The following is a 57,671-nucleotide window of genomic DNA, read 5'->3' on the forward strand; positions in this document are numbered from 1 at the left end:
TTGGACCTCGCGGACGCCCGTAAGGATGTCGAGTACTACAAGAACGAACTCCAAGGCGCTCGCGAACAACTCGAGCGGGCACCCAACCGGCAGGAACTCAAGCGAGCGATCAAGGACCTCGAGCAGGCCTGCGAACGCGGCGACGGCAACGGCGTCGAGGTCGCGGTCGGGCGGCTGAAAGAGTCTGCGGGAAGCTATTCTCCTGCCTCATCAGAGGCCAGAACGGGAGTCCACGCTGAATCCCACGACTTTAGTCGTGGGTAGTTCAACTCTCATTACATCGCCGACGGAATGCTGTCAAACGTTTCCGGTTAGGAACCACGCTCAACGAAGTAGATCACACTCAGGACAACGAGGTCGGAAGTGGGACTACATTGGCGGCAGATATGTATTAAAGGATAGAGATACACGTAGGATAATGTGTCCCAAAAAGAAGAAAGTAGTTCAAAAGAGAAAAGGGCAAAGAAAAGCCTGAGTAGACGGATAGGGGGACTGGTAGTCCTCATTGCAGCAATTAGTCTAGTTAGTGCTGGGTCTCTTGCAGGAGTAGTCCCTGATGCATCATCGGATACTACTCTATCGGGAACTGATGAGGGAGGTCTTGAAACACATACCCGCCAAGCAGACAACACTATTGGGAGTAAGGAGGAAAAGGCTCGAAACGGAGATTACACCCGCCAATACGCATCACATAACTCACCTAGAAAAGAACGACTGATTGAGTCATCGTTTAAATTTAACGAGACTCCTTCTGTCGGAGAATCTACAAAGGTAACAGTAACAATCCAGGCACTCAGACCCTTGGAGAATGTGTCGGCCAAAATGAGTGACCATATCTATATCAATGCAGATGAGCATCATCGCACATTTGGTGAAATGTCCTCCGGTGATACAAGGGAGATTACAACCACGATCACTCCGACGAAAGAAATCAAGTACCAAATTCCATATATAGTAACGGGAACGGCATACAACAGCCAGTTCACACGCACCGCTATAGTGAAGTTCAATCTTGCCGATGAACATACCGTGAATACTGCAACTACATCGGGTACCCTTTCAGAGCAAGCAGCGACGTCGTCTCTTGCTACGGCAACTACAAGCAGTACCATCTATTCTACCGCCTCAGGACAATCGTCTGAGAACTCATCCGTCATCGGCCAGTCAAAGTACTTAGCAAACGGCCAGCTACATCCTATGCGACAGGTGACTGTCGAACTATATGATAATGACACCAGTACTGATGAATTGGTCGCATCAACAACGACGGATGATCAAGGGAACTTCTCATTTGAGTTCGACCCGGCCCAAGATGTCTCTTCAAATGCAGATATCTACGTGAAAGTCACTGCAGAAAACCCTGCTGCATATGGAACAACTGCCAATAGGGATCAGTACTCGACATTTACTAATACAACAAACAATGTAAGCACTGGGAGTAAGATAAACTACGGCGTAGTCCACCCAGTTGAGAACAATTCAGTTTGGGAAGCAATTGATCATACGCTTGATGAACGGCGATACATCCACGAAAACACCGACGGATGGGAACGCTCTCCTGTTCGTATTGAGTGGCCGAACGGAGACTGGCCGCATCTTTCCTACCGTTACTCTCTTTTGACGGGTGAAATAGCCAAAGGTACAGAGGCAATTCGACTCCCGGAGAAGACTGTCGCTTCATGGGATAGAAGGACGGTCCTCCACGAATACGCACACGCAGTAATGATAGCTGGCTACGATTGGGATCGGGATAATTTCCCGGATACTGGCACGTATAACTGCCATGTTCCCTATAGCGAAACCGACCCCGGATATGCGCTTCGGGAAGGGTGGGCTGAGTTTATGCCAGCGGCTGTCGACGATAATCCCCAGACACTTCGCCATCGGGGAATGAATATCGAAACGAACCACTGGTACAACGTAGATGCTTCCCCTCCCTGTTATGGACCCGGTGGTGATACTGGCGATATGGATGGGAATAGCGTTGAGGGGAGTTATGCAAGTATCTGGTTTGACATAGTTGATACTGGCCATGCTGAGGACGAATCACTAGAAAAATCCTATAATACGGTTTTCAACACCGTGATGGATAACAACGCACAGGATATGTATGACTTCTGGGCTCAGTGGGAACATGGTAACCGGGAGGAACTTCGTCAAACGTATTCTCGATATGGAATTCCCGTTACTCCGGCTACTTTCGATGTCTCGATCGCGGAGACAAATTCTCCGGTCGTAGCCGGTGAAACAGTTGAGATTACGGCAGAAGTCGGTAATATCGGCGATGCCCCTGGAAAGAAGAGTATCGCACTTGATGTCGGTAGTAAAACGAATGTTGATACGCAGACAGCCTCACTCGCTAGTGGCGAGAGTGAAAAAGTAACTCTCACATATGAAACAGAAGAGAATGATATCGGCAAGCAGGAGGTTGTTGTCCACAGTGCAAACGGTTCAGCTTCAACGACGATCAACGTGACCGAGCCGTCGACGCCAGCATCCTTCGACGTGACAATCGACGATACTACCAGTCCCGTCATTGCCGGTAACTCCCTTGATATGACGGTAACCGTCACTAACACCGGCGATCTTCAGGGTGTCAAAGATATTAAGTTGCTGGTTAATGGTAGCGTCGTTACCGTTGAGGAGGACGTGACGTTGGCCGGTGGAGCCAACACAACGCTCACGTTCAACTACGATACTAGTGACATAGACCCAGGAAAGTACGATGTTGAAGTTCGCAGTATAAACGATTCAGCTTCAACGACGATCAACGTGACCGAACCGCCGACGCCAGCAACCTTCAACGTGACAGTCGACGATACCATCAGCCCAGTCACTGCCGGTAACTCCCTTGATGTGACGGCAACCGTCACTAACACTGGCGATCTTCAAGGCGTCCAGGATATTGAATTCTTATTCAATGGTAGTATCGACACTATCGAAAAGAATGTGACGCTGGCTGATGGAGCTAACACAACGCTCACGTTCACCTACGATACTAGTGACATAGATCCAGGAAAGTACGATGTTGAAATTCGCAGCGCGAATGATTCAACTTCTACGACGATTAACGTGACTGAGTCGCCGACGCCAGCAGCCTTCGATGTGACAGTCGTTGACACTACCAGTCCCGTCACTACTGGAGACGCTCTCAATGTGACAACAACCGTCACTAACACCGGCGATCTCGAAGACATCCAGGATATCAAGTTGCTATTCAATGGTAGCGTTGTTACCGTTGAAGAGAATGTGACATTGGCCGGTGGATCCCATACAACATTCACATTGACTCACACCACCGGTGGCGTAGACCTAGGAAAGTACGAGATTGTCGTCCGCAGCGCTAATGATTCCGCTTCAACGGCGATCAACGTAATTGACGATGGACCAAGTGTTGCTGATTACGCCAACGAGAACGGTGTGGTCAACATGGATGGTCTTCGAAGCGCCATCGACGATTGGCGTACTGACGATACCTCAATCAACCTGCTGCGCAATGTCATCGACCACTGGCGCACTGGCGAACCGGTAGAGCTAATTGATCCCTGAACCGGTTCGCCAAGCCCCAATAACCGCTCTCAACTTGGTGGTTGATACCGTTCCTGCCCGCCAGTCGTCAATTCCTGCTTGAAGCCCAGGAGTGTCAACGATTCCTTCCTCATTCTCGTACTCACTGCTATTTTCTGTGACGTTGATCGTAACCGTCGCAGTGGCAGTACCACCATTACCATCACTCACCTCATACGTGAAGGAGTCTGTCCCAGAATAGCCTGATTCGGGCGTGTAGGTGAATGAGTCACCATTTGTCGAGACCGTCCCGTGGTTTGGGCCACTTGTTACAGCATATGATAGCGAGTCACCATTCGGATCGCGTGCATCGAACGTTCCCGTCACTGGCGTCCCTTCACTTGCTAAGACTGAGACATCATTAGCACTTGGACCACTGCCTGCTTCTCTGACAGTGACCGTCCATGGGAAGTCCTCGCCAGTACCGGACTCACCTTCAATATCAACATAGACAAAGCCGTCTTCTTCGACGGTCACCTGTGTCGAGTCACTAGATCCCTCCTCATTGCTGAGGTAGCTACTTCCGCCCGGATATCTGATGTCTGCGTGTACGTCTTGGCCACTATTTTTCGACAGGCCAATATCTAGTTCTGTACTGCCTGAAACGGGAATTTGGAACGCGTCCAAGTCATCGTTGGAGTTGATCTCTCCTGTGTGTGACCCGAGACTAACCTGATTATCTGCCTCGTCGTTCCACTGATCACGGACACCTGTATCGTTTACCAAGACTTCCCATGAGAAGTCATCGCTAGCACCAGGTTCCCCTTCAACATCAACATAGACAAATCCATCTTCTTCGACGGTTACCTGGTCTGAGTCTCCTGTCCCACCATCGTTCCGGAGATAACTACTTCCACCCGGATAACTAATATCCGCATAGACTTCTTGACCGATCTGTTTTGACAGACTTAGATCAATCACGCTATTGGCTGAGACTGGCACCTGGAACGTGTCCAGATCATCGTTAGAGTTGATCTCTCCTGTGTGTGACCCGAGGCCAACCTGATTATCTGCCTCGTCATTCCACTGATCACGGGCACCTGTATCGTTTACCGAGACTTCCCATGAGAAGTCATCGCTAGTACCAGGTTCCCCTTCAACATCAACATAGACAAATCCATCCTCTTCGACGGTTACCTGGTCTGAGTCTCCTGTCCCACCATCGTTCCGGAGATAACTGCTTCCACCCGGATAACTAATATCCGCATAGACTTCTTGACCGATCTGTTTTGACAGACTCAGATCAATCACGCTATTGGCTGAGACTGGCACTTGGAACGTGTCCAGATCATCGTTAGAGTTGATCTCTCCTGTGTGTGACCCGAGGCCAACCTGATTATCTGCCTCGTCATTCCATTGATCACGGACACCTGTATCATTTACTGAGACTCCCCAGGAGAAGTCCTCGCTAGTACCGGGTTGTCCTTCGACATCAACATAGACGAACCCGTCTTCCTCGATAGTTACTTGAGTTGATTCTCCAGTCCCACCATCGTTCCGGAGGTAGCTGCTTCCACCCGGATAACTAATATCCGCATAGACCTCTTGACCCGCTTCTTTTGACAGGCTGAGATCGATTACACTATTTGATGAAACTGGAACCTGAAACTGATCGCTGTCATCATTGGAGGTAATCAACCCTGTGTGTGAACCACTGGTCGTCTCCTTGTGACTGTCGTCAGGCCAGTCATCTGTCTGTGCCACTGTGGGTGCTACACTGATCGATAGCAGCACTACAACTGCTATCGATATGATAATCAGTTTCCTCATATTTGAAACAGAGAAGCTAAAATCATATTAGTTTTATCTTACTACACTATTTTCACATCTAAAGCAGTGTTTATACTCGGTGACGATCCCGACCGGGAGGAGTACGTCCGGATCCAGAAGGCGAATGAAGCGATGCTCGAGGAGTAACTCCGAATGTCTACACGGGAACAAACGCTTACTCGATCTCTGTCTCGGCTGGCAGGGGCTTGGCTGCTATTGTCGCTAGTTCAGGCTTCAAGACTGCCTTGAGTTTAAGGGCCCCCTCAGGGAAGGCACGATAGATCGCAATCGCCACACCCATTAGAAGAGCCTGTCCTGCGCGGCCCACATAGTCTATAACCTGCTGTGTTAGATCGAGGAGGTTTTCGATACCTATCCCACCAATGCTGAGTTCTCCTTTATTTACGTTCTTGTACACCCGATACAGGAACTTTGCTGGAAGACCGCTGGCAAGTCCCGTGCCGTCATTCGGTGAGATAGGTGGTCATACCAATTGTTGTGGAGTTGTAAATAAAAGCGTTCCGTGAGGTACAGGCGACTCGTCTCGAGTGTTTTCACACGCCGATCACCTCCTCAAGCACAACGTCGGGCCCGCCAAGGCCGTTAATAGCTCACTCTTCATCCAACCGCTTTGAGAGACGGTCGAACTTCGCCTCAAGTCGGGCACGGCGTTTCTGTTCGCGTTCTGGCTGATACTCGAGATCGGCAAGCCCACCACCTTCGAGGCGAACGGTGAAGAGCGCCCCCTCGTGCTGCCCCTCTTCTGGCAACGTCTCGATATCGACATCCAACTGCTCAACGACACCGCCCTCATCCTCGAGGAGGATGACTGCCGTGTCGCCGTCGACGACCCGGTCCACGACGCCGGTAAACGTGCCGTCCATCATCCTACGACTGGCGCTGCAGCCCCATCAATTGTGGCAGGATCGATGGTAGGCGAACTCCCCTGTGTGGCTGTGGGCTTGGCATCGATCAGGTCGGCTGGATTGGTCGAGAACGTCTCAGCGGACTCAACGGTTATATTGGTGCCATCAGTCATCACGACAACATCACTATGGACGCCGGTCCAGTATGTCCCAATGCCCATCTCACCGGCTCTGGTGAATCACTAGGCGGCGTCGACTTCCGGAAATCAGACCCGGCAACTTGAGGCGATACTCTGGGACAATTTGGTCACTATTCCGTCGGGAACTGTGATAGCAGTGTGATTGGGTTCCGTCACAGGTCCGCTAAAACCACTCAACATAACGCAGTATGGCGATTCACCAAAGCCATCTCACCAAAGCCATCTCACCAAAGCCATCTCACCAAAGCCATCTCACCAAACCGTTGGAGTACCTCGTCATGCGGGTGGTCATACTGACTATCGTAGCCACTCGAGATCACTGCGGTCTTCGGATCAACGATATCTATGAACGGCTGCGTCGAGCTGGTGGACGAGCCGTGATGGCCCGCCTGGTAGATGTCGGCATCTAGTTGGTCACCCCATTTTGCAACCATCCGTTCTTCAACGGCCGCCTCTGCATCACCAGTCGTCAAATAGGTTGTCTCGCCATACTCGATGGTGAACGCGAGACTGTTATCGTTGAGGTCGTCATTGGACTTGTTCTCAGGCGGGTTGAGGAATTGAACGGTAGCATCCCCGAACGCGATCGAATCGCCCTCGGCAACCTCATACAGGTCAACGTTGTGTTCGTCGATCGCGGTGAGATAGTCCTCGTACGTCTGTGAGGTAGCCGGGACACCTGGATCATATACGGCACCGACGCCGTCGCCGTTCGTTTCGAAGTGGTTGATCACTTCCGCGTGTCCGCCAATGTGATCGGCATGTGCATGTGTCGTGACCAGATGGTCGATCCGCGTGATACCTTGCTCCTCGAGGTACGCGATGACACCCGAGCCGTCTTGTCGCCAATAGCCCGAATCGATGAGCATCGTCTCACCGGAGGGGGCGACTACCAGCGTCGAATCGGCTTGCCCAACGTCGATATGGTGGATTTCAAGGTCGCCGTCGGAGCCAACTGGCTCACCGCTTCGCCAATAGGAGATTACCTCGCGTAGCAAACCGGTATCGATTTCCCCATTTCGCCAATCGCCAATCGCATCACGCAGCCCGTCTGTTTCGACGGTATTGGTTTCTGTGTCAGCGTAATCGTCTACTGCCAGTTCCGTTGCGTTCGTGCTCTCCGCCGCAACAACACCAGGTCCGCAGATGGATCCAAGGAGTACCACTAAGACGACTATCGTGGCCTGCTGGCGCTGTCGTCTACTCCCACGCTGAACTGTAATTGATCGTAACTCTCCATTCAGGACATCATATCAAGGCTATTGGTTGTTGAAGGTTCTCGTCCCGGTACTAGATTCCACAATGAACACCGCCGCCGATCGCTCCTCGAGCACGACACTGAGACACGCGAGGCCGCTGGCACACTCCAGATCGACATCTCCCGGTCTACGGCTCCCCAGCTACTTCGAGACGCGCTTCGAGTTCTTGGATCCGACACTCCTGTGCTAACAACACGGAGATGAGAAACGGCTCCATTACTGTCATCTCGTTTTGGATCCCGGCGGCATCCGCAAACTGTCGCGTGTCGTCGAATAGCTGATCAAACCCGTCGCGATACTGCACCCGCAGTGCCCGCCGGAACGGCTGCCAGTCCTCCTCGAGGTGACGCAACTGGTCACGATAGGTGGGGTTCGTCTTCCCCATCTATGCCACCTCCTGAATCGAGTCCCCGGTGATCGGCGTCGGATACGCCGGCTCACGTACTTCGAGGATCTGCTTCCAGAAGGTGAGCGTGGTTTGGAGCATTCCATTCCCGACCGGGTAGACCAATGACTCGAACTCCTTTCCGATAAACCGCGCCCCCTCATCGGTCTCCAGTCACTCGATCCGCTCGTCGACGAGGTTGTCGATCGGCGCCGCGAACTCATCATCCCGGGCCTTCGAAACCAGAACCGGACACTCATATCGACGAGCCGCAGCTGCCAGCCGGGCGAGCGCCGACACGACCATCCGCTCGGACTCGTCTTCACCGAGATCGTCGTCGCGGTAGAGGCCGTCCACCGCCGGCGCCACGATCAGGCCGACGTCGTCCCGGTCGACGGTTGCGAGTGTCCCGTAGTCAGGATCCTCGAGCAGCCTCGAACATAGCGTGTGGTGCTGGTAGGCAGTGAATGCACGGGCGGTCTGGATCTTCTTGAGAACGCGGCGGCTCGGTGCAACATCTGCGAGTGGCTTTGTCTGTGCGTGGCCGAACGTATCGATCCACCACGCAGTTCCTGGCCATTCGAGGAGGAGATGGTCGACGGCGAGTGCGTGAAACGCGCCGGGAGACGATGACTCCAGGAGCGTGATGCCATTCTCGAGGGACGGTAGGTTGGGAATTTGGTCTATCGACGATGCGACGTCTCTGTTTGTACCCATACCTCCAACTGGATTGTCTCGATGGTTAACTGTTCGAGGGCGGTTTCCGAAAGTTCCGATTATCCGATTTCGTGCATAGGAGTGGGGAGAGCCTCGCTGAATAGCCATCATCGAGCCGGTTCCGATTCTTCCGATATCGCCATGAAAACGGAATGGGGATGGAGTCTGCCTCCGGATGGGGTGGAGGAGAGGGGGAGTGGAGGCGTCCTATTGTTTGTGGTGATGATCATTAACTATTTGTGACAGCATCAACAAGCCAATAAATTGATAACAATATACTCACAAGGGACAGACGGCGGGGGAGAGGATTCAGTCGTTGCCTGACAAGATCCGCCCGACCCGAGACAGACGGTCCCTCGCTATTCGAGATCGAATCACGTTTCGACGTGAAGCCAATTGTCACGCACATCGGTCTCGGTCCCTCCCCTGGCGACAGATCACCTCCAGGGGATGGGGGCTCAACGCTGGCCTCTGGCCGGCGTTTCTGTGACGCGAGAGTTTATATACGGAGCCGTGGCAACGCCGGTGATGTCTCTCACCAATCGACAGGAGGATCTCCTGATCGCCGTCGCACTGACCGAGTTCAGCGTCCACTAAGAGCAGGCCGATCCCAAACTCGCCGAGCACAAGCAGATCCAGAAGGCGAAAGACGCGATGATGAGGGAGTAACTCCGTGTGTCTATTCTTCCACGCCAGCGAGTTCGAAGGCTTCCGACAACGAGTCAAAGTGGCGATAATAGTTGTCGTGCTATGGTTTCCATGTTCGCGAATATCCGTCGTTCGAACAGGCTTCCCATGCTCGTCCGCCAACCGCTGGAGATCGGCTAACAGCTCGTCGCGTGTTGTCGGCCCTTCGGACACAGAAGCAGGGTCATAGCCGGCGGCCTCGAGCGCCGCTGTCCACGATCCAAACCGATCTCGGTAGGGTGACGCCGAGTACTGCCCATGTTCGGTGATGTCGGCGATCGTGGGACGACCATCAACCGTGTCGGCGACCCGCTCGAATTCAGCCAGGAGCGTCTCTGTATCGATATCGCCGGTTGCACGTTCCTGACCAGAGTCGAGTCCTGCCGCCTCACGGGCTGTTGCGAGTGACTCGAAGGTCCGGAAATATGTCGAGATGCTATATTGGCCGTGTGTGTCGATAACCGATGTGGTTACCGGCTCGCCATGTTCGTCGGCGAGTCGTTGGAGGTCGGCGAGTAATTGGTCACGGGTCACTGGCGCAGATGGTCGGTCACAATCGAAGCCAGCAGCCTCGAGCGCATCGTACCAGGAGTCAAACCGAGCCTGATATGTCGACGGCGAGTGCTGGCCGTGGTCGATCATATCTGACATCGATGGTGGTTGACCAACCTCATCACCAAGCTGCTGGAGTTCGGCGAGCAACTCCTCGGTCTCGATCTCGGGTGTGCCGGCCTCGGGGCCACGCTCGAGCCCGGCCGCCTCGCGCGCATCTGCTAGTGAGTCGAAGAGCGAGTAATAGTGGTTCGTATGATATTTGCCATGGTTGATGATATCGCTCGCAGCGACTGGCTCGCCATGGTCGTCGGCAAGCCGTCGAAGGTCGGCCAGTAGGTCCTCACGGTCTGGGTCCTGCTGTACGTCTTGCTCATCGTCGAGTCCGGCCGCTTCAAGGGCAGGTCCCAGGATCCGAAGCGATCCCGATATGTCGGCGCGGAATATGAACCGTATTCGGTGACATCCGTCTGTGAGGGTGCGCCATCGACCTGCTCACTCACATCGCGAAGATCGGCCAGCAATGCCTCGGTCTCGATCCGTGCTTCGTGTCGGTCTCGATCCGTGCTTCGTGTCGGTCCAGCCCGCGCTCAAGGCCCGCCTCCTTGCGCGCCTCGAAGAGTGAGTCGAACTCCCGATGGTACGGCGTTGGACTGTACTGCCCGTGCTCTTTGATGTCTTCGCGCGTCACTGGCTCGCCATGTTCGTCGGCAAGCCGCTGGAGTTCGCTGAGATACTCATCGTCTGTTCGTGTACCCATTGTCGCCCCATTTGAAATCTCACAAGAAAGGTGTTTCTGTGGGCCACCAAGCCCCAAGTTGATCAATTTCTCCGAGATTCCTCCGTTCGCATACCCGTGAAATGATATTTGCGTCATTAGGAATTGGGTACACATACTCAGTACAGAGACTATTTCTAGTTGTACGCACGCGTATCACCCCCGCTCCGTCGGGTGGTATGATCTAGTTAAAGACTGTTCTTTACTGCTAATGGTCTAGTGGGGTAGTATGCAACAACAATTAAGTTCCAGTAGTGTAGTAGAGTTATCTGAGGCAGAAGGTAAACGAAAATGACCAGACAACTGTGGCGGAAGTATAGCTTCGCAAGTACACTGCACGACACCTGCCCGACATGATGCGGGTACCCAATGCCGACTGGTGGTTGTCAAATCCATGAGCGCTGAAATGACGGAGTCAGATGACGGGGACAATATCACCCGTACGACGATCAAGATTGACGATAAGATTTGGCGACGTGTCCGGTCGCAGGCCATCCGCGAAGACAGGCGGGTCTCGGAGGAACTCGAGCAGATCCTCCGGGAGTACTTCGACGAAGAGGAGCCATGATGTATCGACTAATGAGTAACACACAACCCTATATTAACAATCAATGACAGGCGATAATACGACAGAGAAGTTGCGCGCAGTACTTCTCGCGACCATGATGGTCATCTCGGTCGTCGCGATGACCACCGCGTTCGCAGGCAGTGCGGCCGCAGCGACAAATGTCAGCTCAGGCAATCAGGATGTGGTGTTGGGTGCCGAAGCCCAATCTCTAGGGACGAGTACAACATCGTTCACCATTTCCGAAACTACTGATGATTTCGGAGGATCTGGCTCCGGTGAAATCACCGTTCCGGACGGAGTAACATTCAATCAGACTCAGTCTGACTTGACAGTACGGCAGACCAGCAGCGGGTCGCTCAGCAATGTCCGGTTTACCGACTCCCAGACGATCAAGTTCGACTATAGTGGGTTCAGTTCCACTAGTGCTGATTCTATCAGCTTCGGACAGCTCTATATGGATGTGAGTCAGGACGCCGGATCATCCTTCAAGGTTGACACCCGCGTGGGGGTTAATTCTCAATCACTAACGATCACCACCCATCAGGCATCTATCTCTGGCCCCAGCGGGAGCTTCGGAGCGGCATCGACCGGGAATAATATTGGAACTGTCACGGTCAGTACCGCAACCGTCGATGGTCAGATCGGTAACCAGACGGACCTGATCATCTACGCGAATCAATCGAACGGAGTTACGCTCGATACGAGTGTCGATGTTGCATCGACGATTACGGACAATAATGATAACGTGAATGAGTCGGCAGCGACGATCTCGGAAGAGAAAATCGTCGTGCCGGTCACGAGTGACTTTGCGGCCGGTGACTCGGTGGATCTAGATGGCTTGGCCGTCAACCTGACTGCCGATGCCAGTGATTCCGCGCTGACCGTGGAAGCAACCCCTGCCAGTGATACTGGAGGATCACTCACCTCGACTACTGGCAATCAGATCGCGGTCACAAAACCAGGTGTTAGCCTTGGGTCTTCGTTCGACCTTGCGGTTGGACAGGAGGGTCAGGCTACTGGTGATACGATCACGGTCACCTCGTCTGCAAATGGTGACATCGGTGATGGGACGAATGTGACTGTGATGCTGAATGACAGTGACGTCACGTTCGATACCTCCGGTACAGTCACTGCTACGGTTAACAATGTGACTGGACCGAATGGGGAGACTGCTGAAAGCAAGAATGCACCAGCAGTCGTTAACGAAAACAACCTGACTGTGAACGTCTCTGGTGACTTTGAAGCCACTGACAATGTTGTGTTCAGTGGCTTCTCGCTGAACGTCACGAACCAGCCTGCTGACGGCACTGATGTCAAGGTCAGTGCTCAGACACAGTCTTCACCGAATGGCGCTGTAATCACGAGTGAAGACACTGGGACGTTCATCACCCTTCAGCGTCCTGACTATACCTACAACGGTGATACCGTTGACGTGGACAACGACGGTGAAGACCAGAACGCTCTGAAGGATATTACCGTCGCATCGGCGACTGACAGTGATATTGCCGATAACACTAATATCACTATCAGCATTGCAGACGGTTCTGGAGTGACGTTCGACCAAAGTGATAGTAATACTCTGACTCTTGGCTTTGATGACACTGCAACACAGGTTAACCCTGCGGTCATCAACGAACAGAACGTCACCGTAGAAGTCAAGAACTTCGACAGTTCTGGAGAAGCCGTTGTCTTCCAGAACATCGGTGTCAACGTCACGGCGGACGCGACGAACACCACGCTCGCGGTGACGACGAACACCAGTGATTCGGAGGTCACGACCGTCCTCTCGAATAATGTCGTCGTCGTCAACGAGGTCTCACCGACCCAGATCGCGGCTGACCCGGATGTCTCTGATGGTGATGACTTCACCAACGGCAACGATGTCAGTGCGACCAAGCCGCAGGTCACAAACACGATCACCGGGCAGGTGCGTCTTCAGGATGACACCGGCGCCAACTTCGGCGCTGGAGACATGAACCTTGAGATCGTCTCGACGCCTGAAGGATCGAGTGGTGCGTCGCTCAACACGAGCACTGTCACCACGGCTTCTGACGGCACTGCCGACTTCAACTTCACGGCTGGTGACAAAACTGGTGACTACGTGGTCAACGCCACGATCGCTGGTACGTCCACGGGCGTGAACATCACGTATACTTCCCAGTCGGGTCCCGTTGCTGACATCACTGTCACCAATGTCGAGGATGCGATCAAAGGAACTGCGACGAATGACAAGCAGACCGCAGTCCTGAAAGTTCAGGCGCTGGACGCACAAGGTAACCCTGTCAGCAGTTCCGTTGACACGTCATTCACGATTAGCAGTCCTGATGCAGAAAACTTCGCCGTGGATAACTGGGTCAACAGTACCGGTCAGTTAGCCGATGGGACGGCAACCGGTGAAAGTATCGACGCCAGTACTGGCAACTTGAAGCTGGCAGATAATGGTACTGCGTATGTCAGCTTCACAGATCCGGCCGCGGAAGACGTGACGATGGAAGTCGAATATGGCTCGAGTAGTGACTCTGGCACGGTGACCATCTACGACAACATCGGTCAGGTCTCGCTTGAGCTCAACGAATCGTCGGTCATCCGTGGCGATACCGTCCAGGCGGACGCCACGATCAAGCAGTCCGACGGGACGGTCATTACGGTCCCGGACATCACGGTCAACTTCGACGATAACAGTAACAGCAACACGACGGTCAACAGTGCAAGCGCTGACACGAACGGCGATGGCGTCGCAAGCGTCACCGTCTCCGCTGACAGTGCTGGCACGTCGACCATCGACGCTGTTACCAACCTCAAGAAGGGCAGTGCAACCCTCACGATCGAAGACCCGACACTCACCGTCTCGACTGACGTTGATTCGGTGACGGTCGGCGAGGAGACCACGGTCAACACCACGGTCACCTACGAGAACAACGGGAGTGCCGTTGAAGGTGCCACGCTGAACGTGACTGGTGCCGGCGTCGACGTTGCCGACCAGACCACGGACGCGAACGGCACTGCACAGTTCACGGTGAACGCTAGCGAAGCTGGTGACATCACGGTGAACGCAACGCTCGCCGGCACGAACATGGGTCAGGCGACAATCACGGCTGAACCCGCCGCACAGCCTGACATCTCCGTTGACTACGACGTCGACAGTGAGACCGTCGAAGTCGGCGAGAACGTGACTGTCACGGCGACGGTCACCAACGCAGGCGACGCAGCTGGCTCGGCTGACGTGACGTTCAACGCGGACGGCACGGAAGTTGAGAACCAGTCTGTTGACGTTGACGCGAACAACAGCACCACCGTCGAGTTCACCACGAGCTTCGACAGTGCTGGCTCGCACAACGTCTCGATCAACGACCTCAACGCGACTGAGATCACGGTGCAGGCACCTGCATCGTTTGACGTCAGCTACGACGTTGACAAAGAGAACATTACGGTCGGCGAGACGCTCAACGTGACCGCCACTGTTGAGAACACCGGCGACCTCAGCGGCGAGACGACAGTGTACTTCCACGCGGCTGGCGACGAGTACACCAACACGACCGTCTCCGTCGATGCGGGTAACTCCACGGAAATCGTCCAGGAGATCTACCTGCCCGAGGAGGCCGGCTCCTACAACGTCTCGGTCAACGACCTCGAACCGACGGAGATCACCGTCGAAGAGGCCGCGAGTGACGAACCGACTGTCTCCGACTACGCCAACGAGAACGGCGTCGTCGAGCTCTCGGGTCTCAGCACCGCCATCGACGACTGGCGCAGCAGTGAGATCGGTCTCGGTCTGCTGAGCGACGTCATCGATGCCTGGCGTAGCGGTGAATCCGTCGACTCGTAATCACACCTAACTACTGCTCCACCGCGGATCAGTCCCTATCCGATTGCAGTTGCGGTTCCATTTTTTCGACGTGCGCTACGCTCCAGAGCGATAGCGTCGGGTATCGCATAGACAGTTCTCTCACATCAGTTGGACACCGCGCTCTCCCAGCCGAGTAGGCCAAGCGTCACGGTGTTGCTCGAAAGACCGAGATCTTCCCTCTACTTATGGAATAATATGCAGAAATATTTATTATCACAACTGATAGCCTATGTAGTATATCCATGGACGGAATCAGCGAGTCGAGTACGCAGGCCAGAAAACAGCGACAACCATGTTTCCGAGGGGTTCGTATTGGCCTTTTCATCGGATTACTAACGATAGTTCTTCTTGGCACTGCCGCAGCCGGAGCTGCTGTACCTGCAACCAATGCGACAGCGATAGACACACAGATAGTCGACGATCCAGCGGCGTGGCCTAACACGGGATACGATGAACGGAATAGTCGTGTCAGCGACGGAACGCCGCCTGCGGAGGCGCCTGATAGAGCATGGTCATTTGACCTAGTTGAGAACGACACGGAGCGGCTGACTGATCCGATTATTGTCGAAGACACGGTTCTATTTGGAACAGAGTGGTCAAGTTCGGACACAGAACACGGATCACTCACTGCAGTTAACCTTACAACAGGTGATCAACGATGGTCGTTCGGTGTCAATACCGAACAGAAGTTTACCTATGATATTGCGACCGACGGAGAGACGGTCATAATCGGTGAGAACGATGCGCTCTATGGCGTTGATCTCAAAACTGGGACTCGAGAGTGGCAGAAGGACCACTCACGGTTTACGGGATATGGAATTACTTCTCACGAGGGGGTCGTATATACGCGACTCGGAGATCGAGGGAGCGTGCACGCGCTTGATCCGACTAATGGGACTTCTCACTGGAACACGCCACTCCCCAATATCGATGAGCAGACTGGCGAAACGAATGCACCGGCTGTCGGAAATGGGTCCGTCTACGTTGCCGGTTCGTGTTCCGTCTCCGATAGCGAGCGAAAATTCCTCTGTATTACTGCGCTGGACCGCGATACTGGGAACGTCAAGTGGCAGACTGTCAGTGATTCCGTAGAGTCAACTGGCAGCATCAGTGATCCAGTACTCGCGGACGGGACGCTCTATGTTCGCCTTGAGAAAGACTACCTCCGGGAATCGCCACAGCTGGTAGCGTTTAATATCTCGACTCGATCTGTCACTGACAGCCGCTCCGTCGAGTCGGGGGCACCGATAGCAGTCACCGAAGAGACGATCTTCACGACCGATTCTAATGGAATCGTTGCCATCGATCGTGAAACGACTGCGACCAGATGGACGAACGAAGGAACAACATCCGTCGTCGTTGGTGAGCAGGTACTCACGGTTGACGGAACTCAGCTTCGTGCACTGTCGTCGTCTTCAGGTGACGAGCAGTGGTCCACGTCGGTCTCGACCTCGAACATCGATGCGCTCAGTGCAGGCATGGCTGCCTCGAACGGAACAATCGTTGTGCTTGGGGAGATATCAGTGACGAGTATCGTGGCACTGCGGTCGCATTCACAGGGACAACAACTCCATCTGAGGAAATCCTGGTCGAGCCCGAGAATCCACAAGTCGGAACACCGGCCCGCTTCAACGCAAGTAGGATCACTGGGACGAACTACAGGTGGGACTTCGACGAAAATGGAACGACCGACGCTCGTGGTGCCGTTGTCGATCATCAGTTCGACACGTCTGGTAGGTTCAACGTGACGGTTACCGTCGAGACTGACGGTGGAGCGAGGCGGTTCGAACGGAGCGTTCGTGTCATCGAACCGTTGAACGTCGATCTGTCCGTGGAAAACAGGCACCCACAGCCCTACACGGATGTCGATCTCTCTGCCGCAAACAGTACTGGAACGGGGACACTCACCTACAAGTGGTCTAAAAACGGGGATTCGCTTCATCGCTGTGAGGAAATGGAGTGTACAGTTCCTTTGGGAGGTGATCCCGTCACTGTTACTCTCGAGGTTCGAGACGAAGCGGGGCAAGTGACGACGGAGTCCGTTCGGATCGAACCTATTGCGCTCGATCTGAACACGTCTATCGATGGAACAGCTACATCGAATCTCCATTATGACGAAACAGTACTTCTGAACGAATCATTCCAGATACGACCGGATACAAGTCAGCTATCTGGGGATATTTCCGTTCATAACCTCTCGGTTGTTGGACCAGCAACCGCAACAGGGACGATACCAGCGGAGATGACTGCAACTGAGGCTGGGCGAATTGAGATGACGATCGCATACGATGTTGACTCGGTCGATGAGCCAGTCAACCGAACGGTTGAACTCACCGCGGTTGAGTTGCGGGAGTCCGACAAAATGTTCGAGTATTCGTTCGAACCAGGTGCAGATACACGGCAGGCACGTGCCTCTTTCGCCCGCTTGCAAAGCGATCTCGTGGAGAATGACCTGCGAGACGTCTATCGACAGATCGAGCAGCGACAGGACGGACTTCCCGAGACAATCGTGTTCACTGCAGCGGATCCAGACCGACTCGATGACAGGAAGGAGGGATTAAACGGGTATGCGAGCTATCCAAACGAGATCTATTTAGATATGGAAGCCCACGAGAGGAGCGCCTTCTCGACGTACCGTCTCGAGGAAACCGCACGCCACGAGATTGCCCACATTGGTCAGAGCTATTTAGATGCTGAGAATCGAGATGACTGGAACTTCCTCATCGAAGGACATGCGGAGTTCGAGTCGAGTCTGACAGCTGAGACGATCGAGAACAAGCCCCCGAAAGAGGAGTTCCTGGACTGGTCATGGGAGCGTGACAAATATATGCAGAGCGCTGCGTTCGTCGATGCCTACTTCGCGGAGTATGGTCGGCAAACGTTCCTCGAGATGATGCGCAACTCACAGGGAACAGATATGCGAACAGAATTCAAGGAAGCCACTGGCGAATCATTCGACAGTTTCTACGACCGATGGATGTCGGGAGGCCCGAACGATCCCGCGACCCGCCGCGGCGATCTCCCCAAGGTCGCGTTCACCTATGTGGATGGTCAACTCCATGCTGAGGGACTCAGTTACACCACCGCAAATGTGATTGGAAATTGGGACCTTGACGGAGACGGTGAGACCGATGCTCGTGGAGAGACTGTCGACTGGCAACCGTCGGAGGCCGGACAGTATCCAATTACGCTGACGCTTGACGACGGGAACACCGAGCTCAGTCAAACGCAGGTCTTGCAAATAGCTACTACAGACACTAACCCCCTTGCGGAGTACGCGAATGACGAGGGCATTGTCGAGACTGGAGGGCTCCGTGACGCGATCAGCGATTGGCGGCGAGACAACGCTCAAACAGACCTGTTACAAAAGATTATCGACGCCTGGCGCACTGAAGAACCTATCAGCTAGTCTGCTACACTAACTACCGATCTATTGCGGATCGGCCCCATTTAGCCTCCGCTTGCGGTTGCGGACTCATTTTTTGACGCGCACTACATGCCGGAGCTATGTACTCGTCTGTGGATCGGCGAGGCGATGTACACTTGCAATGACAACGCGGAGACGGCCTCGCAGGAGTTCACCGTCGAAGAGCGCACTCTCGAGATCACTACAGCGTGGAACGTCCTATTTCAGGGCCTTCCCAACAGAGGCGTAGTTCACTGGTTTGTGGTGGCACACACAGAACACTCTTCATAGTCAGCTACCCACGGCTTTAGCCGTGGGCTTGTCAGTGGACATCCACTCCATTGCGGAAAACCGCACACCATTACTACTGCCGAAGACTATGACTGGCTCATCTGCAGATCTATTATCCGGCATTTCTGGTATCCTTAAGGGGTGTGCCCCTCAAAGTCGTCGATACTCCGCTGGAACGACGTGAGGAACAGAGATAAAATGTGAATTGACATGAGTAATAAGTATATACTGCTTCTGTATCTGTCTCCGTTTTCTCAGAAGAGGCAAAGACGGAGCTGACAAGACTGTCTCCAATTTGTCTTTGGAACACCGGCGCGTGCGCGTAGAGGAGAGATGGGTGCTGTTTGCATAACTATCTGGGGATTTTCACCAGAGATTTACAGATATTAACCATATCGTTGGAAAGCCCCTTGTCCTAACTATTCTTCCCACTCCACTGTCACCACAAAGCATATATAACACTCCCCGTAAGAGTCGATTACCCCTACCCACCCTAACCAGACTGAGTACCGCCGTGATGTCACGGCGGGAAAAGAATGGTTACCAAGAGATCAAGATAACTATGACAGGAAACCCATCATATCGCGAAAAGGGACGTGCCGTGTTCCTGGCCGCGCTTATGGTACTTTCCGTTGTCGCCATGTCCGCAGCGTTTGCGGGCGGCGCGGCAGCGCAAGTTAGTAGCGCTGACCGCACTGTCGAGGACACCGAACTCGCACCTGGTGAATCCACGACAGTGACGGTTGATGTACAGTTAGACCAAGAACAGAGCCTCTTCGTCGCTGAGAAGTTCGGTCCGGCTGTCAGTGCAGCCTCGATCAACAGCTCCGCAACGAACCCGTCCCCAGACTTTGATGGCGTTAACAACGCGAACACTGAACTGTTCGCTGACTGGGGCAGCGTCTCCGAAGTGACCCTCGTCTACGAGGTGACCATCTCGGAAAACGCTACCGTTGGTGAAGAGTACACCATCAGTTCCGCTAACGCGAGCGACGCCCAGCTGGGTACTGACACCATTACGGTCGTTTCCGACGACAACAACGGTGACGACGGCAACAATGGTGACGACGGCAACAACGGTGACGACGGCAACAACGGTGACGACGGCAACACCGACGCCGACGCCACGGTTGACCGCAGTAACCTCGATGGCCAAATCTACTTCGCTGGTCAGCAAATCGCTATTGAAGGCTTCAACGCTGGCGACCAGGTTCAGCTCCGGGAAGGTGACAGGGAAAGCAGCAGTCACCAGGAGAATATCAACGCAGACGACAGCGGTGTCGTCCATGTTGACACCTCCGGCTTCGATGGCGACTACCTCATCCGCGGTCCGGACGGGACGAACTACGGACCGTTCGAAGTGACCGAGCAGGATGTCGGGTTTGCATTCGACAGTGACGAAGTCAACACTGGATCGACCGCGAACCTCGTCTTCGAGGACGACAACCGTGGCGACACAGTTGACCTCTTGATCAGTACCGAAAACGATCTCGATGCTGACGAGCTCGCGTCCATCTTCGAGGATGCGAGTGTCCACGACGAGGATGACGATGTTGTCCGCGTCGAGGACGTCTCCGAGGACGACGAGATCGAAGCTAACTTCTCCGATGTTAATGCGGGCAACTACACGTTCACTGTTGAGGTCTCCGACACGACGGCCTCGGACAGTGCATCCATGAGCGTCACTGACGTTGATCGCACGCTCGAATTCAGTCAGGACACCTTCGAGGACGATCAGGGTGACATTGTCGAGATCTCCACTGATGTCCAAGGTCACGACAACTTCTGGATGACTCTCGAGGAAGAGGGCGTTGAGGATCCGTACGGACTCAACCTCTCGGTCTCCGACATTGATCACGAAGCACTTGACGGTGACTCGCTCACTATCGAGTTCAACACCTACGAAGCTGGTAACTCCGACAACGCAGTTGTTGCGAGTTCCGACAACGCGACGGTGACGGTTGAAGACGAAGAACTGCCGGCCGGCTTCGACTACTCCGAGAACCGTATCGCAAGTGGCGACTTCGAACTGGAGCTCTACGATGAGAACCCGTTCGATAGTAGTGACGCTGAAGCGATTGACATTGCGTTCGTTGCGCTCAACGAGCGGAGTACCAGTGGCCTGACCCACTGGATCGCACCTGGCGACGCTGAGTACGAGGACATGTCTGAGCGCCTCGACGCTGCCACCGAGCGCAGCACTGTTGCTCAGGAAGATCTGCTCATCGCCCAGGTGGAAGCCAGTGGCCTCGAAGGCTCCATCCAGGATGACAGTGACTTCGGCGCCAACGGCGTCCACTTCAGCATCAGTGACACCGAGTCCGCGCGCTACGGTGGAACTGACACCTACCAGATCCAGAACAGCGACGACCTGACGTTCGTCTCTGACCTCGAGAACGACCGGTTCTACGTCCTGATCGACGAGAGCAACCTCGACGAACTCGAGGCTGGCGAGACCTGGGAGTCCATGTTCGAGGTTACGGAAGACAACCCATACGTCGCTGACGAAGAGAGCGAAGAACTGGTCTCCGGCGAGTTCTCCGTCGAGGAGCGCTCCATGGAGATCGTCGGTGACTTCGCTGAAAACGAAGATGGCGACGAAATCCTGCAGGTTTCGCACTCCGAGAACGCGGAACTGACCGCAGAGACCAACATCGCGCCCGGTACTGACGTGCAGTTCCGCCTGCGCCACGACACCGAGATCAGCTTCGAAACGGCTGAAGTCGGTGAGGACAACACGGTCTCGCAGACTGTGAACCTCTCCGAACGTGTGGCTGGCGATGAATTCGACCTCCGCGTCCGCGACCAGGCTAACCAGAACAACGTCGACAACACCGGCGCTGTAATCGTCGCTGCATCCCAACCTAACATCACCGTCGAAGGTGACGCACCCTCTGAGGTCCAGGTTGGTGAAGACGCCACGCTCGACGTGACCGTCACGAACGACGGCGACGCCGCTGGTACTGTCGACTTCCACATCGACATCGACGGCGAGACCGTCCACCAGGAAGAGGTCACTGTTGAAGCTGGCAGCACGTACGACGCCAGTGCAGACTTCAACACCAGCTCCGAAGGCGACATCAGCTGGGAGACCCACGCTGGCGACGACGCCAGCGACTCCGGTACGCTGACCGTCACGAAGGGCGACGGCTCCGACGGTAGTGACGGCTCCGACGGTTCCGACGGTAGTGACGGATCTGACGGCTCCGACGGTTCCGACGGCTCCGACGGTGACGACGGCTCCGACGGTAGTGACGGATCCGACGGCTCCGATGGTTCCGACGGCAGTGACGATGGCACGCCCGGCTTCGGTGTCGGCGTCGCTCTCGTCGCACTCCTCGGCGCTGCCATGCTGGCACTCCGCCGTCAGAACTAAGCTGTAGAACTACCGGCTTCCGCCGGCCCCAATCTCCACGGTTTTCTTTTATAAGAAACCATACCTACCAGCGTTAGCTCTACCATCAACAGCGGAAAGCAGAAAAGCTTCCTGCCATAGTTCCTATACCTATATGACGAAATTATACGATCAGCTTGTTGAGAAACCTCGGACCAAGATCAGTCATAGTGACCTCAATTACGACGAACGAACAGAGCTACGACAGATCAAGATATTAATGTCTACTTTGCTTACCTCTTTAAAAATTTAGCACTGCAGTTAGAAGACAGGCTTTTCGCGACCATCACGGAATTCGCTGATCAGGTGGTTGATCAGAGGTCAACGTATTGACCTTCCCACTCTCGCCGGGCCTCAATCTCTCGTCGGCCTCGACTGGTGACGTTGTAGATGTTCGTTCGCTGGTCCTTTTCACTCTTATCGACCAGACCTTTGTCGACAAGGGTATCCAGGTTGGGATACAGTCGGCCGTGATGAATCTCTTTCTCGTAGTAGTTCTCCAGTTCGTCTTTGATCGCGAGGCCGTGAGGCTCGTCGAACCCGGTAATCGCGTACAGCAGGTCTCGCTGGAACCCGGTTAAATCGTACATGATATTTGTTCTGTTAGGATCCTTATCCAATAATAGCTCCGCTATCCCATAATCGTGCTCTTCGGGGCGACGGCTTCGAGCCGTCGGCGATGAAGATGGTGTGCGAGTTCGCACGTGAACTCGTGGAGGCGGTTGAAGTCGGCGTTGAAGTCATAGCGGCCGTTGTCTGTGCCGACGAGACCACAGTCGCGAAACCGCTTGAGGACTCGGTTAACCGTGTTACGGTAGTTGTCGCTCCGGTCGGCAATCTCGGAGACCGTCCGTGGCTGGTCGATGTAGTACAGCACCTCGAGTGCCTTGCCGGTAAGCAGCTCGTGGAAGTCGATATGGGAGTGCTGACGGACGAGGTCCTTGTAGAGTTCGACGGCACGAGCATCCGACGGGACGACCCATTTTCGGCGGCCGTCGCGTTCCGTGTAGACGAGCCCCTTCTCGACGAGGTCGGCGACGGCACGGGAGAGGGAGCTCTTGCTGTGGTCGAGCTTCGCCGCCAGCTCGGAGATCGTGTCGCCGCGGTCGACCGTGGCGAGGACCTCGAGTTTGATACGCCGGAGCACAGTGTCACATATTTCGAGTAATGTTACAGTCAGCAGGCACGGGAGCCGTCTCCATCCTCTCGCTCTTATGTAAAGCTGTGGAATGCCCCGATAACGAGACAATCAATGGCTGACTCGACAGATTCGCCAGCCAGAGTGAGTGAGCGAACGATACCGAAGGTGTGAGCGGCCTGTCCAAGCAGGGCTTGGAACAGGCCGCGGAACTTCCGTAGCCACGGTTGAACAAGCGAAAAGAGGCACTCAGCCTGGTTAATGTGGACGCCGTCGGGCGATACGTATCTCTCTTTGTGTACGACTGTTCGGTGGTCACGCTCCATTTCTCTGTAGGCTTGGAGTCCGTCGGTCCAGACCTCTCCCAGCGGCTGGGAGAGGTCTTCAACCTCCTGAATCACTGGTTCCAGATCACCGCCGAAGTCGATACCGAGCTGGCCGCGGATCACGCGAAGCGAGTCGCTGCACGCCGCGACGAGCGTCAACTGATCACCATGGCGGCCCCGCCAGCGTGAGCGGCCAGATTGGGACGAGCCGCCGCGAGAACGGCTGTTCCGCGGCGGCTCTTAGCCTTTGTAGCCCGAGCAGACTGTGCCAGATCCGTCGACTTGCGTCGGTCCATCGATGGTCTGGTCAAGGAGGCCCCAGACGACGGGGAAGCCGCGATCCATCGCGGCTTCCACCTCCCGAATCGCCGTGTGAACGGTTTTGTAGGTCCGACCGAGCAAGGGCGCGATCTGGTTGATACTGAGCAATGTATCGGCGTAGAGCGTGAACACGAGAAGCACCTCTCCAGTGGCGAGGTGCTTCTCGTGAAACGGCGTTCCGTAGGTGTAGACCGGCTTGAAATTGCAGTCACGGCACCACACGCGGTCGAGATGCGGCCACGTTTGAACGGAGGTGTGCCCGCACCGTGGACAGGACGTATTCTCCCAGAATTCCTTGAGTCGCCGCTCGATGCCCGCATCGAGCGGCTCCGTGTCAATCTCGACGACGCCCAGCTCGATCAGCTCTCGAAACAACGCGCCGAACGCCGGCTGAGCAGAAGATATACTCTCAGATTATGGCTGGCTCAGTGTAACTACAGGGTCTTTCCGTAGCTCTACACAAGAGCGCATCCTCTTAACCAACAAACGTATGGATTCGCGGATTGTGTTGGTTAACACGAGACGCTCTTATGTAGAACTGCGGAAAGCCCCGATAACGATACAATCAATGGTTGAATCGACGGATTCACCAGCCAAGTTGAGCGACCGAACGATGCCGAAGGTATGAGCGGCCTGTCCCAAGCCCTGCTTGGACAGGCCGCGGAACTTCCGTAGCCACGGTTGAACAAGTGAAAAGAGGCACTCAGCTTGGTTAATGTGGACGCCGTCGGGCGATACGTATCTCTCTTTGTGTACGACTGTTCGGTGGTCACGCTCCATTTCTCTGTAGGCTTGGAGTCCGTCAGTCCAGACCTCTCCCAGTGGCTGGGAGAGGTCTTCAGCCTCCTGAATGACTGGCTCAAGATCACCGCTGAAGTCGATACCGAATTTGCCGCGGATCACGCGAAGCGAGTCGCGGCACGCCGCGACGAGCGTCAGCTGATCACCGTGGCGGCCCCGCCAGCGTGAGCGGCCAGTTTGGGACGAGCCGCCGCGAGAACGGCTGCTTCGCGGCGGCTCTTGTCCCTTGTAGCCCGAACAGACTGTGCCAGACTCGTCAACTTGCGTCGGGCCATCGATGGTCTGGTCGAGGAGGTCCCAGACGACGGGGAAGCCGCGATGGATCACGGCTTCTACCTCCCGAATAGCTGTGTGAACGGTTTTGTAGGCCCGCCCGAGCAAAGGCGCGATCTGGTTGATACTAAGCAATGTATCGGCGTAGAACGTGAACGCAAGAAGTACCTCGCCGCAGGTGAGGTGCTTCTCGTGAAAGGGCGTTCCGTAGGTATAGACCGGCTTGAAGTTGCAGTCACGGCACCACACGCGGTCGAGATGGGGCCACGTTTGAACGGAAGTGTGCCCGCACCGTGGACAGGACGTATTCTCCCAGAATTCCTTGAGTCGCCGCTCGATGCGGGCATCGAGCGGCTCCGTGTCAATCTCGACGACGCCCAGCTCAATCAGCTCTCGAAACATCGCGCCGAACGCCGGCTGAGCAGAAGACATATCGCCAAATTAGGGCTGGCTCAGTGTAACTACAGGGTCTTTCCGTAGCTCTACACAAGAGCGATACGCCGTGACCCATGTCTTACTCGCCACCATCCCCACCGCAAGAAATCCCCGACGACGTCGTGGAGATGCTCAATGAGCAATCACCAGAGGTGCTCAAGCATATCGCCCAGTACGCCGAGGAGCTTGCCGAACATCGCGAACGCGAAGCCCGACTAGCCGAACAGGACGAGGAAGAACAGATCGAGGACCGACCGGAGGATCGTCCGGACGACGTCCCCTCGAAGGCTACAATCACGATCAAGGAGATCAACGACAACCGCTACTACTACTGGCAGTGGCGGGAAGGCGAGAAGGTGCGCTCAAAGTATAAAGGACCGGTCAGTCCAGACGATTAGCTAGTCTGGTTCTCTCGTGAACAACCCCCCTGATTCGAAGTGAGCTTAATCGCTTCTCAGAAGATTTGACACCCCTGATTCGGAATGAGCTTCAGTAGAAGGGTTCTAGGTAGAACGAACCTCATGATGCTTGATTAAATCTCGTAGGTCCCGTTGTGAAGTTCTGAAAGCCGTTCATCGCTCTCTACAACTGCCTTCATTACTACATCTTTGTCCTTGATAAGCTGGTGTTCCAGATAGACACCCTGTTTGTGTCCGCCACCGACCTGGTGAGACTCAGAGATTCCCATTAGCGCGAACGTGCTGAGAATCTGGCTCACTCGATCATATGAGAGAGGATCAGCACCGACGTCACCACAGGTCGTCTCGTATTGACTGTAGATACCAGAGGTGCGGAAGCGGCGATTATTCGAGCCAGTCAAGCGACCGAGAGTGTAGAGAACGAGTTTAGACTGTGGTGAGGTGCTCTCGATCGTCTCCTTGACTCGATTAACCTCTGCACGCTTGACTGCTTTGTCGACATGTTTTGGACTAACGACCTCGGCATCGGCGTCGTCAGCGATGTCACCAGCAATTCGTAGGACGTCGACTGCCTTTCTCGCATCACCGTGTTCATCCGCCGACCGGTCGGCAGTCTCGGTTATGACGCCGTCTTGAACGACACCATCATGGAACGCGTCTCGTCGATATTCCAGGATCTGCTCGATCTGATCGCTTTGGTATGGTTCAAAGACGAAGTCCGTCGTCCGCATTGAACTCTGAACGCGTGCGTTGAGTTTTTGTCCGAAATCGATATCGTTGCTGATAGCAATGATTCCGATATATGCATCGGTGTGACCAGCTTCTCGAGCCCGCGAGAGTTCATGGAGGAGCCCCTCAGCGTTATCAACCATGTCGATCTCGTCAAGGATGACAATGAGCCCATCGTAGTACTCGTCGATAATGTCGTAGGCGTAATCGTAGTACTCGGCGGAACCTAAACCGATACGAGGGATATCTATATCAGAATCAGATTTGTCGCTTAGCGCACGAGCGATTGTTCGGGCCACTCGTGTTTCGGTATTATTCTTCTTGCACTCAACGTAGACGCTTGCAGCGGGAACGTTACGTGCCGTGGCAGTATCAACGAGACGGTCGGACACGTGACGGCTGACAAGTGATTTTCCAGTTCCGGTTTCGCCATAAATGACGACGTGGTTTGGTTGTGATTCGTGAATGAGGTGTCGGATTTCTCCAGCTACCGATTGGATTTCCGTGTCACGACCGACGATGCGATCAGGGCCAGGAACTGTTCCAATTGAGAGTAAATCTCGATCTGCCCAGATCTGAGTTGAAGAACCGTCTTCATCGCCCTCCCGAACGAACAACGGGTCATTTGCCGGATCGTCCGAGTCTTGTCGTTGGATTTCCTCCGAGGCCGACGAGATTTCAGAAGCAGAACTGCCCTCCCTGTTTGTATCGAAATCATCCAGCTGCTGGTCCGTGATAGACGAATCACCTCCACCATCTGGTTCTTCATTGTCTGTCATAGATTCATCCTGGGAAGGAACCTACTTAGTCGTTACTCCCCTCGTTCGGAATGAGATTCGTTGGATATCGGTACTAAACAGCGGAAAATCGATAGGTGCCATCACCATACCTGATGATACCCGATTCAGAGTGAGCTATTTCCTAGAACGAGAGGATTGCCAGCAGCTCAAATGATCAGCGGGTTCAGATCAACCCCCTCGTTCGGAATGAGGTAGTACAAGTTGGTCCATCATCCAAGGATTGGCAATGCTGTAGAGACCCCCTGATTCGGAGTGAGCTACCACCGAACTAATGGACGATATTGATGCCAGCTTAATCAAGATGGATGTAGATTGGAGTTGGAAGGACACACCCCCCTGATTCGGAATGAGATCCCGTAAGACTAACCATATGGGCGCGATCTTCTAATAACCAACTAGGCGGTCCTTAACTAGGACGAGTCATTCTCTCCAAATCGAAAGACAGCGTAGACTTTCAAGATTAACCGTCTAGTTATAACCCTAGCTTTATTACCTAGCCAGACTAAAATTCCACTAAGTGAGATACAGCATTAGTTAGGAGTATTCGTGAATACACCTAACACTGGAAGTACAGCTCTTCTATCCCTTGAATTGAAGCAGTAAATTATACGTCGAGAGCGTATATCCGATCAATCCATTACTGAAACCTTCTCATCGGGTGGAAATTCACCTTCTAATCAGGCGGTATATAGGGTATCATCTCATTCCGAACGAGGGGGGTGTGTGGTTCCACTCGTATCTTGTTGTAACTACAGGGGTAGAATGAGGTGATCTTAGTCGTTCGTGTCTTAGCCAACCTTCGTCGAGTATCCGACCGATCCCATCCCAGAAATGATACTCTCGACAGCTTGGACCAGTTCCACCTCATAATACGATGAATCATACTGGTTCATATCTTCGTGAGCAAGGGCGACACGTTCTCGTGACGCCTTCTCGTCGTCGACGCCTACGAGATTTCGACGCGGGTCAACAATCCCGGAAACGACAATCCGCAGGTTATCGGGCCGCTGGACCACGAGCAGTCCGGACTCGGTGAATTCAGTTCGGGGTAGCTGTCGAGTTCCTCGTCGTTACTGCATTGGCGATGCAGCTGCCGAATCGACGAGTGAATACTCTCGATCTCGACTCGTGCCTTCCGCTTTGAGGAGGTTGTACTGAGCCATCTTGGAGAGGTACGTCCGGACGGTCCGTTTCGTTCGAGGGTCATCGACGTCCTCGGAATAGCGCTCGTGGATCTCGCTCGGCCCGACCGGGCCGTGCTCGCGCACGATGTCGTAGACGACGCGCTGGTGCGGAGTGAGTGAGTCGAGGCTTTTCTGCTTAATCTGGGCGCGGGCATCCTCGGCGGCGTCCAGGAGGATGTCGTCGGTGATGCGCTCGTGGTTTTCGCGATCGGCCTTGCTGGCGGCCGTTCGAAGGATGCCGATAGCGAGGCCCTCGGCAACGGACGGTTCCACACGACGCTTCTGTCGGCCAGCGGAGCGAACTGCCGATACTGTGACTATCGTCGGGCGTGCGATGTCCGCCATCACCGCAAGCGGGAGTTCGTCGACGAGGTTCACAAGGACGACGCAGCGTACGTTCCGCTCCGTGTTCGCGACGACGAGGACATCGAGGCGGTGATGAGCGATGACTGAGGACCCCGAGGAGATTCAGCTCACAGAGGAACAGGAGGACGCGCTCGTCCAGGGCCGGAACGTCGCGATCACTGCCGGCGCCGGGACAGGGAAGACGACAACGCTCACCGAGCGGTACGTGACGATACTGGCCGAGAACCCGTCACTCACGCCCGAGAACATTGTCACGATCACCTTCACGCGAAAGGCTGCTGCCGAACTGACTGAGCGCGTTCGGGAGGAGGTGTACGACCGGCTCGAGGCTGTTGACTCACCAGAGGCCTACCACCGCTGGCGAAACGTTCTCGACGACCTGGAAGACGGCTACGTCCACACCATTCACGCGTTCTGTACGCGGCTCTTGCGAGAACGGGCCGTCGAGGCTCCGGTCCCGCTCGGCTTCGACGTGCTCGACGAAGACGGCGCCGCGACACTCCAACGCGAAGTCGTGACGGAGTTCCTCGAACGCAACCAGGACGATGACGACGTGGAGCTCCTTGCTCAGCTTTGGAGTCGTGACCAGCTGGTCGATGTACTCACTGGACTACTCGATGAGCGCCCACAGAGCGAGTCCGTCCTCAAGGAGTGGCGTGACGCCGAGGTCGACGACTACGTCGATATCTGCTGGGAGGTCGTTTGTGATCTCGACGTCGTCGACGCCCGACAGACGCTGTATGCGGACGGACTCCTTGAGCGGCTACGCACAGTCGCGGGCCGCGTCGACCGCGAGGCCGCTATCGGCGACGAGGACGGTTTTCGGGCCTACCGGACCTTCACCGAGGTCGCGGCGACACTCTCGGACGACCAAGAGGAAAGCGATCCCCGCGACTGTCAGCGGGCAATTCTCGAGCTGTACGAGGCCTGTGAGAAGAAGAACGGTGGCCTGTACAGCAGTTCGGGGTACGTCGTCGGTGACCGGGACGAGTGGAATGAGTACGGTGACGTCTACGACGACCTGAAGGACGCTATCGACGCGGTCATCGCGGCCGTCGAACCGCACGCGGATGCAGTCGAGACGACACCCGGTGAGCTCGAAGCAAACAGCGCCCATTACGCGCTGGCTCTGATGCGGGTCTTCGATGACGTCCTCGCCGCCTATGCCGACGAGAAAGAGCGTCGCGATACGCTCGACTTCCCCGACGTGATCGAGACGACGCTCAAGTTCTTGCGAGCTAACGATGCGGTCACGGAGCGGCTTCAAGACCAGTTTGCGGCCGTGATGGTCGACGAGTTCCAAGACACGGACCCGCGCCAGTGGGAGCTGGTCAGGCTCCTCACGGGCGTCGACGAGCAGACGGCGTCGAACGTCTTCCTGGTCGGCGACGAGAAACAGAGTATCTACGGATTCCGTGGGGCCGACGTGACGACGTTCGGGGCGGCGAGAGCGGAACTCCAGACTGTCAACGAAGCCCGTGGGGTCGACGACGTCCCTGACAGCGAGGCCGAGAGTCCGACCGCGCTCGAACTCTCTGGGAACTTCCGGACGCTGGACGAGCCGCTGTCGTTCCTGAATGAGCTCTTCGAGTACCTGTTCCAACCGGAGGGGGACACCCACAAACCCTACGAAGCGCCACCACAGACGCTGACCACACAGCGCGACCGAGTCGAAGACATCGAGGGACTCACCGGCAGCGTCGAGTATCTCGCTGTGCCCGACGACGCCGACACGGCGGCGGAACTCTTCGGCGGTGACCATCCGGTTGCTGAAGGTGCGCTCGACCACACCATCGAGGCCGAGGCGCAAGCGCTCGCTGTTCGACTGACCAACCTGTTCGACGATCCACCGACAGTCCAAGACCCCGACACGGGTGTTCATCGCGACGCTACGCCGGACGACACGGCAATCCTCCTCCGCCGGCGAACCCATCTGGATCGGTATCAGCGGGCCCTTGAGGAGTACGACATTCCCTATACTGTCGTCGGTGGCGTCGGATTCTATGATACGCCCGAGGTCCAGGCGCTGACGAACCTACTTCGGGTACTTGGTGATCCGCAGGACGACGTCTCTCTCTATGGGGTGCTTCGGTCCCCGCTGTTTGGCTTCACCGATGACCGCCTCGCTCCGGCAGTTGCCGAGGCTGATTCAGTGTGGGATGCACTCGCCGAGACGGACGATCCACAGCTCGCGGATGCTTTCGACCTCCTCACGACATGGCGGACCCTTAGTGGCTGCGCGACGCCGTCTGAAGATGGCGTCCTCCCGTGGAACCGTCTGTTGTCCCGAGTGATCGACGACACGGGGTATCTGGCGAGCGTGAGTGCTGACGAACGCGGTTACCAGGCCGTCGCGAACGTCGAGAAGTTCCGCGACCAGGTCCGTACTTGGAGCGAGAACGGTGTTCACACAGCTGCTGGGTTGCTCCACCGGATCGACCGCCAAGCAGAGATCGACCCCCGAGAAGGGGAGGCTGACATCCCCGGCGATGTGGAGGGCGTCCGGATAATGACGATTCACGCCGCGAAGGGACTCGAGTTCCCAATCGTCACTGTTCCCGATCTCGGAAGTGACCTCAATTTCGGGCGGTCCGTCGATGACCACGGCTATGTCCGCCTCGTCGAGGGGACGACTGATGCTCCACCGATTCCTGCCGTGGGTGGTCCCCACCCCAACGATGCGTTCTCAATCGAGAAGACGGCAGTCCACGAATATGCTGATCGTCGCTCGCTCCCGCAAGAGCGTGCGGAGTCCAAACGACTGCTCTACGTGGCCTGTACCCGAACCCGGGACCACCTGCTGCTGTGTGGAACACACGACATCGATATCGATGAGTCTGGCCACATCGAACTCGGTGAGCCAGATGATTTCGACGAGGCCAGTCGATGGCGGGATTGGCTCCAGCCCATTCTGTTTGACGACCATGAGCTAGTCGCTGAGGCTTTCCACGATGGAGCTACAGACGCTCGAATTGGTGATGCCCCATACACCATTCAGGCGCCACCTCGGCCGGTTGAATGGCAATCTGAGGCTCCGACTGAAGAGTTAGACCCTGCGATTACTGTCCCTTCCCCGCCGGAACGTCAGGCTGCCGTTCGCGTTGCCGCGACGACCCTCGTCAGTGCTGTTGCGGATGCCTCCGAAGACGGACACAGCTACACGTCGGGGGATGGGACAGTCGGATTGAGTCCCACCACCTTTGGAACTGTTGTCCATCGGCTCAATGAGCTCCGTCCCCCACGAAAAGAGTGGCCCTCGTTTATTCGTCAATTGAGTCGTATGGGGAGCGAGGAACCGACGGATGACGATCTCCAAGCGGCCGTGAGCCATGCCCAGGATGCGATCCGGTTCGTCGATGAAACTGAGGCGGACCTCCCACTCGAAGCGACCTATGACGAGTACTCAGTTGTCGCTCGTCTTGATGATTCCCGCATAGTGGGTGATATTGACCGTCTTCTGGTCACTCCTGATGCGTATCATATCATCGACTACAAGACGAACGATCTGTCGTCGACGACGACTGATACCCTCGCTGACCACTATCGGCCGCAAATGCTTGCCTACGCTCTCGCGCTCTTCCAGCACGATCCCGCCCGGCAGGTACGTGCTTCACTCCGGTTTACCGATGTTGGGGTGGAAGAACGGTTTGAGTGGCAACGGAGTGAACTGGCTGATATCGAATCTGAACTTCGCTCTATGTTGGAGCTCGTCTCCTGAGCCACATTTACTGATTCTATCAAAACTATTCTAGAGTAGTGAACTATTCTGGAATAGCGTGTAGCTTTGGAATAGAATACTATTCGGACTATTCACCACAGAGTTAAGTTGAGAGGGGTTGATACTGCTGAATAGTATGAGTGGCTCAGATAGCAAGAATAGCATAGATAGAACGAATAGCCCAAATAGCCCATATGATTCGGTACAGACCGATGGGAACTCTCGGGCTGTTTCGGTGTGTATGCTGAAGGGAGGCGTCGGCAAATCGACGATTGCGGTCAACCTCGCCCGACAACTGGCCGCACACGAACACGATGTCCTCCTCATCGATCTTGACCCGAACGGCCACGCGTCCGTGGGGCTGGGGTTTAACGACCAATACCACAACACCGAGGAAACCATCGGCGACGTCTTCTTCAACGATGCTGACCCGACTTCAGTTGTCTACGATACCAGCTATGGGTTCGATATCCTCCCGTCCAGCGAAGACTTAGAACAGGTCGAGCGGGAGATCGTCGTCGGCGACGTATTCCAACCCTCTGCGCTGCTCAAACGGGAAGTCGTCGACCCACTCCTTGGGGACACGTACGATTATATCGTCACAGATTCGCCGGCGTACCGTTCCCGACTCACGGACAACGCGCTCGTCGCGACGGCGAACTTGGTGCTTCCGCTCGCCCCGGGGAACGAGGCGATGGCCGGCTTGGAGCGAACCATCGAGCGACAGATCTCACCGCTTCGGCAGCATATGGACGTCGACGTTCTGTCACTGGTTCCGAACATGTTGAGCGGCCGTATCGACCAGCAGACTCAAGATCGACAGCTCCTCGAACGTCTCAACTCGCACGATAACCTCCAGGACCGCATCCCGAACTTTGCGCGGATTACGGACTGGGAGGCTGTCGACGCCGGCGATCTCAAACCCTCACCGGGCATCCGTGACCGTACCAGCATCACAAAGGCCTATGGCGAGCGCAAACCCCTGCTGGACTACGACCCTGACTGTGACCAGTTGCAGTGTTTCGACGAGTTGGCGCACATCGTCGAGGCAGGTGAGGTGGTCCGCCATGTCTGACGACGATCCGTTTGCCGACCTCGGGGAGACACTCGAAGATGAACCGGACGACGAACCCCAGGATACGGATGACGCATCTGAATCGGGAGGCGACGAGGAGACGCCCTCTCAGGAACCCGTCGAACGACAAAACCCGATGACCGATTCAGCGTTCAGCTATGAGGCCGCTAAACAGCGGCCTTTCTACGCCCGGGAGGCTACGATCGAGGACTTCGATTCCTGGCTGAAGTATGAACTGGAACGCGAGCTCAACCAGCAGGGCTACCAGAACATCGTCGTTCGGGAAATGACTGATGCTCTTCTCCGAACCGTCGTGGAGGAAGATCTCGTAGACGAAGTGGCCGAACGATTCGAACAAGCTCGCGAATCTGCTTCTTCAGAATCGACTGAATAGCGTACTATTCCAAAATAGAAAGCTATTCTACAATACCCCAACAGCAACCTCAGAATAGTCTGATTCCGCCTCTATACGGTGAACTCAGTTGAGACCGCCGGCTCAGTTTTGATATAGCGATATATAATTTATAAATCCGGTTTCTTGGCTATTAACACTACTACCGCCAGAATTCGGAACTTTAGGCAAATACGCGTCTGGGCGTGATTACACTGGTAATCACGACCACTTTGAAGTACCCCGACGCCGTCGGTGAAGCACGAATGCTGCAACCGCCTCATGACGCCGCTTCCCCCAGGGTAGAGTCGCTGAGAGAGGGTGTCTTTCTGCAATTATCGAGTGGGTTCCGAATTCATCTTCTCAGCCGGAAGCCCTATCACGAATTATCTATAATTCGTAACCGAGATGTCGCACTCACCTCCCCGGTCGGGCCAGCCACCCATTCAGCAGCTTCAGACGGTCGTCGATCTTCTCGAGACGCCGGCACTCGCTCAGATTTACGCCCATATTTTGCAGCACGGTCCCATCACCGTTTCCGAGATCGTCGACGAACTCGATATCCCACAGGGGACCGCCTACGACTACGTCCAGAACCTCGAAACGGCTGCCTTAGTGGAGAAAACTCGTGAGCAGCGCCCGTACGAATATGACGCCGAGTCGATTGCACTCACGCTCTCGACGGATGGTGAAACCCAAACGATCACGCCGGCACTTATCGCTGCGGTTGCCCGCCGTGATGAGGATGAAGACATTGATGTCTACATCGAGCGCCATAGCCTCGACGGTCTTGCTGTCGCCCTCGAGTACGCCTCCGAGTACGTTGATGGCACGGTTAACCACCGGATTGCAGCCCGGGAACTTGACCTCTCACCGCTTGAAGCCGAGATCATCCTCCAGGCGCTGGAACCGGTTGCTACCGAATACGCCGACGCAACTGCATGACGACGGTCTATATCGCCGATACTGGTGTCTTTGTGCGGTGTGGCGGTCCGGGCAAGGACAAATTCCAACGGCTTCGTCGGGCGCTCCGACAGGTGAATGTCTCGTTACGTATTCCGCAGCGTGTTTACGAAGAGCTCGGGGGCGATCCTGCAGCAGACGCGTATCCCTCGGGGAACATTCCCTATCCCGATGGATTCGAGGAGGGCTGGATCGTCGTCGCCGACGAGCTCGACTACACCAATCCACTCGTTTCGACAGTGATGGACGAGGCGCGCCGGTTCATCGCGAACGAGACCGACCGCGACGAGGATATCACCGAGAAAGCGGATACGGCGCTCGTTGGGCTCGCTGCGCAACTGCTCGATGCCGGGGAGGCAGCCAACGTTGTTCTCTTGACAACCGACAAACCGGCGGGACGGGCAGCCGAGGCGCTCCTCCCTCAACACGGCTTCAGCGACCGTATCGAATTTCGGTACATCAGCGTCGAATATCTCGAGACGATCACAGCCAACGGATTTCGGTGACGCAGCTCCGAGGTAAGGGCCGATGATCGACGATCGTTCGTTCCGTCCTAAAAGCGCTCTCGATGACAGCTTCGAGCGCTATCTTCAGGACAAGGGGAAAGGCCGCGGTGGGGACGGCGGGAACTACCGACGCAACGCAGGGCGCGAACTCGAACGGTTCGCCGAGTGGGCCGACGGCGACCGCGGCGACGACTGGACCGGGATCGTTCCCGACAACGTCGACCGAGAGCCGACCTTCGAGGACCTTGACGAACGCGTCTTTCGAGAGTACGCCCGACACCTCGTCGGTGATCGAGGGCTCAAACAGAACACTGTACAAACCTATTACCGTTATCTCTCTGCGTGGTGTGGCTGGTGCGTCAATGAGGGCTACCTTGAGGCACACTATGCCCAGCGGGCAAGCGCGATGGCACCGCTCCCCGAGGATGACGGCCGCAAGCCCGGCGACCAGCAGGCCTGGACGTCCGAGCAGCGTCACGCCCTCACCCAGCACGCCGACGAGCGAGCCCGCGACGCCATTGAGGCGTACACGGCACTCCCCGATGATACTGACCCTCTCGACAGGCAACGAGCCCGATATACGGCACTGAAAGCCGCTCGTGACCGTGCCCTCGTATTCGTCCTTGCGTACACAGCTGTCCGTGTCGGAGAACTGCTCCGGGACCCGAACGACCCGCGCCGGCGAGGGGTCCAGTGGGAGGAGATTTCTATCGACGACGGGAGTATGGACGTCTATCGGAAGAAACAACAGTGGGATGCCGCGAGCCTACCCGATCCCGTGATCTCTCCACTTCGGAGCTATCACCAGCTTACGGACCCACCGACGGAGCAGTGGCCGGTGTTCCCAACGTTCGACCAGCGGACGCTTGCGACGCTCGTGCAGGACGAGCTGGCTGATCGAGGGGAACGCCCAGATGCAATCGACGAGCGACGTGGCGAGTATGCTCGTGACCTGTTGCTGGCTCTCGACGAGGACGTTCGACCGCCATCGATCACGACGGATGGCGCACGGTCGATTCTCCAGCAACTCTCGGAAGACTTCGATATCAACATTGACCATCCAAAGCATAATTATCTCGCACCTCACGGCGGTCGACGTGGGATGGGCGAGGTTCTTGTCCGCGCGTTTGGATACACGGTTGCAGCCCGATATCTCGACAATTCAGAGGAGATGGTGCGGGAGCGGTACTCACATATTGAGGCCGGAGAACTCGGAGACGTTGCCACAGAAGCGCTCTCAGAGATTGATGGTTAGTTGAACAGGTAACGAGTAACCGACTGGTCTCAGTTCGCTATCACTGGACCGTAAAACGGTTGGGGGACATACTGACTTCACGGGCCTTCAGATCTAGCCAGTCGCCGACGGGATCTATCGTGAAGAGGCCGTTCGTATCGACGTTCCCAAACCGACTGACCGAGTTCTCCCTCATTGTTTCACCAGCCTTCCTTTGGTCGGAAGATATTCAATTCGGCCCTCTTCCAGTAGATCCTCAAACTGATCGGAGAACTGCTGTTCGAGATCTTTCGTGATCAACTCGAGTAGTTCACCTTCGCTGATTCCTTTTGGTGTTGAGAGGTTCTGTACGATCACGTCCTCGAAAATACCTTGAACATCTTCGGTTGGGCCTTTCGCGCTTTTCTCCAACGAAGTCGGTCCAGGACCTTGCTGGTCATCGGTGATTCCCTCGGACGATGCAGATTGTCGTCTTCCCGATCATGACGCATTCTCCTGTGGGTCGTAGCAGGCAGTCTGCATCCGGCGGATCTGGCAGGACAGTGGCTCCGTTGCGTCAGTGTCCGCAACACGTTTGGCCCGCTCATCGTAGTTGATCGCACCAAGATCATCCAGCGTCTCCAGATGGCCCTGAATCAACGCGACATAGACGCGTGTGCGCTGCTGGCTGGTCACCTGGCTGGGATCGATCAGGTTCTCGATCGCTGCGATTTCGACGGCGAGATCGCCGGCTGTGACGGCCCCGTCAGAACGTGAGGCCGATAGGATAACGCGCCGTCGACGGCTGTTCGACACGGCAGTGAAGGCGTCGTCTGGATCCATCGGGATCGACGACCAGTCCGCTTCGTCGATCTCGTCGGTTGCGCTCACAGCTCACCACGAGCGAGGCGCTCTCCTCGTTCGGTCAGGAGTAGGATGCGGGCTCCTTCTCCGATGGTCTGGACGAGGTTCTCTTCTTCGAGCCGGCGGGCGTGGACACGTGTTTCTTCGAGGGTCCAGCCAGTGCGATTGGCGATGTCCTTCGCGGTGGTTGTGCCGGCGTAGCTGTCTGCGAATTCAACGATTCGTCGGGTTCGTGGGTCCCGGGTGACGGTAACCGCCTCGGCCTCGATCGGGAGGCGAGAGACAGAGTTATCACTCGGGACGCTGTTAGTCTTGTTTGCTGTCATTCGGCAGCCTTGGTTCCCGGTGCAGTCACACCGGGGACGCTTTTCATGCGTCAACCGGACTTACTGGATGGATTATAAAGTATATTTGTATAGTTAGTCAGTGGAGAGTGAGACGGACCGTTGAGAACCTGTTGCTGGCGTTCACGAGCGGCCGTTTAGGGAGATCTTATTCTGATCCCATTCGTCTTTAGCTAAGACTCACACCTCGGTTGCGTAGCGGTAGCGAGCGTCTCTTGTAAGATCGGTCGTTGCTGGTGGATCTTCTGTGCATCCTCAATCAACCGCTCCAGCAACGGCGGTGGCGAGTAGCCGAGGTACTCACCGAGTTCGTGGAGGATGAGCTGGGCGTGCGACCGGAAGGTCGCCGCCCAGCGTTCTGGCGGAAACACGATCTCATCATCGGCTTGCTCGGTGACCAGACCCAACAGATCACGACTCACCAGCAGTGACAGCAACGCCGCATACAGCAGAATCTCCACAACAGCCGGGTTGCTTGTGTCGAACTCATCCAGTTCGTACTGCGTCTTCAGTTCACGAAACAACGTCTCTACCTCCCACCGACACCGATACAGCGTTGCTAGATCAGCCGGGAGGAACTCCTCTCTCGGTAGATTCGTGATGTAGAGATGGTAGTCGTCGGCGTCCGCAACGAGGACGCCGACGACGCGGAACCGCTTCGTGTCCAGCGACCGTGTTCCGTTGTACGGCCCACGTTTGAACTCCGCTTCGACCTCAACGTCGATGTACTTCCGCGAGAGATCATCGACCACTTCGTGGAGCTGCTTGCCCTCCAAGGGAATGGCGCGGCCGCGCCATTCCCGTAATTCTGCCGTTATCACCGGATTCGAGTTCGCTTTCAGCCGACTCACGAAGTAGCCGTCGTTCTCATCGATCAACGCGAAGCGGCGGTACTTGAAGTACGCCAGATCGAGTAGAACCAGCCGTCCGTCCAGCCACGAACCTGTCTTGAACAGAGTGCTGTCGTGTGTTTTCTCGTCCGTCACGTCGATCCGTTCAATCGTCTTGTCGGTGGCATTGTGGAGCAGGTGGAGCTTCGCTCCAGCCTGCTCCTCGTGACGGGCTTGGAACTCATCAGAGAGGAACTCGTGCAACCGCAACACCGTTCCTGGTTAATGTGGACGCCGTCGGGCGATACGTATCTCTCTTTGTGTACGACTGTTCGGTGGTCACGCTCCATTTCTCTGTAGGCTTGGAGTCCGTCGGTCCAGACCTCTCCCAGCGGCTGGGAGAGGTCTTCAACCTCCTGAATCACTGGTTCCAGATCACCGCCGAAGTCGATACCGAGCTGGCCGCGGATCACGCGAAGCGAGTCGCTGCACGCCGCGACGAGCGTCAACTGATCACCATGGCGGCCCCGCCAGCGTGAGCGGCCAGATTGGGACGAGCCGCCGCGAGAACGGCTGTTCCGCGGCGGCTCTTAGCCTTTGTAGCCCGAGCAGACTGTGCCAGATCCGTCGACTTGCGTCGGTCCATCGATGGTCTGGTCAAGGAGGCCCCAGACGACGGGGAAGCCGCGATCCATCGCGGCTTCCACCTCCCGAATCGCCGTGTGAACGGTTTTGTAGGTCCGACCGAGCAAGGGCGCGATCTGGTTGATACTGAGCAATGTATCGGCGTAGAGCGTGAACACGAGAAGCACCTCTCCAGTGGCGAGGTGCTTCTCGTGAAACGGCGTTCCGTAGGTGTAGACCGGCTTGAAATTGCAGTCACGGCACCACACGCGGTCGAGATGCGGCCACGTTTGAACGGAGGTGTGCCCGCACCGTGGACAGGACGTATTCTCCCAGAATTCCTTGAGTCGCCGCTCGATGCCCGCATCGAGCGGCTCCGTGTCAATCTCGACGACGCCCAGCTCGATCAGCTCTCGAAACAACGCGCCGAACGCCGGCTGAGCAGAAGATATACTCTCAGATTATGGCTGGCTCAGTGTAACTACAGGGTCTTTCCGTAGCTCTACACAAGAGCGCATCCTCTTAACCAACAAACGTATGGATTCGCGGATTGTGTTGGTTAACACGAGACGCTCTTATGTAGAACTGCGGAAAGCCCCGATAACGATACAATCAATGGTTGAATCGACGGATTCACCAGCCAAGTTGAGCGACCGAACGATGCCGAAGGTATGAGCGGCCTGTCCCAAGCCCTGCTTGGACAGGCCGCGGAACTTCCGTAGCCACGGTTGAACAAGTGAAAAGAGGCACTCAGCTTGGTTAATGTGGACGCCGTCGGGCGATACGTATCTCTCTTTGTGTACGACTGTTCGGTGGTCACGCTCCATTTCTCTGTAGGCTTGGAGTCCGTCAGTCCAGACCTCTCCCAGTGGCTGGGAGAGGTCTTCAGCCTCCTGAATGACTGGCTCAAGATCACCGCTGAAGTCGATACCGAATTTGCCGCGGATCACGCGAAGCGAGTCGCGGCACGCCGCGACGAGCGTCAGCTGATCACCGTGGCGGCCCCGCCAGCGTGAGCGGCCAGTTTGGGACGAGCCGCCGCGAGAACGGCTGCTTCGCGGCGGCTCTTGTCCCTTGTAGCCCGAACAGACTGTGCCAGACTCGTCAACTTGCGTCGGGCCATCGATGGTCTGGTCGAGGAGGTCCCAGACGACGGGGAAGCCGCGATGGATCACGGCTTCTACCTCCCGAATAGCTGTGTGAACGGTTTTGTAGGCCCGCCCGAGCAAAGGCGCGATCTGGTTGATACTAAGCAATGTATCGGCGTAGAACGTGAACGCAAGAAGTACCTCGCCGCAGGTGAGGTGCTTCTCGTGAAAGGGCGTTCCGTAGGTATAGACCGGCTTGAAGTTGCAGTCACGGCACCACACGCGGTCGAGATGGGGCCACGTTTGAACGGAAGTGTGCCCGCACCGTGGACAGGACGTATTCTCCCAGAATTCCTTGAGTCGCCGCTCGATGCGGGCATCGAGCGGCTCCGTGTCAATCTCGACGACGCCCAGCTCAATCAGCTCTCGAAACATCGCGCCGAACGCCGGCTGAGCAGAAGACATATCGCCAAATTAGGGCTGGCTCAGTGTAACTACAGGGTCTTTCCGTAGCTCTACACAAGAGCGATACGCCGTGACCCATGTCTTACTCGCCACCATCCCCACCGCAAGAAATCCCCGACGACGTCGTGGAGATGCTCAATGAGCAATCACCAGAGGTGCTCAAGCATATCGCCCAGTACGCCGAGGAGCTTGCCGAACATCGCGAACGCGAAGCCCGACTAGCCGAACAGGACGAGGAAGAACAGATCGAGGACCGACCGGAGGATCGTCCGGACGACGTCCCCTCGAAGGCTACAATCACGATCAAGGAGATCAACGACAACCGCTACTACTACTGGCAGTGGCGGGAAGGCGAGAAGGTGCGCTCAAAGTATAAAGGACCGGTCAGTCCAGACGATTAGCTAGTCTGGTTCTCTCGTGAACAACCCCCCTGATTCGAAGTGAGCTTAATCGCTTCTCAGAAGATTTGACACCCCTGATTCGGAATGAGCTTCAGTAGAAGGGTTCTAGGTAGAACGAACCTCATGATGCTTGATTAAATCTCGTAGGTCCCGTTGTGAAGTTCTGAAAGCCGTTCATCGCTCTCTACAACTGCCTTCATTACTACATCTTTGTCCTTGATAAGCTGGTGTTCCAGATAGACACCCTGTTTGTGTCCGCCACCGACCTGGTGAGACTCAGAGATTCCCATTAGCGCGAACGTGCTGAGAATCTGGCTCACTCGATCATATGAGAGAGGATCAGCACCGACGTCACCACAGGTCGTCTCGTATTGACTGTAGATACCAGAGGTGCGGAAGCGGCGATTATTCGAGCCAGTCAAGCGACCGAGAGTGTAGAGAACGAGTTTAGACTGTGGTGAGGTGCTCTCGATCGTCTCCTTGACTCGATTAACCTCTGCACGCTTGACTGCTTTGTCGACATGTTTTGGACTAACGACCTCGGCATCGGCGTCGTCAGCGATGTCACCAGCAATTCGTAGGACGTCGACTGCCTTTCTCGCATCACCGTGTTCATCCGCCGACCGGTCGGCAGTCTCGGTTATGACGCCGTCTTGAACGACACCATCATGGAACGCGTCTCGTCGATATTCCAGGATCTGCTCGATCTGATCGCTTTGGTATGGTTCAAAGACGAAGTCCGTCGTCCGCATTGAACTCTGAACGCGTGCGTTGAGTTTTTGTCCGAAATCGATATCGTTGCTGATAGCAATGATTCCGATATATGCATCGGTGTGACCAGCTTCTCGAGCCCGCGAGAGTTCATGGAGGAGCCCCTCAGCGTTATCAACCATGTCGATCTCGTCAAGGATGACAATGAGCCCATCGTAGTACTCGTCGATAATGTCGTAGGCGTAATCGTAGTACTCGGCGGAACCTAAACCGATACGAGGGATATCTATATCAGAATCAGATTTGTCGCTTAGCGCACGAGCGATTGTTCGGGCCACTCGTGTTTCGGTATTATTCTTCTTGCACTCAACGTAGACGCTTGCAGCGGGAACGTTACGTGCCGTGGCAGTATCAACGAGACGGTCGGACACGTGACGGCTGACAAGTGATTTTCCAGTTCCGGTTTCGCCATAAATGACGACGTGGTTTGGTTGTGATTCGTGAATGAGGTGTCGGATTTCTCCAGCTACCGATTGGATTTCCGTGTCACGACCGACGATGCGATCAGGGCCAGGAACTGTTCCAATTGAGAGTAAATCTCGATCTGCCCAGATCTGAGTTGAAGAACCGTCTTCATCGCCCTCCCGAACGAACAACGGGTCATTTGCCGGATCGTCCGAGTCTTGTCGTTGGATTTCCTCCGAGGCCGACGAGATTTCAGAAGCAGAACTGCCCTCCCTGTTTGTATCGAAATCATCCAGCTGCTGGTCCGTGATAGACGAATCACCTCCACCATCTGGTTCTTCATTGTCTGTCATAGATTCATCCTGGGAAGGAACCTACTTAGTCGTTACTCCCCTCGTTCGGAATGAGATTCGTTGGATATCGGTACTAAACAGCGGAAAATCGATAGGTGCCATCACCATACCTGATGATACCCGATTCAGAGTGAGCTATTTCCTAGAACGAGAGGATTGCCAGCAGCTCAAATGATCAGCGGGTTCAGATCAACCCCCTCGTTCGGAATGAGGTAGTACAAGTTGGTCCATCATCCAAGGATTGGCAATGCTGTAGAGACCCCCTGATTCGGAGTGAGCTACCACCGAACTAATGGACGATATTGATGCCAGCTTAATCAAGATGGATGTAGATTGGAGTTGGAAGGACACACCCCCCTGATTCGGAATGAGATCCCGTAAGACTAACCATATGGGCGCGATCTTCTAATAACCAACTAGGCGGTCCTTAACTAGGACGAGTCATTCTCTCCAAATCGAAAGACAGCGTAGACTTTCAAGATTAACCGTCTAGTTATAACCCTAGCTTTATTACCTAGCCAGACTAAAATTCCACTAAGTGAGATACAGCATTAGTTAGGAGTATTCGTGAATACACCTAACACTGGAAGTACAGCTCTTCTATCCCTTGAATTGAAGCAGTAAATTATACGTCGAGAGCGTATATCCGATCAATCCATTACTGAAACCTTCTCATCGGGTGGAAATTCACCTTCTAATCAGGCGGTATATAGGGTATCATCTCATTCCGAACGAGGGGGGTGTGTGGTTCCACTCGTATCTTGTTGTAACTACAGGGGTAGAATGAGGTGATCTTAGTCGTTCGTGTCTTAGCCAACCTTCGTCGAGTATCCGACCGATCCCATCCCAGAAATGATACTCTCGACAGCTTGGACCAGTTCCACCTCATAATACGATGAATCATACTGGTTCATATCTTCGTGAGCAAGGGCGACACGTTCTCGTGACGCCTTCTCGTCGTCGACGCCTACGAGATTTCGACGCGGGTCAACAATCCCGGAAACGACAATCCGCAGGTTATCGGGCCGCTGGACCACGAGCAGTCCGGACTCGGTGAATTCAGTTCGGGGTAGCTGTCGAGTTCCTCGTCGTTACTGCATTGGCGATGCAGCTGCCGAATCGACGAGTGAATACTCTCGATCTCGACTCGTGCCTTCCGCTTTGAGGAGGTTGTACTGAGCCATCTTGGAGAGGTACGTCCGGACGGTCCGTTTCGTTCGAGGGTCATCGACGTCCTCGGAATAGCGCTCGTGGATCTCGCTCGGCCCGACCGGGCCGTGCTCGCGCACGATGTCGTAGACGACGCGCTGGTGCGGAGTGAGTGAGTCGAGGCTTTTCTGCTTAATCTGGGCGCGGGCATCCTCGGCGGCGTCCAGGAGGATGTCGTCGGTGATGCGCTCGTGGTTTTCGCGATCGGCCTTGCTGGCGGCCGTTCGAAGGATGCCGATAGCGAGGCCCTCGGCAACGGACGGTTCCACACGACGCTTCTGTCGGCCAGCGGAGCGAACTGCCGATACTGTGACTATCGTCGGGCGTGCGATGTCCGCCATCACCGCAAGCGGGAGTTCGTCGACGAGGTTCACAAGGACGACGCAGCGTACGTTCCGCTCCGTGTTCGCGACGACGAGGACATCGAGGCGGTGATGAGCGATGACTGAGGACCCCGAGGAGATTCAGCTCACAGAGGAACAGGAGGACGCGCTCGTCCAGGGCCGGAACGTCGCGATCACTGCCGGCGCCGGGACAGGGAAGACGACAACGCTCACCGAGCGGTACGTGACGATACTGGCCGAGAACCCGTCACTCACGCCCGAGAACATTGTCACGATCACCTTCACGCGAAAGGCTGCTGCCGAACTGACTGAGCGCGTTCGGGAGGAGGTGTACGACCGGCTCGAGGCTGTTGACTCACCAGAGGCCTACCACCGCTGGCGAAACGTTCTCGACGACCTGGAAGACGGCTACGTCCACACCATTCACGCGTTCTGTACGCGGCTCTTGCGAGAACGGGCCGTCGAGGCTCCGGTCCCGCTCGGCTTCGACGTGCTCGACGAAGACGGCGCCGCGACACTCCAACGCGAAGTCGTGACGGAGTTCCTCGAACGCAACCAGGACGATGACGACGTGGAGCTCCTTGCTCAGCTTTGGAGTCGTGACCAGCTGGTCGATGTACTCACTGGACTACTCGATGAGCGCCCACAGAGCGAGTCCGTCCTCAAGGAGTGGCGTGACGCCGAGGTCGACGACTACGTCGATATCTGCTGGGAGGTCGTTTGTGATCTCGACGTCGTCGACGCCCGACAGACGCTGTATGCGGACGGACTCCTTGAGCGGCTACGCACAGTCGCGGGCCGCGTCGACCGCGAGGCCGCTATCGGCGACGAGGACGGTTTTCGGGCCTACCGGACCTTCACCGAGGTCGCGGCGACACTCTCGGACGACCAAGAGGAAAGCGATCCCCGCGACTGTCAGCGGGCAATTCTCGAGCTGTACGAGGCCTGTGAGAAGAAGAACGGTGGCCTGTACAGCAGTTCGGGGTACGTCGTCGGTGACCGGGACGAGTGGAATGAGTACGGTGACGTCTACGACGACCTGAAGGACGCTATCGACGCGGTCATCGCGGCCGTCGAACCGCACGCGGATGCAGTCGAGACGACACCCGGTGAGCTCGAAGCAAACAGCGCCCATTACGCGCTGGCTCTGATGCGGGTCTTCGATGACGTCCTCGCCGCCTATGCCGACGAGAAAGAGCGTCGCGATACGCTCGACTTCCCCGACGTGATCGAGACGACGCTCAAGTTCTTGCGAGCTAACGATGCGGTCACGGAGCGGCTTCAAGACCAGTTTGCGGCCGTGATGGTCGACGAGTTCCAAGACACGGACCCGCGCCAGTGGGAGCTGGTCAGGCTCCTCACGGGCGTCGACGAGCAGACGGCGTCGAACGTCTTCCTGGTCGGCGACGAGAAACAGAGTATCTACGGATTCCGTGGGGCCGACGTGACGACGTTCGGGGCGGCGAGAGCGGAACTCCAGACTGTCAACGAAGCCCGTGGGGTCGACGACGTCCCTGACAGCGAGGCCGAGAGTCCGACCGCGCTCGAACTCTCTGGGAACTTCCGGACGCTGGACGAGCCGCTGTCGTTCCTGAATGAGCTCTTCGAGTACCTGTTCCAACCGGAGGGGGACACCCACAAACCCTACGAAGCGCCACCACAGACGCTGACCACACAGCGCGACCGAGTCGAAGACATCGAGGGACTCACCGGCAGCGTCGAGTATCTCGCTGTGCCCGACGACGCCGACACGGCGGCGGAACTCTTCGGCGGTGACCATCCGGTTGCTGAAGGTGCGCTCGACCACACCATCGAGGCCGAGGCGCAAGCGCTCGCTGTTCGACTGACCAACCTGTTCGACGATCCACCGACAGTCCAAGACCCCGACACGGGTGTTCATCGCGACGCTACGCCGGACGACACGGCAATCCTCCTCCGCCGGCGAACCCATCTGGATCGGTATCAGCGGGCCCTTGAGGAGTACGACATTCCCTATACTGTCGTCGGTGGCGTCGGATTCTATGATACGCCCGAGGTCCAGGCGCTGACGAACCTACTTCGGGTACTTGGTGATCCGCAGGACGACGTCTCTCTCTATGGGGTGCTTCGGTCCCCGCTGTTTGGCTTCACCGATGACCGCCTCGCTCCGGCAGTTGCCGAGGCTGATTCAGTGTGGGATGCACTCGCCGAGACGGACGATCCACAGCTCGCGGATGCTTTCGACCTCCTCACGACATGGCGGACCCTTAGTGGCTGCGCGACGCCGTCTGAAGATGGCGTCCTCCCGTGGAACCGTCTGTTGTCCCGAGTGATCGACGACACGGGGTATCTGGCGAGCGTGAGTGCTGACGAACGCGGTTACCAGGCCGTCGCGAACGTCGAGAAGTTCCGCGACCAGGTCCGTACTTGGAGCGAGAACGGTGTTCACACAGCTGCTGGGTTGCTCCACCGGATCGACCGCCAAGCAGAGATCGACCCCGAGAAGGGGAGGCTGACATCCCCGGCGATGTGGAGGGCGTCCGGATAATGACGATTCACGCCGCGAAGGGACTCGAGTTCCCAATCGTCACTGTTCCCGATCTCGGAAGTGACCTCAATTTCGGGCGGTCCGTCGATGACCACGGCTATGTCCGCCTCGTCGAGGGGACGACTGATGCTCCACCGATTCCTGCCGTGGGTGGTCCCCACCCCAACGATGCGTTCTCAATCGAGAAGACGGCAGTCCACGAATATGCTGATCGTCGCTCGCTCCCGCAAGAGCGTGCGGAGTCCAAACGACTGCTCTACGTGGCCTGTACCCGAACCCGGGACCACCTGCTGCTGTGTGGAACACACGACATCGATATCGATGAGTCTGGCCACATCGAACTCGGTGAGCCAGATGATTTCGACGAGGCCAGTCGATGGCGGGATTGGCTCCAGCCCATTCTGTTTGACGACCATGAGCTAGTCGCTGAGGCTTTCCACGATGGAGCTACAGACGCTCGAATTGGTGATGCCCCATACACCATTCAGGCGCCACCTCGGCCGGTTGAATGGCAATCTGAGGCTCCGACTGAAGAGTTAGACCCTGCGATTACTGTCCCTTCCCCGCCGGAACGTCAGGCTGCCGTTCGCGTTGCCGCGACGACCCTCGTCAGTGCTGTTGCGGATGCCTCCGAAGACGGACACAGCTACACGTCGGGGGATGGGACAGTCGGATTGAGTCCCACCACCTTTGGAACTGTTGTCCATCGGCTCAATGAGCTCCGTCCCCCACGAAAAGAGTGGCCCTCGTTTATTCGTCAATTGAGTCGTATGGGGAGCGAGGAACCGACGGATGACGATCTCCAAGCGGCCGTGAGCCATGCCCAGGATGCGATCCGGTTCGTCGATGAAACTGAGGCGGACCTCCCACTCGAAGCGACCTATGACGAGTACTCAGTTGTCGCTCGTCTTGATGATTCCCGCATAGTGGGTGATATTGACCGTCTTCTGGTCACTCCTGATGCGTATCATATCATCGACTACAAGACGAACGATCTGTCGTCGACGACGACTGATACCCTCGCTGACCACTATCGGCCGCAAATGCTTGCCTACGCTCTCGCGCTCTTCCAGCACGATCCCGCCCGGCAGGTACGTGCTTCACTCCGGTTTACCGATGTTGGGGTGGAAGAACGGTTTGAGTGGCAACGGAGTGAACTGGCTGATATCGAATCTGAACTTCGCTCTATGTTGGAGCTCGTCTCCTGAGCCACATTTACTGATTCTATCAAAACTATTCTAGAGTAGTGAACTATTCTGGAATAGCGTGTAGCTTTGGAATAGAATACTATTCGGACTATTCACCACAGAGTTAAGTTGAGAGGGGTTGATACTGCTGAATAGTATGAGTGGCTCAGATAGCAAGAATAGCATAGATAGAACGAATAGCCCAAATAGCCCATATGATTCGGTACAGACCGATGGGAACTCTCGGGCTGTTTCGGTGTGTATGCTGAAGGGAGGCGTCGGCAAATCGACGATTGCGGTCAACCTCGCCCGACAACTGGCCGCACACGAACACGATGTCCTCCTCATCGATCTTGACCCGAACGGCCACGCGTCCGTGGGGCTGGGGTTTAACGACCAATACCACAACACCGAGGAAACCATCGGCGACGTCTTCTTCAACGATGCTGACCCGACTTCAGTTGTCTACGATACCAGCTATGGGTTCGATATCCTCCCGTCCAGCGAAGACTTAGAACAGGTCGAGCGGGAGATCGTCGTCGGCGACGTATTCCAACCCTCTGCGCTGCTCAAACGGGAAGTCGTCGACCCACTCCTTGGGGACACGTACGATTATATCGTCACAGATTCGCCGGCGTACCGTTCCCGACTCACGGACAACGCGCTCGTCGCGACGGCGAACTTGGTGCTTCCGCTCGCCCCGGGGAACGAGGCGATGGCCGGCTTGGAGCGAACCATCGAGCGACAGATCTCACCGCTTCGGCAGCATATGGACGTCGACGTTCTGTCACTGGTTCCGAACATGTTGAGCGGCCGTATCGACCAGCAGACTCAAGATCGACAGCTCCTCGAACGTCTCAACTCGCACGATAACCTCCAGGACCGCATCCCGAACTTTGCGCGGATTACGGACTGGGAGGCTGTCGACGCCGGCGATCTCAAACCCTCACCGGGCATCCGTGACCGTACCAGCATCACAAAGGCCTATGGCGAGCGCAAACCCCTGCTGGACTACGACCCTGACTGTGACCAGTTGCAGTGTTTCGACGAGTTGGCGCACATCGTCGAGGCAGGTGAGGTGGTCCGCCATGTCTGACGACGATCCGTTTGCCGACCTCGGGGAGACACTCGAAGATGAACCGGACGACGAACCCCAGGATACGGATGACGCATCTGAATCGGGAGGCGACGAGGAGACGCCCTCTCAGGAACCCGTCGAACGACAAAACCCGATGACCGATTCAGCGTTCAGCTATGAGGCCGCTAAACAGCGGCCTTTCTACGCCCGGGAGGCTACGATCGAGGACTTCGATTCCTGGCTGAAGTATGAACTGGAACGCGAGCTCAACCAGCAGGGCTACCAGAACATCGTCGTTCGGGAAATGACTGATGCTCTTCTCCGAACCGTCGTGGAGGAAGATCTCGTAGACGAAGTGGCCGAACGATTCGAACAAGCTCGCGAATCTGCTTCTTCAGAATCGACTGAATAGCGTACTATTCCAAAATAGAAAGCTATTCTACAATACCCCAACAGCAACCTCAGAATAGTCTGATTCCGCCTCTATACGGTGAACTCAGTTGAGACCGCCGGCTCAGTTTTGATATAGCGATATATAATTTATAAATCCGGTTTCTTGGCTATTAACACTACTACCGCCAGAATTCGGAACTTTAGGCAAATACGCGTCTGGGCGTGATTACACTGGTAATCACGACCACTTTGAAGTACCCCGACGCCGTCGGTGAAGCACGAATGCTGCAACCGCCTCATGACGCCGCTTCCCCCAGGGTAGAGTCGCTGAGAGAGGGTGTCTTTCTGCAATTATCGAGTGGGTTCCGAATTCATCTTCTCAGCCGGAAGCCCTATCACGAATTATCTATAATTCGTAACCGAGATGTCGCACTCACCTCCCCGGTCGGGCCAGCCACCCATTCAGCAGCTTCAGACGGTCGTCGATCTTCTCGAGACGCCGGCACTCGCTCAGATTTACGCCCATATTTTGCAGCACGGTCCCATCACCGTTTCCGAGATCGTCGACGAACTCGATATCCCACAGGGGACCGCCTACGACTACGTCCAGAACCTCGAAACGGCTGCCTTAGTGGAGAAAACTCGTGAGCAGCGCCCGTACGAATATGACGCCGAGTCGATTGCACTCACGCTCTCGACGGATGGTGAAACCCAAACGATCACGCCGGCACTTATCGCTGCGGTTGCCCGCCGTGATGAGGATGAAGACATTGATGTCTACATCGAGCGCCATAGCCTCGACGGTCTTGCTGTCGCCCTCGAGTACGCCTCCGAGTACGTTGATGGCACGGTTAACCACCGGATTGCAGCCCGGGAACTTGACCTCTCACCGCTTGAAGCCGAGATCATCCTCCAGGCGCTGGAACCGGTTGCTACCGAATACGCCGACGCAACTGCATGACGACGGTCTATATCGCCGATACTGGTGTCTTTGTGCGGTGTGGCGGTCCGGGCAAGGACAAATTCCAACGGCTTCGTCGGGCGCTCCGACAGGTGAATGTCTCGTTACGTATTCCGCAGCGTGTTTACGAAGAGCTCGGGGGCGATCCTGCAGCAGACGCGTATCCCTCGGGGAACATTCCCTATCCCGATGGATTCGAGGAGGGCTGGATCGTCGTCGCCGACGAGCTCGACTACACCAATCCACTCGTTTCGACAGTGATGGACGAGGCGCGCCGGTTCATCGCGAACGAGACCGACCGCGACGAGGATATCACCGAGAAAGCGGATACGGCGCTCGTTGGGCTCGCTGCGCAACTGCTCGATGCCGGGGAGGCAGCCAACGTTGTTCTCTTGACAACCGACAAACCGGCGGGACGGGCAGCCGAGGCGCTCCTCCCTCAACACGGCTTCAGCGACCGTATCGAATTTCGGTACATCAGCGTCGAATATCTCGAGACGATCACAGCCAACGGATTTCGGTGACGCAGCTCCGAGGTAAGGGCCGATGATCGACGATCGTTCGTTCCGTCCTAAAAGCGCTCTCGATGACAGCTTCGAGCGCTATCTTCAGGACAAGGGGAAAGGCCGCGGTGGGGACGGCGGGAACTACCGACGCAACGCAGGGCGCGAACTCGAACGGTTCGCCGAGTGGGCCGACGGCGACCGCGGCGACGACTGGACCGGGATCGTTCCCGACAACGTCGACCGAGAGCCGACCTTCGAGGACCTTGACGAACGCGTCTTTCGAGAGTACGCCCGACACCTCGTCGGTGATCGAGGGCTCAAACAGAACACTGTACAAACCTATTACCGTTATCTCTCTGCGTGGTGTGGCTGGTGCGTCAATGAGGGCTACCTTGAGGCACACTATGCCCAGCGGGCAAGCGCGATGGCACCGCTCCCCGAGGATGACGGCCGCAAGCCCGGCGACCAGCAGGCCTGGACGTCCGAGCAGCGTCACGCCCTCACCCAGCACGCCGACGAGCGAGCCCGCGACGCCATTGAGGCGTACACGGCACTCCCCGATGATACTGACCCTCTCGACAGGCAACGAGCCCGATATACGGCACTGAAAGCCGCTCGTGACCGTGCCCTCGTATTCGTCCTTGCGTACACAGCTGTCCGTGTCGGAGAACTGCTCCGGGACCCGAACGACCCGCGCCGGCGAGGGGTCCAGTGGGAGGAGATTTCTATCGACGACGGGAGTATGGACGTCTATCGGAAGAAACAACAGTGGGATGCCGCGAGCCTACCCGATCCCGTGATCTCTCCACTTCGGAGCTATCACCAGCTTACGGACCCACCGACGGAGCAGTGGCCGGTGTTCCCAACGTTCGACCAGCGGACGCTTGCGACGCTCGTGCAGGACGAGCTGGCTGATCGAGGGGAACGCCCAGATGCAATCGACGAGCGACGTGGCGAGTATGCTCGTGACCTGTTGCTGGCTCTCGACGAGGACGTTCGACCGCCATCGATCACGACGGATGGCGCACGGTCGATTCTCCAGCAACTCTCGGAAGACTTCGATATCAACATTGACCATCCAAAGCATAATTATCTCGCACCTCACGGCGGTCGACGTGGGATGGGCGAGGTTCTTGTCCGCGCGTTTGGATACACGGTTGCAGCCCGATATCTCGACAATTCAGAGGAGATGGTGCGGGAGCGGTACTCACATATTGAGGCCGGAGAACTCGGAGACGTTGCCACAGAAGCGCTCTCAGAGATTGATGGTTAGTTGAACAGGTAACGAGTAACCGACTGGTCTCAGTTCGCTATCACTGGACCGTAAAACGGTTGGGGGACATACTGACTTCACGGGCCTTCAGATCTAGCCAGTCGCCGACGGGATCTATCGTGAAGAGGCCGTTCGTATCGACGTTCCCAAACCGACTGACCGAGTTCTCCCTCATTGTTTCACCAGCCTTCCTTTGGTCGGAAGATATTCAATTCGGCCCTCTTCCAGTAGATCCTCAAACTGATCGGAGAACTGCTGTTCGAGATCTTTCGTGATCAACTCGAGTAGTTCACCTTCGCTGATTCCTTTTGGTGTTGAGAGGTTCTGTACGATCACGTCCTCGAAAATACCTTGAACATCTTCGGTTGGGCCTTTCGCGCTTTTCTCCAACGAAGTCGGTCCAGGACCTTGCTGGTCATCGGTGATTCCCTCGGACGATGCAGATTGTCGTCTTCCCGATCATGACGCATTCTCCTGTGGGTCGTAGCAGGCAGTCTGCATCCGGCGGATCTGGCAGGACAGTGGCTCCGTTGCGTCAGTGTCCGCAACACGTTTGGCCCGCTCATCGTAGTTGATCGCACCAAGATCATCCAGCGTCTCCAGATGGCCCTGAATCAACGCGACATAGACGCGTGTGCGCTGCTGGCTGGTCACCTGGCTGGGATCGATCAGGTTCTCGATCGCTGCGATTTCGACGGCGAGATCGCCGGCTGTGACGGCCCCGTCAGAACGTGAGGCCGATAGGATAACGCGCCGTCGACGGCTGTTCGACACGGCAGTGAAGGCGTCGTCTGGATCCATCGGGATCGACGACCAGTCCGCTTCGTCGATCTCGTCGGTTGCGCTCACAGCTCACCACGAGCGAGGCGCTCTCCTCGTTCGGTCAGGAGTAGGATGCGGGCTCCTTCTCCGATGGTCTGGACGAGGTTCTCTTCTTCGAGCCGGCGGGCGTGGACACGTGTTTCTTCGAGGGTCCAGCCAGTGCGATTGGCGATGTCCTTCGCGGTGGTTGTGCCGGCGTAGCTGTCTGCGAATTCAACGATTCGTCGGGTTCGTGGGTCCCGGGTGACGGTAACCGCCTCGGCCTCGATCGGGAGGCGAGAGACAGAGTTATCACTCGGGACGCTGTTAGTCTTGTTTGCTGTCATTCGGCAGCCTTGGTTCCCGGTGCAGTCACACCGGGGACGCTTTTCATGCGTCAACCGGACTTACTGGATGGATTATAAAGTATATTTGTATAGTTAGTCAGTGGAGAGTGAGACGGACCGTTGAGAACCTGTTGCTGGCGTTCACGAGCGGCCGTTTAGGGAGATCTTATTCTGATCCCATTCGTCTTTAGCTAAGACTCACACCTCGGTTGCGTAGCGGTAGCGAGCGTCTCTTGTAAGATCGGTCGTTGCTGGTGGATCTTCTGTGCATCCTCAATCAACCGCTCCAGCAACGGCGGTGGCGAGTAGCCGAGGTACTCACCGAGTTCGTGGAGGATGAGCTGGGCGTGCGACCGGAAGGTCGCCGCCCAGCGTTCTGGCGGAAACACGATCTCATCATCGGCTTGCTCGGTGACCAGACCCAACAGATCACGACTCACCAGCAGTGACAGCAACGCCGCATACAGCAGAATCTCCACAACAGCCGGGTTGCTTGTGTCGAACTCATCCAGTTCGTACTGCGTCTTCAGTTCACGAAACAACGTCTCTACCTCCCACCGACACCGATACAGCGTTGCTAGATCAGCCGGGAGGAACTCCTCTCTCGGTAGATTCGTGATGTAGAGATGGTAGTCGTCGGCGTCCGCAACGAGGACGCCGACGACGCGGAACCGCTTCGTGTCCAGCGACCGTGTTCCGTTGTACGGCCCACGTTTGAACTCCGCTTCGACCTCAACGTCGATGTACTTCCGCGAGAGATCATCGACCACTTCGTGGAGCTGCTTGCCCTCCAAGGGAATGGCGCGGCCGCGCCATTCCCGTAATTCTGCCGTTATCACCGGATTCGAGTTCGCTTTCAGCCGACTCACGAAGTAGCCGTCGTTCTCATCGATCAACGCGAAGCGGCGGTACTTGAAGTACGCCAGATCGAGTAGAACCAGCCGTCCGTCCAGCCACGAACCTGTCTTGAACAGAGTGCTGTCGTGTGTTTTCTCGTCCGTCACGTCGATCCGTTCAATCGTCTTGTCGGTGGCATTGTGGAGCAGGTGGAGCTTCGCTCCAGCCTGCTCCTCGTGACGGGCTTGGAACTCATCAGAGAGGAACTCGTGCAACCGCAACACCGTTCCATCAGCGATCATTACGTCTCTGAATCGGTCGATATCAGCGTCAACAGCGTCGGGTACAGCGACCTCGTCGAGCGCGGCCTCGACGAGGTCGCGGAGATACTCCGCGAGTGTCGGCGTCAGCCGGTGATAGAACCCGCCAGAAGAGATTGGTTCGTCAGCTGTGGCGTTGTAGCAGCGTCTGAACCCAGCGAGTGTTCGGCTTTCGCCTGCGGCGAAGCCGAACACGAGCGCCCACACGAGGACAGGAATCTGGAGCTTACCCTCTCGCTCGACCACGCCGAGTTCCTCGGCGTGCTCTTCGAGGAACTCGGAGGGAAACAGTGTAGTGAGCCGACGCATAATTCTCGATGAGGAGGTGTCGTTGTACATACTCGTCGCCTCCTCATTCCTCTCGAAAAGTAGCCTCGATAAGCCGTCGCTGTCACGTGGTTCTCCCCTTAGCTAAAGACGGATGATTCTGATCCTGACTTTCACCGTGAGTGAGAGCTAAGTGGGTCCGGTGAGAACGGGGAATGCTGTCCTTCTGGGACAGCGGTGCTCACCAAAGAGCTCTCTCGGTCACAACCTCGGGGCCCGGCCCACCACAATAGCTGGGCTCTCTAGGCGTGACTTCTGAGGAAAGAGAATCGCTGTTAGTCGAAGAGATCGAAGGTGTAGATGTTGTCGAGGTACTCGTCGCGGATGTTAACGCCCCAGCTGTCGTGCCTGTAGACCGCATCGAGGACATCCTGCTGTTTGTCGTCCATCTTGTCGCCGCGGATGTATTTGATCAGGGCGTCGTCGAGCGAGCCGTCGTGATCGCCGCGGAACCGTGACATCTGCGTCGAAAAGAAGTGCCTGAAGTAGTGCAGATCAACGTCTTCTCGACTGTCTTCACCGGTGATTCCGTAGCGTTTTCCGTACTTCTGGATGATCTGCTGATACATCGCCGAGCCACTCATCCGTCCGTACGTCCCGCCGATCGGTTTGAGGCCTGTGAAGAGTGGATGTGGTGGCTCGGTCTCTGGCCGGATCGTGAGGTACTGGAGCAACGCTTGCTTCAGTTCGGCGTCGATCGGGACGATCGCAGGATTCTCTCGCTTATTGCCGTTCGTTCGTTTCTCGCCCTCAACAACGTCGCCCTCGCTGAAGTTCCCGTAGACGTAGATCGAGTCTGGTTTGTCTCTGATTTCCTCTTTGAGCTCGATACCCTGCTCGTCGAGCCACTCGAGGTAGGAAGGGTGATCGATGTGAACGCACTTCAGGTCCGTGTTCACGCAGGCACCTCGTCGAAACCCATACTTCAAGCTGTACAGGGCGAGTAATTGGATCTGTGGTTGCGGGATCGATTTCAGGAATCCCGATATCTCTGCAACGGTGTGATGGACGCGATCAGGCGAGCTCGTGTCTAGGTCTGTTCGGGAGAGGACGTAGCCCGCGGGGTTGGACTCGGTCTGGTTCATCGTCATCAGTTCTTTATAGAATGCCGACGATTCGGCCAGCTTGTTGTGGATGCCGCGATCATTCGCGCCTTTCTCTTCGAGGTAGTCCTTGTAGTCGAAGAGGTCCTGGACCGAGGCATCTAGGACACCCATTCCGCGATCGCCCAGGAACTGCTGGAGTGCCGTTTCGTTCTCGTTTTGCTGGAGAACCTGCCTGAGTCCTTCGGTCGTTCCTGGTGCGAGGTCTTCGTGGTCTTTGAGCTCCAACCAGTCGGCGACCGGGTCTGACGACGTGAAGATGTCCTCGACGTCGATCTCACCGTAGTCTGTCATTCGGTCAACACCCACCCGCCGTTTGTTGGGCTGTACTCGACGGTGCCTTCTCGCATGAGTTCCTCCAGTTGGTTGCTGACTTCCTCGGCGATGTCGCCAGTGATCAGTTCGCCGAGTTCGTCTTCACTGATCCCGTCCCTCGAGGAGAGGTTGCGGACGATCGTGTCTTGGATGATGGTGGCGATTTCCTCATCGGGAGACGACCGACCTTCTTCGAACTGGACGTGCGGTTCGTCTGCTTCTTCGTTGTGCTCGTAGCCCCACTGGCGTCGGCCAGCGCGAGCCATGCGACGGACGTACTCCGAGAAGGAGACGCCCATCTCGTCTGCATCGGCCGCCCACTCTTCAGGGACGGTGGCTTGCTTCGTATCTACCATGGCGCAAAACATTTTATGGGTTGTATCATACTTAATACCTTTACGTTCAGCAATTTCATATACGGCGATAAGACCGATGTATATTTATGTACTAATTCCATGCGGAAGGAGTGGGAAAAAGAGTCTGATAGAATAGGTATTTAGTGTGATAGTGAGACGGCGTCGGGGTCGCCTCTAATCGCATGCAGACGGTTCGAATCCGGCCGCGTAGGATTGGGAAAGTCCGGACTGTCAGTCGGTTCGACCGACTGAGAGCGCGACCATACTACTTGAATCACGATATGGTCGCGCTGTCAGTCCGCGATCCACGCTGTCAGTATTCCGGTAGATAGCCGAAACTGCGCGAGATATTATCGAGACTCTGAGATAGATCAATGAAATATTCAGAAGTCGGTGGTTGCGCTGGGTTAAATAGTCTCGAAATGGTCGTAGGCCCGCTCCGTCGTGAGCACAGTCCGGTGCCGAAGGCGATTTCGAACGTCGTACAGTGTATTTCCATCTTCCACCTGGAGCATCCGCCAGGGAACGCTGTGGCGGAGCGTGTGGGCGGAGACGTCGGAGGCGGTTCCACGGCCCTCGAAGGAGAAGGGGCGAACGTCAGCTCTCTTCGCGCAGCGCTGGACGACATCGTTGATGGCCTTCGGTGAGAGTCGGGAACTCTTCTGCGACGGGAACAGCGCGATGTGTTCGTCGTCTC

Annotated in this window: 41 protein-coding genes and 17 pseudogenes (1 of these 58 running past the window's edge); 26 read left to right on the forward strand and 32 right to left on the reverse strand. The window is 56.0% G+C overall.

The annotated features are described in order from the left end of the window. Window positions 1-264, forward strand: a pseudogene (locus tag CP556_RS26240) (hypothetical protein); the annotation flags it as partial. Between the two features lie 156 nt (window positions 265-420). Beyond that, on the forward strand, window positions 421-3,549 hold the full coding sequence (locus CP556_RS25570) for a hypothetical protein (RefSeq protein WP_141551737.1): 3,129 nt from the start codon (window positions 421-423) through the stop codon (window positions 3,547-3,549). Here the strand turns inward: CP556_RS25570 and CP556_RS25575 are convergent. The 9 genes and pseudogenes from CP556_RS25575 to CP556_RS21775 all read right to left on the reverse strand — a co-directional run bounded on the left by CP556_RS25575 (window position 3,535) and on the right by CP556_RS21775 (window position 10,763). Beyond that, window positions 3,535-5,337 (reverse strand): Ig-like domain-containing protein, encoded by a 1,803-nt coding sequence (locus tag CP556_RS25575; RefSeq protein WP_141551738.1) that lies wholly within the window; start codon window positions 5,335-5,337, stop codon window positions 3,535-3,537. The genes CP556_RS25570 and CP556_RS25575 overlap by 15 nt on opposite strands. A gap of 175 nt (window positions 5,338-5,512) precedes the next feature. Then, window positions 5,513-5,755, reverse strand: a complete 243-nt coding sequence (locus tag CP556_RS21750; RefSeq protein WP_098727729.1) for a hypothetical protein — start codon at window positions 5,753-5,755, stop codon at window positions 5,513-5,515. A gap of 193 nt (window positions 5,756-5,948) precedes the next feature. Next, entirely contained in the window at window positions 5,949-6,221 is a 273-nt protein-coding gene (locus tag CP556_RS21755; RefSeq protein ID WP_098727730.1) for a DUF3006 domain-containing protein, read from the reverse strand. A 406-nt stretch (window positions 6,222-6,627) separates the two neighbouring features. Beyond that, window positions 6,628-7,569, reverse strand: a complete 942-nt coding sequence (locus CP556_RS21760) for a ComEC/Rec2 family competence protein (protein WP_255291562.1) — start codon at window positions 7,567-7,569, stop codon at window positions 6,628-6,630. A 220-nt stretch (window positions 7,570-7,789) separates the two neighbouring features. Further along, the gene (locus CP556_RS21765) at window positions 7,790-8,047 is read right to left on the reverse strand and encodes a DUF8156 family protein (RefSeq protein ID WP_098727731.1); all 258 of its coding nucleotides are present in this window, start codon (window positions 8,045-8,047) and stop codon (window positions 7,790-7,792) included. 174 nt (window positions 8,048-8,221) lie between these two features. Continuing rightward, entirely contained in the window at window positions 8,222-8,764 is a 543-nt protein-coding gene (locus CP556_RS21770; protein ID WP_098727732.1) for a hypothetical protein, read from the reverse strand. A gap of 399 nt (window positions 8,765-9,163) precedes the next feature. Then, the gene (locus tag CP556_RS26245) at window positions 9,164-10,153 is read right to left on the reverse strand and encodes a homing endonuclease associated repeat-containing protein (RefSeq protein ID WP_255291563.1); all 990 of its coding nucleotides are present in this window, start codon (window positions 10,151-10,153) and stop codon (window positions 9,164-9,166) included. A gap of 102 nt (window positions 10,154-10,255) precedes the next feature. After that, a pseudogene (locus CP556_RS27400) lies at window positions 10,256-10,459 on the reverse strand (homing endonuclease associated repeat-containing protein); the annotation flags it as partial. A 43-nt stretch (window positions 10,460-10,502) separates the two neighbouring features. Continuing rightward, on the reverse strand, window positions 10,503-10,763 hold the full coding sequence (locus CP556_RS21775; RefSeq protein ID WP_098727733.1) for a homing endonuclease associated repeat-containing protein: 261 nt from the start codon (window positions 10,761-10,763) through the stop codon (window positions 10,503-10,505). A gap of 424 nt (window positions 10,764-11,187) precedes the next feature. Here CP556_RS21775 and CP556_RS26250 point away from each other — a divergent pair, with 424 nt between their 5' ends. The 6 genes and pseudogenes from CP556_RS26250 to CP556_RS21795 all read left to right on the forward strand — a co-directional run bounded on the left by CP556_RS26250 (window position 11,188) and on the right by CP556_RS21795 (window position 22,269). Then, window positions 11,188-11,349 carry a hypothetical protein gene (locus CP556_RS26250; protein WP_176548287.1) on the forward strand — a complete coding sequence of 54 codons (162 nt, stop codon included), beginning with the start codon at window positions 11,188-11,190 and terminating at the stop codon, window positions 11,347-11,349. A gap of 43 nt (window positions 11,350-11,392) precedes the next feature. Continuing rightward, complete coding sequence (locus CP556_RS21780) at window positions 11,393-15,175, forward strand: beta strand repeat-containing protein (protein ID WP_098727735.1); 3,783 nt, start codon at window positions 11,393-11,395, stop codon at window positions 15,173-15,175. A 263-nt stretch (window positions 15,176-15,438) separates the two neighbouring features. After that, a pseudogene (locus CP556_RS21785) lies at window positions 15,439-16,800 on the forward strand (outer membrane protein assembly factor BamB family protein); the annotation flags it as partial. After that, window positions 16,782-16,931 (forward strand): annotated as a pseudogene (locus CP556_RS27405) (hypothetical protein); the annotation flags it as partial. The pseudogenes CP556_RS21785 and CP556_RS27405, both read left to right, overlap by 19 nt. Before the next feature lie 9 nt (window positions 16,932-16,940). After that, entirely contained in the window at window positions 16,941-18,605 is a 1,665-nt protein-coding gene (locus CP556_RS21790; RefSeq protein ID WP_141551741.1) for a hypothetical protein, read from the forward strand. A gap of 850 nt (window positions 18,606-19,455) precedes the next feature. Then, window positions 19,456-22,269, forward strand: coding sequence for a BGTF surface domain-containing protein (locus CP556_RS21795; RefSeq protein WP_255291566.1), 2,814 nt, complete (start codon window positions 19,456-19,458; stop codon window positions 22,267-22,269). Window positions 22,270-22,601: 332 nt separating this feature from the next. On the opposite strand, the gene CP556_RS21800 is transcribed toward CP556_RS21795, so the two are convergent. The 4 genes and pseudogenes from CP556_RS21800 to CP556_RS21815 all read right to left on the reverse strand — a co-directional run bounded on the left by CP556_RS21800 (window position 22,602) and on the right by CP556_RS21815 (window position 25,578). Next, window positions 22,602-22,877 (reverse strand): PadR family transcriptional regulator, encoded by a 276-nt coding sequence (locus CP556_RS21800; protein WP_098727772.1) that lies wholly within the window; start codon window positions 22,875-22,877, stop codon window positions 22,602-22,604. A 47-nt stretch (window positions 22,878-22,924) separates the two neighbouring features. Further along, window positions 22,925-23,434, reverse strand: a pseudogene (locus CP556_RS21805) (MarR family transcriptional regulator); the annotation flags it as partial. Window positions 23,435-23,499: 65 nt separating this feature from the next. After that, window positions 23,500-24,477: pseudogene (locus tag CP556_RS21810) on the reverse strand (IS1595 family transposase). A gap of 123 nt (window positions 24,478-24,600) precedes the next feature. Further along, window positions 24,601-25,578, reverse strand: coding sequence for an IS1595 family transposase (locus CP556_RS21815; RefSeq protein ID WP_098727773.1), 978 nt, complete (start codon window positions 25,576-25,578; stop codon window positions 24,601-24,603). Window positions 25,579-25,655: 77 nt separating this feature from the next. On the opposite strand from CP556_RS21815, the gene CP556_RS21820 reads away from it, so the two are divergent. Continuing rightward, window positions 25,656-25,979: a DUF6788 family protein gene (locus CP556_RS21820; protein ID WP_098727774.1), complete on the forward strand. Its 324-nt coding sequence runs from the start codon at window positions 25,656-25,658 to the stop codon at window positions 25,977-25,979. Window positions 25,980-26,113: 134 nt separating this feature from the next. On the opposite strand, the gene CP556_RS21825 is transcribed toward CP556_RS21820, so the two are convergent. Both CP556_RS21825 and CP556_RS27410 read right to left on the reverse strand, forming a co-directional pair. Then, window positions 26,114-27,508 (reverse strand): Cdc6/Cdc18 family protein, encoded by a 1,395-nt coding sequence (locus CP556_RS21825; RefSeq protein ID WP_098727775.1) that lies wholly within the window; start codon window positions 27,506-27,508, stop codon window positions 26,114-26,116. 781 nt (window positions 27,509-28,289) lie between these two features. Then, window positions 28,290-28,479 (reverse strand): annotated as a pseudogene (locus CP556_RS27410) (type B DNA-directed DNA polymerase); the annotation flags it as partial. Here CP556_RS27410 and CP556_RS27185 point away from each other — a divergent pair. Next, window positions 28,468-28,581: pseudogene (locus tag CP556_RS27185) on the forward strand (SOS response-associated peptidase); the annotation flags it as partial. The pseudogenes CP556_RS27410 and CP556_RS27185 overlap by 12 nt on opposite strands. A gap of 18 nt (window positions 28,582-28,599) precedes the next feature. Here CP556_RS27185 and CP556_RS21840 read toward each other — a convergent pair. Beyond that, window positions 28,600-28,962: pseudogene (locus tag CP556_RS21840) on the reverse strand (BlaI/MecI/CopY family transcriptional regulator); the annotation flags it as partial. On the opposite strand from CP556_RS21840, the pseudogene CP556_RS27415 reads away from it, so the two are divergent. The 7 genes and pseudogenes from CP556_RS27415 to CP556_RS21875 all read left to right on the forward strand — a co-directional run. Beyond that, window positions 28,960-29,166, forward strand: a pseudogene (locus tag CP556_RS27415) (hypothetical protein); the annotation flags it as partial. The pseudogenes CP556_RS21840 and CP556_RS27415 sit on opposite strands and share 3 nt — an antisense overlap. Continuing rightward, entirely contained in the window at window positions 29,159-32,797 is a 3,639-nt protein-coding gene (locus CP556_RS21850; RefSeq protein WP_098727776.1) for a UvrD-helicase domain-containing protein, read from the forward strand. The pseudogene CP556_RS27415 and the gene CP556_RS21850, both read left to right, overlap by 8 nt. A 136-nt stretch (window positions 32,798-32,933) precedes the next feature. Beyond that, a complete protein-coding gene (locus CP556_RS21855; RefSeq protein WP_098727777.1) occupies window positions 32,934-33,872 on the forward strand; it encodes a ParA family protein in 939 nt (312 codons plus the stop codon). Next, complete coding sequence (locus tag CP556_RS21860; RefSeq protein ID WP_007344000.1) at window positions 33,865-34,266, forward strand: DUF7970 domain-containing protein; 402 nt, start codon at window positions 33,865-33,867, stop codon at window positions 34,264-34,266. The genes CP556_RS21855 and CP556_RS21860 overlap by 8 nt, the downstream gene beginning before the upstream one ends. A gap of 405 nt (window positions 34,267-34,671) precedes the next feature. After that, window positions 34,672-35,208 (forward strand): DUF7437 domain-containing protein, encoded by a 537-nt coding sequence (locus CP556_RS21865; RefSeq protein WP_098727778.1) that lies wholly within the window; start codon window positions 34,672-34,674, stop codon window positions 35,206-35,208. Next, window positions 35,205-35,732, forward strand: a complete 528-nt coding sequence (locus CP556_RS21870) for a PIN domain-containing protein (RefSeq protein WP_098727779.1) — start codon at window positions 35,205-35,207, stop codon at window positions 35,730-35,732. Before CP556_RS21865 ends, CP556_RS21870 begins: the two co-directional genes overlap by 4 nt. 22 nt (window positions 35,733-35,754) lie before the next feature. Beyond that, complete coding sequence (locus CP556_RS21875) at window positions 35,755-36,987, forward strand: tyrosine-type recombinase/integrase (RefSeq protein WP_098727780.1); 1,233 nt, start codon at window positions 35,755-35,757, stop codon at window positions 36,985-36,987. A gap of 171 nt (window positions 36,988-37,158) precedes the next feature. On the opposite strand, the gene CP556_RS21880 is transcribed toward CP556_RS21875, so the two are convergent. The 6 genes and pseudogenes from CP556_RS21880 to CP556_RS21905 all read right to left on the reverse strand — a co-directional run bounded on the left by CP556_RS21880 (window position 37,159) and on the right by CP556_RS21905 (window position 41,160). Further along, the gene (locus tag CP556_RS21880; protein ID WP_098727781.1) at window positions 37,159-37,377 is read right to left on the reverse strand and encodes a DUF5805 domain-containing protein; all 219 of its coding nucleotides are present in this window, start codon (window positions 37,375-37,377) and stop codon (window positions 37,159-37,161) included. A gap of 69 nt (window positions 37,378-37,446) precedes the next feature. After that, window positions 37,447-37,836, reverse strand: a complete 390-nt coding sequence (locus CP556_RS21885) for a DUF7344 domain-containing protein (RefSeq protein ID WP_218011999.1) — start codon at window positions 37,834-37,836, stop codon at window positions 37,447-37,449. Further along, window positions 37,833-38,135 carry a hypothetical protein gene (locus CP556_RS21890; protein ID WP_098727782.1) on the reverse strand — a complete coding sequence of 101 codons (303 nt, stop codon included), beginning with the start codon at window positions 38,133-38,135 and terminating at the stop codon, window positions 37,833-37,835. Before CP556_RS21890 ends, CP556_RS21885 begins: the two co-directional genes overlap by 4 nt. A 191-nt stretch (window positions 38,136-38,326) precedes the next feature. Beyond that, window positions 38,327-39,262 (reverse strand): annotated as a pseudogene (locus tag CP556_RS21895) (IS4 family transposase); the annotation flags it as partial. Next, window positions 39,253-40,059, reverse strand: a pseudogene (locus CP556_RS21900) (IS1595 family transposase); the annotation flags it as partial. The pseudogenes CP556_RS21895 and CP556_RS21900, both read right to left, overlap by 10 nt. A gap of 123 nt (window positions 40,060-40,182) precedes the next feature. Continuing rightward, window positions 40,183-41,160 (reverse strand): IS1595 family transposase, encoded by a 978-nt coding sequence (locus CP556_RS21905; protein ID WP_098727773.1) that lies wholly within the window; start codon window positions 41,158-41,160, stop codon window positions 40,183-40,185. 77 nt (window positions 41,161-41,237) lie between these two features. Here CP556_RS21905 and CP556_RS21910 point away from each other — a divergent pair, with 77 nt between their 5' ends. Then, window positions 41,238-41,561, forward strand: coding sequence for a DUF6788 family protein (locus CP556_RS21910; RefSeq protein ID WP_098727774.1), 324 nt, complete (start codon window positions 41,238-41,240; stop codon window positions 41,559-41,561). Window positions 41,562-41,695: 134 nt separating this feature from the next. On the opposite strand, the gene CP556_RS21915 is transcribed toward CP556_RS21910, so the two are convergent. Together CP556_RS21915 and CP556_RS27420 are read right to left on the reverse strand one after the other, a co-directional pair. Further along, window positions 41,696-43,090, reverse strand: a complete 1,395-nt coding sequence (locus CP556_RS21915; protein WP_098727775.1) for a Cdc6/Cdc18 family protein — start codon at window positions 43,088-43,090, stop codon at window positions 41,696-41,698. Window positions 43,091-43,871: 781 nt separating this feature from the next. Next, window positions 43,872-44,061, reverse strand: a pseudogene (locus CP556_RS27420) (type B DNA-directed DNA polymerase); the annotation flags it as partial. On the opposite strand from CP556_RS27420, the pseudogene CP556_RS27190 reads away from it, so the two are divergent. Continuing rightward, window positions 44,050-44,163, forward strand: a pseudogene (locus tag CP556_RS27190) (SOS response-associated peptidase); the annotation flags it as partial. The pseudogenes CP556_RS27420 and CP556_RS27190 overlap by 12 nt on opposite strands. Before the next feature lie 18 nt (window positions 44,164-44,181). On the opposite strand, the pseudogene CP556_RS21930 reads toward CP556_RS27190, so the two are convergent. Beyond that, window positions 44,182-44,544: pseudogene (locus tag CP556_RS21930) on the reverse strand (BlaI/MecI/CopY family transcriptional regulator); the annotation flags it as partial. Between CP556_RS21930 and CP556_RS27425 the strand changes: the two are divergent. The 7 genes and pseudogenes from CP556_RS27425 to CP556_RS21965 all read left to right on the forward strand — a co-directional run. Then, window positions 44,542-44,748: pseudogene (locus CP556_RS27425) on the forward strand (hypothetical protein); the annotation flags it as partial. The pseudogenes CP556_RS21930 and CP556_RS27425 overlap by 3 nt on opposite strands. Beyond that, window positions 44,741-48,378, forward strand: a pseudogene (locus CP556_RS21940) (UvrD-helicase domain-containing protein). The pseudogenes CP556_RS27425 and CP556_RS21940, both read left to right, overlap by 8 nt. Window positions 48,379-48,514: 136 nt before the next feature. Beyond that, window positions 48,515-49,453 carry a ParA family protein gene (locus CP556_RS21945; protein WP_098727777.1) on the forward strand — a complete coding sequence of 313 codons (939 nt, stop codon included), beginning with the start codon at window positions 48,515-48,517 and terminating at the stop codon, window positions 49,451-49,453. Continuing rightward, on the forward strand, window positions 49,446-49,847 hold the full coding sequence (locus tag CP556_RS21950; RefSeq protein ID WP_007344000.1) for a DUF7970 domain-containing protein: 402 nt from the start codon (window positions 49,446-49,448) through the stop codon (window positions 49,845-49,847). Before CP556_RS21945 ends, CP556_RS21950 begins: the two co-directional genes overlap by 8 nt. Window positions 49,848-50,252: 405 nt before the next feature. Continuing rightward, the gene (locus tag CP556_RS21955) at window positions 50,253-50,789 is read left to right on the forward strand and encodes a DUF7437 domain-containing protein (protein WP_098727778.1); all 537 of its coding nucleotides are present in this window, start codon (window positions 50,253-50,255) and stop codon (window positions 50,787-50,789) included. Then, window positions 50,786-51,313: a PIN domain-containing protein gene (locus tag CP556_RS21960; RefSeq protein WP_098727779.1), complete on the forward strand. Its 528-nt coding sequence runs from the start codon at window positions 50,786-50,788 to the stop codon at window positions 51,311-51,313. The genes CP556_RS21955 and CP556_RS21960 overlap by 4 nt, the downstream gene beginning before the upstream one ends. A gap of 22 nt (window positions 51,314-51,335) precedes the next feature. Further along, on the forward strand, window positions 51,336-52,568 hold the full coding sequence (locus CP556_RS21965) for a tyrosine-type recombinase/integrase (RefSeq protein ID WP_098727780.1): 1,233 nt from the start codon (window positions 51,336-51,338) through the stop codon (window positions 52,566-52,568). A 171-nt stretch (window positions 52,569-52,739) separates the two neighbouring features. Here CP556_RS21965 and CP556_RS21970 read toward each other — a convergent pair whose 3' ends face one another. From CP556_RS21970 to CP556_RS22000, 7 genes are all read right to left on the reverse strand, one after another. Beyond that, window positions 52,740-52,958: a DUF5805 domain-containing protein gene (locus CP556_RS21970; protein ID WP_098727781.1), complete on the reverse strand. Its 219-nt coding sequence runs from the start codon at window positions 52,956-52,958 to the stop codon at window positions 52,740-52,742. A gap of 69 nt (window positions 52,959-53,027) precedes the next feature. Then, a complete protein-coding gene (locus CP556_RS21975; RefSeq protein WP_218011999.1) occupies window positions 53,028-53,417 on the reverse strand; it encodes a DUF7344 domain-containing protein in 390 nt (129 codons plus the stop codon). After that, window positions 53,414-53,716: a hypothetical protein gene (locus tag CP556_RS21980; protein ID WP_098727782.1), complete on the reverse strand. Its 303-nt coding sequence runs from the start codon at window positions 53,714-53,716 to the stop codon at window positions 53,414-53,416. The genes CP556_RS21975 and CP556_RS21980 overlap by 4 nt, the downstream gene beginning before the upstream one ends. A gap of 191 nt (window positions 53,717-53,907) precedes the next feature. Next, window positions 53,908-55,182, reverse strand: coding sequence for an IS4 family transposase (locus CP556_RS21985; protein WP_098727783.1), 1,275 nt, complete (start codon window positions 55,180-55,182; stop codon window positions 53,908-53,910). 293 nt (window positions 55,183-55,475) lie between these two features. Further along, the gene (locus CP556_RS21990; RefSeq protein WP_098727784.1) at window positions 55,476-56,597 is read right to left on the reverse strand and encodes a tyrosine-type recombinase/integrase; all 1,122 of its coding nucleotides are present in this window, start codon (window positions 56,595-56,597) and stop codon (window positions 55,476-55,478) included. After that, on the reverse strand, window positions 56,594-56,974 hold the full coding sequence (locus CP556_RS21995) for a DUF5805 domain-containing protein (RefSeq protein WP_141551742.1): 381 nt from the start codon (window positions 56,972-56,974) through the stop codon (window positions 56,594-56,596). Before CP556_RS21995 ends, CP556_RS21990 begins: the two co-directional genes overlap by 4 nt. A gap of 407 nt (window positions 56,975-57,381) precedes the next feature. Beyond that, window positions 57,382-57,671: the 3' portion of a tyrosine-type recombinase/integrase gene (locus CP556_RS22000; RefSeq protein ID WP_098727786.1), read on the reverse strand. It continues 313 nt past the right edge of the window; the window shows 290 of its 603 coding nt (coding positions 314-603); the start codon falls outside the window, past its right edge; it ends in the stop codon at window positions 57,382-57,384.

Origin of the sequence: Natrinema sp. CBA1119 (genome assembly GCF_002572525.1) — an archaeon.
GTDB lineage: Archaea > Halobacteriota > Halobacteria > Halobacteriales > Natrialbaceae > Natrinema.

What these genes read in the sequence shown, in the direction of transcription:
- CP556_RS21995 (WP_141551742.1), bottom strand. Translation starts at nt 56,974, where the DNA reads ATGGTAGATACGAAGCAAGCCACCGTCCCTGAAGAGTGGGCGGCCGAT.
- CP556_RS21860 (WP_007344000.1), top strand. Translation starts at nt 33,865, where the DNA reads ATGTCTGACGACGATCCGTTTGCCGACCTCGGGGAGACACTCGAAGAT.
- CP556_RS21765 (WP_098727731.1), bottom strand. Translation starts at nt 8,047, where the DNA reads ATGGGGAAGACGAACCCCACCTATCGTGACCAGTTGCGTCACCTCGAG.
- CP556_RS21955 (WP_098727778.1), top strand. Translation starts at nt 50,253, where the DNA reads ATGTCGCACTCACCTCCCCGGTCGGGCCAGCCACCCATTCAGCAGCTT.
- CP556_RS21980 (WP_098727782.1), bottom strand. Translation starts at nt 53,716, where the DNA reads ATGACAGCAAACAAGACTAACAGCGTCCCGAGTGATAACTCTGTCTCT.
- CP556_RS25575 (WP_141551738.1), bottom strand. Translation starts at nt 5,337, where the DNA reads ATGAGGAAACTGATTATCATATCGATAGCAGTTGTAGTGCTGCTATCG.
- CP556_RS21915 (WP_098727775.1), bottom strand. Translation starts at nt 43,090, where the DNA reads ATGACAGACAATGAAGAACCAGATGGTGGAGGTGATTCGTCTATCACG.
- CP556_RS21775 (WP_098727733.1), bottom strand. Translation starts at nt 10,763, where the DNA reads ATGGGTACACGAACAGACGATGAGTATCTCAGCGAACTCCAGCGGCTT.
- CP556_RS21755 (WP_098727730.1), bottom strand. Translation starts at nt 6,221, where the DNA reads ATGGACGGCACGTTTACCGGCGTCGTGGACCGGGTCGTCGACGGCGAC.
- CP556_RS21870 (WP_098727779.1), top strand. Translation starts at nt 35,205, where the DNA reads ATGACGACGGTCTATATCGCCGATACTGGTGTCTTTGTGCGGTGTGGC.
- CP556_RS21950 (WP_007344000.1), top strand. Translation starts at nt 49,446, where the DNA reads ATGTCTGACGACGATCCGTTTGCCGACCTCGGGGAGACACTCGAAGAT.
- CP556_RS21985 (WP_098727783.1), bottom strand. Translation starts at nt 55,182, where the DNA reads ATGCGTCGGCTCACTACACTGTTTCCCTCCGAGTTCCTCGAAGAGCAC.
- CP556_RS21795 (WP_255291566.1), top strand. Translation starts at nt 19,456, where the DNA reads ATGACAGGAAACCCATCATATCGCGAAAAGGGACGTGCCGTGTTCCTG.
- CP556_RS21800 (WP_098727772.1), bottom strand. Translation starts at nt 22,877, where the DNA reads ATGTACGATTTAACCGGGTTCCAGCGAGACCTGCTGTACGCGATTACC.
- CP556_RS21815 (WP_098727773.1), bottom strand. Translation starts at nt 25,578, where the DNA reads ATGTCTTCTGCTCAGCCGGCGTTCGGCGCGATGTTTCGAGAGCTGATT.
- CP556_RS21945 (WP_098727777.1), top strand. Translation starts at nt 48,515, where the DNA reads ATGAGTGGCTCAGATAGCAAGAATAGCATAGATAGAACGAATAGCCCA.
- CP556_RS21965 (WP_098727780.1), top strand. Translation starts at nt 51,336, where the DNA reads ATGATCGACGATCGTTCGTTCCGTCCTAAAAGCGCTCTCGATGACAGC.
- CP556_RS21865 (WP_098727778.1), top strand. Translation starts at nt 34,672, where the DNA reads ATGTCGCACTCACCTCCCCGGTCGGGCCAGCCACCCATTCAGCAGCTT.
- CP556_RS21890 (WP_098727782.1), bottom strand. Translation starts at nt 38,135, where the DNA reads ATGACAGCAAACAAGACTAACAGCGTCCCGAGTGATAACTCTGTCTCT.
- CP556_RS26250 (WP_176548287.1), top strand. Translation starts at nt 11,188, where the DNA reads ATGACGGAGTCAGATGACGGGGACAATATCACCCGTACGACGATCAAG.
- CP556_RS21875 (WP_098727780.1), top strand. Translation starts at nt 35,755, where the DNA reads ATGATCGACGATCGTTCGTTCCGTCCTAAAAGCGCTCTCGATGACAGC.
- CP556_RS21960 (WP_098727779.1), top strand. Translation starts at nt 50,786, where the DNA reads ATGACGACGGTCTATATCGCCGATACTGGTGTCTTTGTGCGGTGTGGC.
- CP556_RS21770 (WP_098727732.1), bottom strand. Translation starts at nt 8,764, where the DNA reads ATGGGTACAAACAGAGACGTCGCATCGTCGATAGACCAAATTCCCAAC.
- CP556_RS21780 (WP_098727735.1), top strand. Translation starts at nt 11,393, where the DNA reads ATGACAGGCGATAATACGACAGAGAAGTTGCGCGCAGTACTTCTCGCG.
- CP556_RS21910 (WP_098727774.1), top strand. Translation starts at nt 41,238, where the DNA reads ATGTCTTACTCGCCACCATCCCCACCGCAAGAAATCCCCGACGACGTC.
- CP556_RS21905 (WP_098727773.1), bottom strand. Translation starts at nt 41,160, where the DNA reads ATGTCTTCTGCTCAGCCGGCGTTCGGCGCGATGTTTCGAGAGCTGATT.
- CP556_RS21820 (WP_098727774.1), top strand. Translation starts at nt 25,656, where the DNA reads ATGTCTTACTCGCCACCATCCCCACCGCAAGAAATCCCCGACGACGTC.
- CP556_RS21855 (WP_098727777.1), top strand. Translation starts at nt 32,934, where the DNA reads ATGAGTGGCTCAGATAGCAAGAATAGCATAGATAGAACGAATAGCCCA.
- CP556_RS21990 (WP_098727784.1), bottom strand. Translation starts at nt 56,597, where the DNA reads ATGACAGACTACGGTGAGATCGACGTCGAGGACATCTTCACGTCGTCA.
- CP556_RS21850 (WP_098727776.1), top strand. Translation starts at nt 29,159, where the DNA reads ATGACTGAGGACCCCGAGGAGATTCAGCTCACAGAGGAACAGGAGGAC.
- CP556_RS21825 (WP_098727775.1), bottom strand. Translation starts at nt 27,508, where the DNA reads ATGACAGACAATGAAGAACCAGATGGTGGAGGTGATTCGTCTATCACG.